Raw genomic sequence first — 54,705 nt, 5'->3', positions numbered from 1 at the left:
GGCAGAGGGGAAAGTCGTGCCAAGGCACAGACTGGCGACCAACACAGTAGCGGTAAACAATTTCATCGTAGTTATTCCTTCTGAGGTATAAGCCCGCCGTCAGTGGCGGCAGGCAGTGAGTAAAAAAGGCGAAAGTGGGGTAAAGCCTGAAGAAAATCTGGGCGGGAGAGAAGGTTGCGTACGGCGATATCCGGAGCAAAGCTGTCGTTATGGAGCGTGACTGCCCGAATATCCGCCAGCGGAAACACGGCAATCCGGGCCTGATGCTCACCCGTCAGATACCATTCGCCCTCACGTAGAACCAGGCGATAGGGAGCAAGGTCTGTGCAACGACAACCGCTTCCCAGTAGCGTCACCTTCCGGTGTTCCGATACCGCGCTCACCAGTTGGGTGAATATGCCCGAGTCTGGGGATGACAGCTGTGCTGCTCCCTGCCAGATAAGACAGGGAGACTCCCCCGGCCCACTCAACAGTGAAGTGACCAGATAGTTATCCATATCAGGGAACAGTGCTTCAACGCCCGACTGGCGGGCAAATGTCATCACCGCCAGTTCCCGTTGGCGACTGCCGGACAACAAACGACACTGACCTTTGCGATACTCCAGGTCCAGATATATCAGACGTTCGCGAAAATCCCGCCGCAGGGTACGAACCGACACGCCAAACTCAGTTGCCAGCGTTTGCATGTTTAGCGTTTCACCTGCTACCAGGCGACTGATAATTAACGACAGCCTGACGGCAAGCCGGTCATGACGGCGTTCAACCTGAGCCATGAGACAGGTTCTCCAGTGAGATAATGAGTTGAAAATAAAGCGGTTATTTTAACGAGGGGGTGGGACAGGGAATGGACACGAGAAGACGTATTTTTTACTGTGGCCAATATCAGCCGTGGCGGGGCCTGAGGAGAAAACAGGCCCCATTCGGTAAGTGATAAAACGTTAAAACGGACAGGGTATGTCCCAGTGATAATGGCAGATGCGTCTGTTCAGAAGAAAATCCAGTCCCATACTGCACGGGCAACGGATACCACGGTATTGCGGACGGTACGGATAAGCGCTTTTAGTGGTGCAGGAATGAATGACGCCGATCCTGCTGAATCAAAGGCCTCTCCCACCGCATCACCAAAGCGCTCACGCGCCTGCTTTTTTACCGGTTCACTGCATAACCTCCCGTGCAGTTGCGTCGCCAGTGGGCTGGTGGCACGGTCAGGCAGGCAGCGCATCATCGTGTCGACCATGGAGGGCAGATTCCAATCTGTCTTGGCTGAGACCGTGCACACCGGATGATGCGGTGAAAACAACTGACGAATGGAATCCAGCCTGGCCTCAATATTCGCCGACTGGTTCGGTGATGGTGTATTGCTGATGGCGTTCCATTCATGACAGGGTTCGATTTTGTCAGCCTGGTTGACGACAAACAGCACCCGTTGTTGGTATCCCGCCATCACTCGACGGTAGAAACGTTCATCTACGGAGAACGCCCGATCGTCGGCTTTGATGACCCACAGAATGAGATCCAGCTCAGGGAGGATATTGCGATACAGAGATTCATATTCGCTATCCCGTTGCTCACTCTCACCTACACCGGGTAGGTCTACCAGTATCAGGCTGTGGTCGCCACTGCTCAGCCGCAATCGCTGTACGTCACGGGTGCAGGCATCGACATCACTGACGGGCGTGACCTCGCTTTGGAACAAAGCGTTACAGAGAGACGATTTACCAGCGCCGGTTTTTCCCATAATGCCGATAACGGGCTCGTAGCGAGTGAGCTTTTGGATATGGTCAAGAATATGTTTTCTAATGGCATGGGGGAGTGACGCCAGCGGTTTTTCGATGGCCTGCAGACCTTCTGATTTTTTCATGAAACGACCTCAGACAGAAAAACAAAACCCCCGAGCCAGGAAGGCTTCGGGGGTGATTCATGGAGATAATATCTGTCTGAAATTATTTGGAATGATGTGTAGATGTGTGTCCTGCACCACATCCGATTTTATACTATCTAGTCTTCAACATGCTCACACGTAATAACTCATTGTCGATGAGACATTTGAGTGCCTCATCCAGCGTCATGCTTTTATCTTCAGCAATCTGACTCAGTTTTTTTTGGTATATTTTATTCAGCTTTAAAGGTGAAGCAGTATCTTTATTCTTTTTCCTACGGGATTTTTGCTCCCAGGCTTTCCCCAGTTCTTCAAGCAATATTTCTTTGTGATGTAAAATTCTACTACCACCCAGTTCTGTAGAGTCCAATTTTACAGTATTTCTTCTTTTATTTTCTTTCAGGTAACCCAGTTGCTCATGACTCCAGCCTGTCCAGTTATCAAAGATGGCAATAATAAAATGATAGCGCTGCTCGCAGGAAACTGGTTTAGTATCAATGGAAATATATTTTTTTCTCATTTGCTCCCAGACCCACTGACATTGCTTTTCATTATTCTTGTCGAGCCATGAAAATACATTAGGGAACTGGTTACTGACATTAGCCCAGGCAGACACGACTTCTGTTATAACCTTACTGCGTAGATTAATAGAGGAATAAAACGTCAGAAGAATATCAATAGCCCCCTCCATTGCATCAGGAATAACATCACTATTTTTTATTCTTGAGAAATCCAACCCATTAGCCTGGTAGCATTTTAGTCGTACCTGACGCTGCGAATTCGTTTCTTTTTTATTCCCCGCAGTGGCCATTAACGTTTGTGGTTGAACGTGTTCGACTTTACTATTTTCTTTAGTATCCACCCCCTCTGGCATATCAGGAACGTACTGTGACATAAGAAACTTTGCTCCATACGATTTATTGTATCCCATGTTTTCAGCACAGAGTATTAAACCGAGGTCATTGCCAGGAGACGGTGGCGCTAACTTAGACTTTGTTTGTTGAATGCTCTCATTAGCTAAAGATGTTGCCTTCGTCAGTAAATGAAAGAGAAAGAAATGCATTGCCCTCGGATTTGTCTTTAGCCACTTTAGACGGCTTGCCTGTCTCTTTCGTCTTTCTCGCATCTCCCGCTCATCGACCTCCATGACTTCTTCCCCCTCATCCAAAAAAACGCTTGTTTCCCATCATTTCGTTCAAGAGTAAATGAAGCAAGTTTAGATGTAAATCATACTTTCTTGAAAGTAAATACGACAGTAAAAACACAGTAAAAACACAGTAAAATCGTAGGGTTAATTTTCATTTCATAGATATAATATCAATTAGTTACACAACACTACTCCAGTATATATATACCGAGATCGTGTATTACTGTTTATAACATACAATGAAACCACCCCCCATGATGTTCTGCACAAAATCTTCGTCAGAAGTTGCTGTCGTTCCCCTCAACTATCAATTCACTTCGACCGTTCAGGAACCACCGAGCACAGGAACAGGTTTTTTATACAATTCTGCACATAACTGCCTTTTTAGATTCATTGCCAAAAACTTCGCTTAATGCGGTTCTCAATGGCAGCAAATATATTGGTGCAAGTCAGTGGTGTTCAGGGAACTCAGTAGCGGATAACGAGAGGATCTGTATGGAGGGCGGCACTAAGCATTTAATTCGTCTATAGGTACGTGGTGGCATGGAGGTCAATGACCTTCAACTTTTTTACAGATTCACCGGTTGGTATGTTGGAGCTGGCATGAATAATCATCAACCACGACTCCGGCTTACCTTTACCTACCGGAGAATCGCAATATGAATATTAAACCCTCACTGCTTGAAGACCAGTTTGTTAATATGGCTTTCATTACCCGTCTGTTAGGCGTCAGCGATAAGTGGATATACCGGCTCATCAAAGATGGTGCCTTTCCCAAACCCATAAAACTGGGGCGTAGTTCCCGCTGGTTGCAAAGTGAAGTGGAAGCCTGGTTGCAGGAACGAATTAATCTATCCCGCCAGTAAGCCCTTAATCTGAAATAACTCTACTGCATGCAGAATTATCCGGCTACCCGGAGATTTTCTGCTGCCTGTCATTCATACCCGAAGGAATATTTAAACCATGAAAGATTATAAAACCCGCTATGAAGAGCTTCACAAATATTACCAGACCTGGCTGATGGATTTTACAAAGCTGGCCGTTCGCCAAGGTATGTGTCATCAGAATATTTATTACACCCATGCTCTGACCGTAGGATGTCTGCAATTTCCTGGAAAAGACCCGGTTATTGCGATTGTTCCGCAATGCCTGCACCGGATCATTTACGGTAAAACATCGGCAGCATCATTATCCCTTGAGGACGACCTGAGCGTTAGTTTATGTACGCAGGAACATTTACTCGTCCATCACCCCATGCTGGAGGGTATTTTACTTTCCGAATGTGTCCGTTTAAAACAACGTTCACTGGCAAATAAACTCACCAGCCTATTTCAGCAATTCAGAGGAACTGAGCTCCGTCTCAAGCTTGTCTGGCTGTGCTGGTATGATTTGATGCTGGGAAATAGTCTTGCTGACTGGATTGAAAATCTGAAGTTAAAATCAGGCGAGGAGGTCAATAACTGGGTTAATGACCGGCAGACTGAGAACCACAGGCTCACCAGCATGATGGATGAGTATGTCTGCTTTGCCTACCGCACTGTACTCGATCCGCTGATTTAAGCCACTCGAAATGCTGACGGGGTAGACCGCCATTCCAGGGTAAAGACATATTGTATGGAACAGTTAACTTCGGAGTTATTTTAGCTAATAAATCAGTGTGTTAAGCGGTGTGGTGTAAGGTTCAGTGAACGTGCATGAGTGTCGGATAGGTAATATATACCTATTATCAGCATGGGTATCCATATGCCTGTTAAGCATGTACCCAATAATCTATTAATATCAATATTATACAGCTACTTAAATAAATACCTAAATGAGCATAAGGCTGTAATCAATATCCCTATCAGCGTTACTCCCTAAATCTCCCAATCACTATGCCTGTCTGTGTTTCAGGAAGGCAGCACTATGCCTGCTGTTTCCCTACAGGTGGAGGAAACTATTATGTTTTTGTTCGATAATACTCACCCGATGAAGCTCGACCCAAGCCAGGCACCCTTCAACGTAGCTTACCTGCAACGAATTGCGGAAGTGCTATGTTACGCGCAGGGAGAGCACCCGCAGACGACAGTCATTCGAGTAGACCTCCGTATGCCTGAATACCGCGATATTGGTGATAGCATTCTCTCTGCCCCGGATCTAAGCCAGGGGCTGATGTCTCGTTTCATCGAATCGTTGAAGGAAAAAATCACCACTTACTTACAAAGAAAGGCCAGAGAAGGAAAGCGAATACACCGCAGTACCCTACGATATATTTGGGTCAGGGAGCAACCCGACCTGGCGGGTAAAAAGCATTATCATATTGCCCTGCTCGTCAATACCGACAGTTTTAACTCACTGGGTAGCTACGATACAAACGGGACGGGTCTGGCCTCGCTTATCCAGAAAGCGTGGTTAAGTGCGTTGAGGATGCGTGACTACCAGGAATACTGGGAACTGGCTCACTTTCCAGATAACCCTATGAGTTTCTTAGATCTCAAAAAAACAGATTTCAGGAACACGCTGGATGCACTGACTTTCCGTCTGAGTTACATGGCGAAAGAGCGAACCAAACGCTACAGCAGCGCAGAACGTTCATTTGGTTGCAGCCAGTACTGAGACGTTACTATAACGACCGGCTCTGTGAGATGGGCCGGTACTCAGCCCGGCCTCTCGATTTAATTACGTGGTATTCCCTTCTTTTGACTGGCGCTATTCTCAACTCAGGCAGAGGTTTCCCACGGAATGACTTAATGAAAGACTGACCAATGCGCAGCGAACCAACCTTGTGCTCTGGGCAGCAATTGATCACTACCCACGACTGGTACCGTTTCGGTGACCATTACCCCCCTTCGCCAAAAGAAAAAATAGCACTTTCACTGATTGGCGAGAACATGCCCTGCAACCTCGTATAAGCGTGGTGAGTTTTCCGACACCAGCATGTTTTTATTGATATTTACATTTTTAATTGATCGGCCGTAACGATCAATAGTATATTATCGATCGTTATATTCTATCAATAAGGTGTGTGGCGATAACATGATGGGTAACAAGGACAGTCGACTCTTTAAGCGCTTATGCCTGTCGTTGTGACAATAGCTCTGTTGTCAGAGCCTGGACCCCGAGGTGTTATCACTGCCCATGACTCTACTCACAAGGAAATGTCATGATATTCAATAAAACGTTGCTGTCGGGTTTACTGGTACTGGTGTCTGCCTCTGCGGTTGCTGCCCCTGAAAACGGGGTCTACCTTTCGGGTAAGGTGGGGGTGGGGATAATGAATCTCGGTAATCAATCCCTGAGCTATGCATCAGACGGGAGCTCGGATGATTTTGGTCGTCAACGTGACAGTAATTTTGCAGGCTCTCTGGCAGCGGGTTACGATTTTTACTCGCAGTTCAATGCGCCGGTGCGTTTGGAGTTGGAATATACCGGTTACGGGAAAGCCCATTCCAATAACAGCCTGACTTACAATCAAGCCCCCTGGGGCTATCCCGATTTCGACGGTAAAACAGAGAACAGCTTGGAGGTTCAGCTCCAGACTGTGCTGATGAATGCCTACTGGGATGTACGTAACAGCACCCCCTTCACGCCGTGGGTTTCTGCCGGGATTGGGGTCAGTCATCTGTCGTTGGACCACCATACAGTCAATACCGATACCCAAATCAGCACGGGTATCGTTGATGGTTCGGTAAGAAGCGGTAACCATTCTGGCAGTACGACCAACTTTGCCTGGACGGTTGGCGCGGGGATTAACTGGGCGGTCACTGATAGCGTGAGTATGGACCTGAGTTACCGTTACCTCGATGCCGGAGATGTTGAAGCAAATTACACGCCCCCTAAGGGAAGTGGTAAAACAGCGAAAGTTTCGGTGACGTCGAATGATGTGATGCTGGGCGTACGGTATGCCTTCTAAGTAATCATACTCTGCTGTGTCCTGAGTTAGCGCACAGTGAATTCAGGCACTGCGTCAGCGCCTCACCAGGGTCATTATTGACGCAGTCCACCTGAACAGTCGTCAGATAAAACTACCGTTTCCCTGAACGTTGCTTGACTTATTATCTGTACCAGAATCCAGCCAGTTCTCAATCGGGAGATTTTTTGTGCTAACGTTTCAATACTCACTACACTCTTTAATTTTGCCATCCATTATCACTCCACTCTGTATTGTGTCACTCAGTACCTCGGTTGACATTTGATCTTACATGCCCAGTTTAGTTATTATCACTTATGGTATTTGGTCGTATTCAAAGCGGCATGCATTGAGCTTTTTAGTCGCTTGGTATTCCGCACGAGTGAATTTGTCGATGCGCCCACGCTCAGAGATAAGATGCAGGTTTTTCCGTGCACGAGAACCAATGACATACAGAAGTTTCATCGCGCTATCTTGCCCATTCTGGTCATTTCTGTTTGGCAGCATGTTCTCCAGAAGTGCATAGGCAATGACAGCATCGAACTCCGCCCCTTTGATGCCGTGAATCGTTGATATCGTGATGCCGATTCGACTCTGGAAAACCTTCCTGAAGGTGGCAATGTCTCCGATCATTTCTGTGCCTTCCTTCTTCAGTCTGTCGATCCTTGCCTGCGAGCTTTCGAAGAACGCCTCGTAATGCTCGTGAAGCTGCGTGAATGCTTGAATGTCAAAAGCGAGATTCGAAAATAGCTTATCGAAGAAGAACCTGAGATAAACCAGCCCATCCATAGCATCAATGGTGATGGCATTACACTCTCTCAACAAGCTCTGCCTCGTGAGCATCGATACGTTCGCGCCTACTCCCTCAAGATCACTGAGAACCTCGCCAGCCCAACGCAGTCTGCGCACGTACATGCTTGGAGACGCCTGTGTAAGTGCGATCCTTGAGAGCTTGTACCAAAAATTATCCAGATCTCGCGCGAACGGTACCATGCCGGGACCGTCAAACGCATACTCGGGCATGCTCGCGACCAAGCGGCGAGTCATGCTTGCCAGGTGCATCCACTGAGGCGCGAGGATGCAAACCTCATGAGGGGGAATGCCAATAGTCTCGATATTGAAACGGATGAGTCGGATCAACTCATCTTCTAGGCCGTCTTTGGTTACCGAGTCATTGAACGAAATCAGACTGGAGTAAGCCTTGTCGTTGGATGCTGCCTCGATACGCGTGTCGTATACGTTGTAGTTTGCGAAGTAGTCGATAATACGTTCGGAAGAACGATAGTTCTGGGAAAGTTCTAGCTCTTCCAGCTTGATGCCAGCCATCGACTGAAACTCCTCGAAGGCGATTGGGTACCCACCGAGTGATTCATAGATGGCCTGGTTTGGGTCGCCGACAATGAAGGCTTTTGTTCCCTGACCCGCTTTTAGAATGGACGCGATGATGGAGTACTGAATGCGCTTCGTATCCTGATACTCATCGACCAGTATGAAGGAAAATAGCTGCCCGAGAATGGCACTGATCTGAGGCTGCGCAGCGATCAGCTGATAGGCGTAGTAGAGGATCAGTTCAAAATCGATCTGCCGAGTTTCCCGTAGATAGTCGAAGTATTGCTCCAGAATTTCAGCGAGCCCTGCGTGTTTCCAGTCATGTGGGCACGAAATTACATAGCCCTCATCGGTAAAGTAATACTCGCAGTCCCAGAAGGTGATTTTGGGCTTCTGATAGGGTTGGCACAGGTTCTCCAACACCTTTTCTCGCTCATGCAGGTCAATGACACGAAAGCCGCGATCCAGCGCCTCATGGTAGATGCCATAGGGCTTCAATATCCATTCGAGACAAAATGAATGGATGGTGCCTATCCAGAGTCTGGATGTATCGACGCCGAGGTTTTCGATACGTTCATGGATCTCGTCTGCGGCGCGATGGGTATAAGTGATCGCGACGATGAACTGCTTTTTCGACTCCAACTGCGACAATTCATGGGCAATCTTGTAGGTGAGCGTACGCGTTTTTCCGCTACCGGGGCAGGCAATGAGAAACACGCTGCCAGGTTCGCGGATAGCTGCCTCTTGCTCAGGATTCAGATCCCCGTCATCCCATGTGAACATGGCTAGAAGACCTCAAGTACATCGTTGATACGATCATCAGGAAAATATGCGAACATCTCATTTTTAATTCCAGCAAAATCGATGTAGCCATTTTTAAACAGCTGCAACATTGCTTTGAAGTTATCCACGGCCTCTGCTTCTACAAAGAAATCGTTCTTTTCGATGAAGCTCAGTCTATAGCTAAGAACGTTGAACCAGACTTCTTTCTTTACGACCGGGTGTGCAAAAGCAATCGCATCGAGTATGTATCGAGGAATAGCCGTTTGCGGATCAATTTTCTTTCCCAGTAAGATGGCAAACCAGCCTTTCCCTTGGTTTTCCGCCATAGTCAGTACCCGTTGGCCATAGCGGGTGATATCTCCGGATTTAAGGCTTGCCTTAGCCCTTACGGTAGTTGGAACGTCGGTGTAAACGTCGGGAAGTACTGCTATGACGTTACGGGAGTTCCCGGCAGTTACGAAATCAACTTCAAAAGTGTGGGGAGCGAAGAACGGCGCTATCCAGTCATTATCATTGCAAAAAGCTTCCAGTTGCACTTTTCGCGCTAGGCCTTTTTTCTCGGATGCCTGATATTTTGCCTTGCGCTTCGCTCTAGCCTCGCTCTCACCTTCCACAGCTTCAGTGTCAATAATAGATTTGTCCAGATCGGTGACGATGCTGCACCGCTTGCGAATACGGTCATCATGAAACAGGACGGCTACGTTCTGAAAACCGGTGCTGCGGATGTTGATGAGACTGATGCCAAGCTCATCCAGGCTGATGCCTAACACTTTCTTGACCAAAATTGGGATCAGAATTTCTTCTGCATCGCCTTCCACTAGAATGACACTCTTGGCAAACAGCAGGTTGCTGCGCACGGCATCAAGGTAGCGCTGAATATTACCGATCTCTTCAGGCTGTAGCCCAGAGGCGGGTTGATAAGCTTCACACCGCCCCCCGTCCCTTCCGAGAATGTTTACATTCTGAACATTGCTGATTTCAGAGATGTGGGTCGAATGCGTCGAAAAGATGATCTGTGTGTCGTCGTAATTGAGCCTGTCGAATAGCGTTTTCTGAATATGTGTGTGGATGTGAGCTTCCGGTTCCTCGATCAACAGAAAGTTGGCGATTGACTGTCTGGCTTTCCGGTACTTGAACTCCAGCAACTTGAGAGTAAGGAAGATCAGATTAGCGCCACCCAAGCTTAAATCCTGAATGGGACCTTCATGATCTTCGCCGGACTCGCCGACGAACAGCTTGAGAGACTGAAATAACTCATCGGCCTCTTCGGGAAGATCAGATTTAATCGACAGAGAGGAGGGAGAGTACGCCTCGCCTGCAGCATCCTTGATGGTGCTGCTGATATCGGTGCGCACATTCTGCACATCAGGAAGTGCCTCGATTGAATCGTTGAGCTCTTTTACCTTATCGGTGATAGCGGTAAACAACACGGGGTCAATATCACCACTCTTGCTCTTCAGCAGGGTCAGCAGAGGGTTGGTTCTATTGTTGTGAAACTCCGCTACAACGTCCCGTAACGCCTGAACGAAGGTAAACGAAATTTCTTTGGAAACAGAAAGCACACTTGGGATTTTGGCACCAATGCACCGAAACTCCGTTTCCTTGTTAAATCTCACGTTCGTGAAGTCACCGACCACTTGCCTGTAGAAGGTTTCATCATTGAAGTCCGCTTCGCTGCGCCCCGTGAAAATTGTTTCGTAGTCGTCAATAGTTACCAGGCCGAGAATAGCGTCCAGACCAGCATGATCACCTTCATCCAGTTGGGAAAGGCGCAGCCTGATTTCCTTCTTCGGCCTAAAAATAAGGTTATAGGTAGCCTTGCCAACATTTTCAGCAAGCCCCGTACCGTGTAGAAATAAAGCCTGGACTGCTTCATCTGCAGAAATCTCTTCGAACTCTAGGCTGATGATGATCCAGTGCCCCTGCCATTGCCCCAAGCCACGATGAAAGTCAGTTTTATCCAGCCGGTAAGCCGAACGAATCATGTTGTCATCAAGCAAGAGCCTGATGGCTCTGAAGAGATTTGTTTTTCCTGCGCCGTTTTCACCAATAATCGTGTTGGTGCCTTTATTGAACAACAGCTTTGTATTGGCGAAGTTTCTATAGTTGAGCAGGCTGAGCTTGGATATATACATGGAGGTCTCATTATTTAGAGGCCTGCCCTACTTGTCAGTTGGCTTTCCTCATGGAATATGGAGGATCAAGATACTATTAAAGGTGCATTGACCAAAATTGATATTATCAACATCTTGAGTAGAATCAATATACCTGCAGGTAACTGCTTCTTTAGCGATCTGGGTCATGTCCGCTTCTGGCTGTGAGTTCAACCGATGGATGCAACACTCTTTGAACAGAAATAATTCAGAATCTTTGCTAAATTGGCAACCAATTAATTAACTCATGTATGGAAAACTCCTTTAACACATCTTCTAATTTCATGATATTTAACCAATTGTTAATTTTTTTGTTCTCAGATGTGATTTAGGAAACATAGCCAAAAATATATTCGCAAAATAAACGAAGCGACTAAGCAAAGACCTTGAAATACTAAAATATACTTCCGCTATACTGACAGCTCGCTAACGGTGAAAGGAGTTCATGTGAGTCAAAAAGATGATGAGAAATACCCAGCCAGTGCCATATCTTCGTGGAGCGGCTTCGTTTATCAAGGAAAAATTGCGCTATATCACTCACTTAAACTTATTCATGATGGCGACTTGGACTTCGAGCTTCAGCTAGACAGTAGTGACGACTTCGCTATTTACAAAAATGGAAAACTACACACCGCCCATCAAGTCAAAGCTAAGATAAGTAAATATCGAAGTGGCTACACCACGGCATTGGAACAGTCTACTTTAATCGAACACGACAAAATCAGGGGGACAATGCGTTACTTCCACGTATCCGTCTCGCTAGAAAATATAGAAGATCATAAAGGCGCTAGCGGAGAAACAGTAAAATTCTACCGCTACGGAGACAACTATCATTGTGGCCTAGGTGAAATTGAAGGACTGACCAAAGAACTTATAAGAAAGTTATGTGAGAAGAAGTCTATTACTTTCAGTGAAAACCTTATAAATTTTAACTACTGCTTACTGTCAGAAAAAATCAGCACCAAGGCGATACATAATCACAAATTAAATCAAGTTGACGGAATATCAAAAAACAGAGCTGCATACGAGGGCTGCATCAAGGCCAAAAATATCCTAGAGGACTTACTGGCCGAAAACCCATATCAGAATCGCGACTACTATGCAGTTGAGTTAAAGGGCAGGCTTCAAACCCATCTAGAAGAACGACTGGACCAGGCGCTACCAACAATGAGTGACGCCGCCTATGAGAGAGCCAGGCGTCTGTGTGAGCATATTCGCGAAACGCACATCAACGAATTAAAAACCCTATGCCAGATGATGAAGCCATCCGAGCGGTTTCAAGACGTTCAGACGAACGACATCAGGAGATACACCAAGTTAATACAGGCTATTTCGGTGGAGCCCATATTCAACCATCTTCCGCATTATCTCGACAGCGAAAATCGGTTTTACGTACCTACAGCTCTTGACGTAGATGAAAGCGAAGAGTGTGAGTCTGACATGATCCATGAAATGAAAAACAACAGTGATTTGCTGAGACTACTTTTTGAGTATAACCATTTAATCGCCAGCAAAGCGGAAGCCTCATTCACCTTTAATACAAAATTCACAAACTCGGATGATTTCGACAACAAGCAGACCACTGAAAAACTTGAAAGCAACATAATCAAGTCACTATGCATTAGCGTAATAACAAAAGACGATGCGGAGGAACGACTGAATGATAAAGCAACTCATTGATGAAGCACTTGTTGCCCATGACTTTGTGAGTAAACGTAACCTAGACAACACAAGCTTTTATATTCGCGAGTCTGGATCTGCTATCAGGTTCGCAGTCCTACATAATCTTGACGACCTCCTTGACCCAGCCGAACTGAATAATAGAATCAATCATCTTGCTCCTGAGGAATTTCTCAGAAACCCAAGCTTTAAGAAAAACTGCGACTTGATTTGTATTCATCGCCTTGACGTTCTGGCCAAGTTCAAGGATCACGAAGAAGAAATCTTCGCAATTGAGGAAGACCCGCACTTTTATAAAAAATATGTCCTCTATTACAGTATTGCGGAAGAAAGCGCGCTCACTAATTTCACCTACGACAAACTGGTATCTGTGATTGCTGACAAAAAGGAATTTCTTGAATATAAAGAAAACCCTCTTGTCGCCACACAATACAGCTTCGCGGCGAAGACCTTTATCAAGCTTCCTTTCTTAGAGTTACCTAGCCATCAAGAAAACCTTGTGTCCTTGAGGTTACAAGCAGCAGAGGCCGTTGCAGAAGCTGGTCTGAACGATACGTATTTGACTATCCAGAAAGTCACAGACAAAAACGCCGACGAAATTATCAAGGAAATGATTAACAATGAACTGGCAAATATCCAAGATTGAAGTCTCTAGCTTCAAAGCATTCAAGCATATCTACTTAGATCTTGGCGAGTCGTCCTTACTAACTCTGGACGGCCCTAACGGTTATGGCAAAACAAGCATCTTCGACGCAATCGAACTACTGTTCACCGGCCAGATCAGTCGAATACAAAATCTATTCAATACATTATTAACCAGGAACAAGAGAGACTACGCGGATAATCTCTTCTGGAACAATCGCTCCGGCGAGAACGACCTCTGCATTAAGATTGAATTTACTAATGATGGTCGCAAACTTGTTTTAGCCAGACATTGCCAAGCTGCGATATTCAAAAAACCAGTAAACAATCGTGCAGACAAATACGAAAACTTCAAGCTTTACGAGCTACCAGAATTCGAATCATCTAACTTCACGAAGATCAATCTGCGCGACAACAACTTCCTTGACGAAATTTTCGGAAAAAATTTTAGGGAAAACTTCTCCTTCCTCAACTATCTGGAGCAAGGACAAAACCGGCTGTTATACACTCGGGTAGACGAACGTAAGGATAAACTAGGAAACCTCTTTAACATCAGCGATATCGAAGCCGAGATCGAAAGCTGCAACACCATATACAGTAAACTCACAAAGTACATCAACAATCCTGAACGCACGACAAAAGCAGTATCACTTAAAGAAGAGATAGCTACCCTAAAAAACACATTGCAGGCAGAGGCTGGGATCATTGAGTACAAAAAGCTCTCGACGACTGATGTCCAACCAGGATGGGACAAGGAGATACTGTTCTCAACGTATTCAGTGGTAGACTATGCAGCCTACCAGCAATCAGTTCGCAAGATTATTGCCCTTCTGCCACTCAAATCCACGATAACAACCAGGGTTCACAACGAGACAATCGATGCCGACATCGATCGTAATGAAGAATCGCTGAGAAGCTTGGCTCGGTTCGGTAAAGACCTTGGCAAGCTTGATGGGCTTGAAGATATCAAGAAGGAGATTGATGAATTAGAGCGCTCAGCAAACATCATCAAACGCGGTGCCACGGTCATCAAGGTCGAAGAAGCCAGATCACTACCAAACTGGGAGGATGGACGCCTTGAGTGGTTTGAGTTACAAATTGAATCCCGAAACAGACTAGGAGAAAAAAGCAGCACCAACGCGAACGTCGTAGCCGAATTGGAACGCCTGAAAAAGCAGCTGCTTGAAGAACATAAAAAATACTATCCCGACGATCATTTGTGCCCTCTCTGTGGCGCTGACTGGGAAGATCACAAATCAATGGTGGATACCATTGAAGCAAGAACTAAGCAGATCTCTGATTCGCTAAGCCAGGACGGTAGGGACTTAGTTAACCTTACCACTGCTATGAACGCTGAGCTGAAACGCATCAACACCCACATACAAGACAGCCTGAAACTTCTCACACCTACATTTGAACCAAATCTTCATGCAGCACTGACGAGAATTAAGCTTCAGCTCCCGGCAATAACCCAACTACTTGAGAAGCTACAAAGCGAAAACATTCAAATTATTGACTCATTTACGGAAATTGAGGAAGTAGTAGGTGAGCGACTTGAAAGGCTCAAGGAGATTCTAAGAAATAAAAAACAGGTTGAAGCTGATGCTTTAGCGCTACCGGAGGACTGGCGAGAAACAATAAACAGCGCCTTCAAAGACCTGCTGGACTTCTACATAATCACGGCTGAAGACCTTAAGGACAAAGAGCAGTACATATCGATTAAAGCTAACGAGGCTCAAAGCTTCAGGCTCCAAACCTGCGTTACCGATCTTAAGCTTATCGAAAAAGAAATCCTGGCAGCCCAAAAAGCACAAGGTAAAATCGAAAAGCTCCGCAGTACACTGAAAAAGACAGAGCAACGTTATACCGACCAGACAATTTCGGCTATTGAGCTCATATTCCATATCTACAGTGGCCGACTGATCCAAAACTATCAGCGTGGTCTGGGTCTGTTTATCGAGAGCCGCGAAGGTACGCAGTTGAGGTTCCTGACTGCCGAGAAATCTGAGCACGACGCAGTTATGTTCATGAGTTCTGGTCAAGTGTCCGCCCTCAGCCTTGCCTTCTTCCTCTCTCTCAACAAGGTCTACGCTCGGGTGCCTCTCATCCTGATTGATGATCCGTCGCAATCCCTGGATGAAGTCAACGTTGCTTCCTTGACCGACCTACTCCGTTGCGAACTCAAGCATTGTCAATTAGTTGTCTCCTCCCACGAGGACGATATCTCGGCCTATATGCGCTACCGGTTTGACAGAGCCGGTTTGACAACAAGTTCGCTCAACATGCAGCTCTTGGCGAAAGAAGCTTCGTAAAAACCGCCCGAGGCTATCTAGTATAGATGGGTGTTCGTGATGGTAATGCGGATGAGTTGGCTATCCTGCAATTAGTACGCTTCCGCTAGATTAGGAAAAGTAGGTCAACGACTGACAAGAAAAAGAAGTCAAGAAGTCAAGAAGTCAAGAAGTCAAGAAGCTAAATCTAGATTATTTTGTGGCACAAACAAATTTGTTATAACGTCCGCTTTTGGCTGTCAGTTCAACCGATGGATGCAACACATTGATTGAACTCACAGCACATAGCCGAAAGTCAGATTACGCGATACGACTGTTAACAAGAATACCAGTTCGTTGATGACCTATAACTAATATCTCTAAGTAAAATATTACCAATACAACGCTTTTTTCTGTCCCCATCCATAGCGTTAAAATTTAGTGCCGTTAGGGGACAGATAATTGTGCTAAGTATTTAACGTTCTAGTTAATGATTTTTATATTATATTTGGCCATCTTTACGGCCAAATATAATTACCCTACTATGAAACATTCTTTAACTTGGGTTTGGTAATAGTATCGATAAAATCCCCATACCACTGCAACATCTCCCTACGCTGCTCCAGATACTGTGCATGGTTATACGTGCCACGAATGGTGTTTTTATCCACATGAGCAAGTTGTAGCTCAATCCACGCTGTGTTATAGCCTTGTTCGTGCAGGATAGTACTCATCGTGTGCCTAAAACCGTGCCCCGTAGCCTTCCCGTGATACCCCACCCTTTTCAGAACCTGATTGATACTCGCCTCACTCATTGGCTTAGTGATATCGTTACGCCCAGGAAATACCAGATTGTAGCGACCTGTCACTGCCTGGATTTCACGTAGTGCTGCCACAACCTGATCGGACAATGGCACCAGATGTGGGCGGCGCATCTTCATCCTTTCGACTGGTACTTCCCAAACCCGCTTGTCGAAATCGAACTCTTTCCATTCAGCCATGCGGAGTTCAATGGTACGAACGCCCGTTAGCATCAGAATCTTTGTTGCTAGCCGAGTTACAGGGCTACCGGAATAAGCGGCGAGAGCCTCTAAAAAAGCAGGAAGTTCATCCGCTAACAGGTGAGGATAGTGCACAGATTTTGGCGGAGTTAGTGCGCTTGCCAGTTCTGAGGCTGGGTTAGATTCAGCGCGACCCGTGACAATGGCGTAACGAAACACTTGATTGCAGGCCTGACGGATTTTTCGCAGCTTGTCGAGGACACCACGTTTTTCGAGTTTACGAAGTGAACTGAGGATCTCCAGAGGCTTTATCTCTGCAATTGGGCGTTTACCGATATCCGGAAAGATATCGTTTTCAAACGCCTCCATAATGTCTTCAGCGTAACCCTTCGACCAGTTAGGGCGTTTGTACTCATGCCATTCCAGAGCAATCGCTTTGAAGGTATTTTCCACTGTCGCTTTGCGAGCTTGTTTCTCAACCTTTTTCTGTTCGCTGGGATCGATAGCGTTAGCGACTTGCCGTTTAGCTTCATCTCTTCGCTGTCTGGCTTCAGATAACGAAATCTCAGGATAGATACCCAACGCCAGCATTTTTTGTTTACCGTCAAAGCGGTACTGTAAGCGCCAGTATTTAGATCCATTTGGATGAACCATTAAATGCATTCCTTCGCCATCGGTAAGCTTGTAAGGCTTATCCGTAGGCTTTGCACTTCTTACCTTTACATCGGTTAAGGCCATTTGTGGCTCTCCGTTGCTGGCTGTTGGTATAAGATTTCATTGAACGGGGATGTACCATCACATATACCAACAAATAGTACTTGATATGGGTTGATGTCGATAGAGTTAGGTAGACTGAAGATACACTAAAATCAGATAATGCACTGAATTTTAGGCATAAAAAAAGACGTCAGTTGACGTCTATTTACTTCGAGATGGTACGCCCTACAGGGCTCGAACCTGTGACCTACGGCTTAGAAGGCCGTTGCTCTATCCAACTGAGCTAAGGGCGCATTTGATATTTACCGTAGCATCGAACGCTAATGGTAGTCAGTTGCGGGTTGGATTATACGGGCAGTCGCTTTCGAGTCAATGGGTTTTCACCTTATGCTTCATCAACTGGTTATTTAATCGTTAATTAATCGTCATTATGCGCCTGACAGCGCGACCCGCTTCTGACAAAATAGGCCGATTCCCGTTTTTTTTCAATTGATGGACCCCTCCACTGATGTCAGCAAAAATTATTGATGGTAAAACGATTGCGCAGCAGGTAAGAAACGAAGTTGCTGCGGTGGTTCAACAACGTCTGGCAGCAGGTAAGCGTGCCCCCGGTCTGGCGGTTGTCTTGGTCGGTGAAAACCCTGCGTCACAAATCTATGTGGCGAGTAAGCGTAAGGCTTGTGAAGAGGTGGGCTTTGTCTCTCGCTCTTATGATCTGCCAATGGCGACCAGTGAAACAGAGCTACTGGCCCTGATTGATTTATTGAATGAAGATACCGAAATCGACGGCATTCTAATACAACTGCCACTGCCTAACGGGATTGATAACGTTAAAGTCCTGGAGCGTATTCACCCTGATAAGGATGTGGATGGCTTCCACCCATATAACGTGGGCCGCCTGTGCCAGCGTGCGCCCAAACTGCGCGCTTGTACCCCCCGAGGCATCATGACGTTGTTAGAACGTTATGATATCCCAACTTACGGCCTGAACGCGGTGGTCGTCGGCGCATCCAATATTGTGGGTCGCCCGATGAGTCTTGAATTGCTGCTAGCCGGTTGCACCACCACGGTTACCCATCGTTTTACCAAGAATCTGCGTCACCATATTGAGAATGCTGACCTGCTGGTGGTCGCTGTCGGTAAACCGGGCTTTATTCCCGGAGAATGGATTAAACCGGGCGCTATCGTGATTGATGTGGGTATTAACCGTCTGGAAAGTGGTAAAGTAGTCGGCGATGTAGCATTTGATGTCGCTGCTGAGCGTGCGGGTTGGATTACACCGGTTCCAGGTGGCGTCGGGCCAATGACCGTTGCAACACTGATACAAAATACCTTGCAAGCCTGCGAGGAATATCACGATATCAGCCAAAATTGAGTTAAAGGACAGTAATGGACATTTTTCATTTGGAAAAACACCCCCATGTCGAGCTATGTGACCTACTAAAGTTACAAGGTTGGAATGACAGCGGTGCGTCAGCAAAAGCAGCTATCACTGATGGTTTGGTGAAAGTTGACGGGAAGGTCGAAACGCGCAAGCGCTGCAAAATTCTGGCAGACCAGATCGTTGAGTTTCAAGACATGAAAGTACAGGTTAAAGCCTAATAGCCGTTGTAATAGTCAACATTGTTGGCCTATTGAACAAAAAAATCGCGGTTACTGGTAAACACCAGAACCGCAATTTTTTTAGTACTATTCACTGATAATTTTTTAGTACTATTCACTGACAAATAGTACCTAATGATAAATAGTACTCACTAATAAATAGTATCAGTTAACAAATATAGCCCGCTCAACAGTTCCCTTTCCATAACCTCAAACAATGTTACTTACGGCGCCATATCGTGCCTTGTGGGCCATCTTCCAGCACAATGCCCAGTTCATTCAATTGATCACGTGCGGAATCTGCCAACGCCCAATTTTTGCTGCTGCGGGCATCATTGCGTTGCTTAATCAGGGCTTCGATTTTTGCCACTTCATTATCGTCAGCCTGCGCACCGCCTTGTAAAAACAGCTCTGGGTCCTGTTCCAGTAAACCCAGCACCTGAGCTAGTTTACGTAACTCAGCGGCCAGACCATTGGCTGCGGCCATATCTTCGTTTTTCAGGCGGTTGACTTCGCGGGCGATGTCAAACAGCACCGAATAGGCTTCTGGTGTATTGAAATCATCATCCATTGCCGTGCAGAAACGGGCTTCAAACTCAGCGCCCCCTGCTGGCGTTGCATTAGCATCAGTACCGCGCAGCGCGGTATATAAACGCTCCAGGGAAGCGCGTGCCTGCTTCAGATTTTCTTCGCTGTAGTTAAGCTGACTACGATAATGACCGGACATCAGGAAATAACGCACGGTTTCGGCATCGTAATACGCCAGCACATCGCGAATAGTGAAGAAATTATTCAGGGACTTCGACATTTTCTCTTTATCGATCATCACCATACCGGAGTGCATCCAGTAATTTACATACGGGCCATCGTGTGCGCAGGTAGATTGAGCGATCTCGTTCTCGTGGTGCGGGAACATCAAGTCAGAACCACCGCCATGAATATCAAAATGCGCACCTAACTGTTTGCCGTTCATTGCTGAACATTCAATATGCCAGCCAGGGCGGCCCGGCCCCCAAGGTGATTCCCAGCTTGGTTCACCCGGTTTGGACATTTTCCATAGCACGAAATCCATCGGATTACGTTTAACATCAGCCACTTCAACCCGCGCACCAGCCTGTAGCTGATCCAGATCCTGGCGGGATAACAAACCGTAATCAGGATCGCTATCGACCGCAAACATCACATCGCCATTGGAGGCGACATAAGCATGGCCCCGAGCAATCAAGCGCTCGGTCATCTCAATTATTTCAGCGATATGGTGAGTCGCACGCGGCTCCAGATCAGGGCGCTCAAGATTCAATGCGTCAAAATCTTTATGCATCTCTGCCAGCATCCGCGTTGTCAGTTGCTCACAGGTCTCATTATTCTCAATCGCACGTTTAATAATCTTATCGTCAACGTCGGTGACATTGCGGACATACGTCAGTGAATAACCTAAATAACGCAAATAACGCGCCACTACATCGAAAGCGACAAAAGTGCGCCCATGCCCAATGTGACACAGGTCATAAATAGTGATCCCGCATACATACATACCCACTTTACCGGCATGGATAGGCTTGAATTCCTCTTTTTGGCGACTCAGTGTATTAAAAATCTTTAGCATTGGGACATTCCGTGGTTTTATTTTGCGGTACGCATAGATAAACAAGATATCATCAGATTATGCGGCAAATCAGTCTCTGATACAGCACTTTTTCGCCCATAAAGGCAGCAGAACGAGTACTGACTCAATCTCAGAGATATGATATAAGAGCCGTCTAAAGAGTTACGACTCATTTGTGAATACACCTATTACACTAGCAGGAACATTATTATGGTCACGTTTCATACTAATCACGGCGATATCGTCATTAATACCTTCGCTGATAAAGCGCCGGCTACCGTTGAAAACTTCCTGAACTACTGCCGTAAAGGTTTCTATGATAACACTATTTTCCACCGTGTTATCGATGGTTTCATGATCCAGGGCGGCGGTTTCGAGCCAGGCATGAGCCAGAAAACAACGGACGCACCAATCAAAAACGAAGCCAACAACGGTCTGAAAAATACCCGTGGCACGCTGGCAATGGCGCGTACCAATGATCCACACTCTGCTACCGCTCAGTTCTTCATTAACGTCGCTGACAATGATTTTCTGAACTTCCGTTCAGAGCGCCCGGATGGCTGGGGTTACTGCGTATTTGCTGAAGTAACCGGCGGTTTGGACGTAGTTGATAAAATCAAAAATGTTGCGACGGGCCGTAGTGGCATGCATCAAGATGTGCCAAAAGAAGATGTGATCATCAAAAGCGTCACTGTTAGCGAGTAATGACGGCTTAATGAGCACGCTTTTTATTGCAGATCTGCATCTCAGCGTTCAGGAACCGGCAATCACTGCCGGTTTTCTGCATTTTATACAGCGTGAGGCTATTCATGCTGATGCTTTATATATTCTGGGTGATCTGTTTGAGTCCTGGATTGGTGATGACGACCCCGAGCCACTGTATCGGCAGGTTGCTGCTGCGCTGAAATCACTCCAGCAACAGGGGGTGCCCTGCTATTTTATCCACGGGAACCGCGATTTTCTGCTCGGTAAACGTTTTGCTAAGGAAAGCGGCATGGTCTTGCTGCCGGAAGAGAAAGTTGTTGAATTATATGGCCGTAAAATCCTTATTTTACACGGCGATACCCTGTGTACGGATGATGCCGATTATCAGCATTTTCGTAAAAAGGTCCACACTCCGCTGATTCAAAAATTATTTTTGTGGCTCCCTCTGCGTCTGCGTCTGCGCATTGCTGCCTATATGCGGAATAAGAGCCAGCAGAACAATAGCGGCAAATCAGAACTCATTATGGATGTGAATCCAAAAGCGGTGATTGATGCTTTCCAGCGCCATGACGTCAGTTGGATGATCCATGGACATACGCACCGGCCAGCCGTCCATGCCGTAGAATTGCCAATGGTAACCGCACATCGGGTGGTGCTGGGTGCCTGGCATGTCGAAGGCTCAATGGTCAAAGTTACGGCAGATAACGTCGAGCTAATTGCATTCCCGTTTTAACCTCTATTGCCACATAATAACCTTTATTACTAAGCAATAACCTATCTTGCCAAACAATAACCCGCTCATGACGAATAACAATGTATTCCTCATCACAATGGAGCAATAAGACGATAACTTTCCGCAGGAAAAAACCAATAAATCCCACTAAAAGCCGCCACGCAACCGTTTTCCTCGCCTTTGGCTCATGATATGCTCTACGCCCTCTTCGCCAGCCACGATTTATAGTAAGTCGTTCTGGCCGACGCTTGCGCAATTACAGGAGCTTTACACCCATGGGAGCCAACCTCAATTCAGCTTATGCAGCCGGGGTTAAAATCGCCATCGTAATGGGGTCCAAGAGTGACTGGGCCACTATGCAGTTCGCCGCCGACGTGCTCACCACGCTCAATATTCCGTTTCATGTGGAAGTCGTCTCTGCACACCGCACCCCAGATAGGTTGTTCAGCTTTGCCGAACAGGCCGAAACTAATGGCTTACATGTGATCATTGCTGGTGCCGGTGGTGCGGCACATTTGCCAGGGATGCTGGCCGCCAAAACGCTGGTGCCCGTTTTAGGGGTTCCGGTGCAAAGTGCGGCCTTGAGTGGTGTTGATAGCCTATATTCGATTGTGCAAATGCCGCGCGGCATTCCTGTAGGGACGCTGGCTATCGGTAAAGCGGGGGCGGCAAATGCCGCGTTGCTGGCCGCACAAATCTTAGCATTACACGATACCGAATTGGCAGGCCGCTTGGCACATTGGCGTCAAAGCCAAACGGATGAAGTACTGGATAACCCCGATCCGAGGGAAGAAGCATGAAACCGGTTTGCGTACTGGGCAATGGCCAGTTAGGGAGAATGCTGCGGCAGGCAGGTGAGCCGTTGGGGATTGCGGTTTACCCCGTAGGCTTAGATGCTGAACCTGAAGCGGTGCCTTATCAGCACAGTGTGATCACCGCTGAAATTGAACGTTGGCCGGAAACCGCCTTAACCCGTGAATTAGCCACCCATACCGCTTTTGTTAATCGCGATATTTTTCCACGTCTGGCGGATCGTCTGCCCCAAAAGCAGTTACTCGATGGCCTGGGTTTGGCAACCGCACCGTGGCAGTTGTTATCCAGCGCCAGTGAGTGGCCTCAAGTGTTTACTACACTGGGTGAGTTAGCCATCGTGAAACGGCGGGTCGGTGGCTATGACGGCCGTGGTCAGTGGCGTTTACGCACCGGTGAGCAGAGTACCTTACCCGCCGATGCTTACGGCGAATGTATTGTCGAACAGGGGATTAACTTCTCCGGCGAAGTCTCATTGATCGGCGCACGTAGTCACCAAGGTGAATCGGTATTTTATCCACTGACTCATAATCTTCATGAAGATGGCATTTTGCGCATAAGCGTGGCGTTACCACAGCCCAACAGCAAACTACAGCAGCAGGCCGAAAAAATGCTGTCAGCTATTATGGATAAGCTGAATTATGTCGGTGTCATGGCGATGGAGTGCTTTATCGTCGGCGACCGTCTATTGATCAATGAATTGGCCCCGCGCGTTCATAACAGTGGTCACTGGACACAAAACGGCGCATCTATTAGCCAGTTCGAACTGCATTTGCGGGCCATTTTGGATCTGCCACTGCCACAACCGGTGGTGAATACCCCGTCAGCGATGGTTAATCTGATTGGTACGCCAATAAATATCCAGTGGTTGTCTCTGCCATTAGTGCATCTGCATTGGTACGACAAAGAAGTCCTTGAAGGCCGCAAAGTCGGTCATCTGAATTTAAACGATCCAGAGGGTACGGCATTAAGCGCATCCCTGGCAGCACTGGCTCCTTTGCTACCCGCGGAGTATCAGAACGCACTGCGTTGGGCGCAAGATAAGTTATAACAAGAAGCGGGCGGCCTCTGCTGCTGCCCGCGAATAAAATCCACTACTCGTAGCGACGAAATAGCGCCTGCCCTCGCAACAGCCGAACACCCAGCCAGCCACCGCACACTGACAGCAACGACGCGCCTGCCAGTGGCAAGATCCACCACATAATCCAGTTTGGCTGCCATGGGAAATCAAATACTAACCTCTGCAATGCCCAGAGCGCGGCTTCAGCACCTATCGCCGCCGCCAGCCCCGCCACCAAACCCAGTAAAGTAAATTCCCACCATAACGTGCCTCGAAGTAAGCGTTTACTCGCTCCGAGCGTGCGGTAGACCACTAACTCCTGCCTGCGCTGGCGCATCCCCACTTGCACCTGTGCCAGTAGCAATAAGGTGCCACAAAGGATCACCAACACCACCATCACTTCCAGCGCCCGGCTGACCTGCTGCAACACTTGCCCGACCTGTTTCAGCATCGCACCAATGTCTAACAAACTCAGTGTCGGAAACTGGCGATTTAACTGAACCAATGCCTCTCCATCACCGTGATAGCGAAAGCTGGTCAGCCAGGTTTGAGGCTGTTGATCCAATGCACCGGGTGGGAAAATAAAGTAAAAATTAGGCCGTAAACTGTCCCAATCAACCTGGCGGATACTGCTGACCGTCGCCCCAAATGACTGAGTATCACCGCTGAAAGTCAGTTTATCGCCAATCTTAATCCCCAGCCGATCGGCAATCCCCTGCTCCATTGATACTTCATCGGCTTTAGGAGGCCACTGCCCTGTGGTCAATACATTGTGGGCGGGTAAATCCTGCTGCCAGGTTAAATTCAACTCTCGGTTAACCGCCTCACCACCAGGTGAGTCTTCACTCACCCGTTCGGTAGCCAGTTGCTGATTAATTTCCGTCAACCGGACCCGCACAATGGGATAGAACGTCGAGGGTTGAATGTGATGCTGAGCCAAAAATGCCGTGACTTGTGGTACCTGTTGAGGCGTAATATTCAGCAAAAAATAGTTCGGGCTGTCCGGGGGAAGTTGCTGCTGCCATCGATCCAAGAGATCACCACGTAGCACCAGTAACAACGCCAACAACATGAAGGAGAGTGAAAATGCCGCAAGCTGAGTCAGCGTTATCCACGGTTGGCGCAGAAGCCGATTAATGGCCAACCGCAGTGATAAACGAGTTACCGTTAGGTGACGCAGCAGCAGCAAACTACCCCAGCCGATCCCCCCGAGCAGCAACGCCAATACCACCATGCCCCCCAGAATGGCCCATAGCAGGGAGTTCCCCCCCATCAGCAATGCCAATAACCCAATCACCACCAACAGCATCACTGGAATAAAATAACGCAATGGCCAGACATTGGCCGCCACATCACGGCGCAATACCCGCAATGGCTGAGTGGCGAGTAATTGCCGATATGGCCGTACCCCCACCAGGAACGAAATCAATACTAATGATCCCATTGACCACACCCATGGCCACAGCCCGGCAGTGGGTAACTCTGCGGGTAATACCGGGGCTAATAACCGAACCAATAGCCTCTCAAATAAGAGACCAATGACACTGCCACAGAGGCCTGCCAAGGCCAGCACGGATAACCATTGGCCAATAATCAATCGACGCAGAGCACGACGCCCGGCCCCCAATGTTTTCAGCACAGCCACCAGATCATAGCGGCTGCGGCAATAGTGGCCCATGGCGACGGCGACCGCTGCAATCGACAGCAATAAGGTCAACAACGCCGATAATAATAAGAACTGTTGCGCCCGTTGCAGGGATTTCCCCAATGCGCCACCGGATTCTTGCAGGCCATACCAACGCTGCTCTGGTGTTAATTGCGGGGTGAGCCAGTCGCTAAACTGCGTCACAGCCTCCGGAGTGCCAGCAAACATATAACGGTAAGTCAAACGGCTACCCGGTTGTACCGCGCCGGTTTTCTCGACATCGGCCAGATTGATCAAAATGTGTGGTGCGGTTTGAAACGGATTAAAGCCTGCATCGGGTTCTTGGATAATCTCACCGATAATTTTTAGCGAGGTATCGCCAACATCCAACATGTCGCCAACCTTAACCCCCAGTAGCGCCAGTAATCGCGGTGCCACCAGCACCGTACCCGGTTGCAACTCTGCCCCCTTAGGTAATGTTTCTAATTTCCCATAGAGTGGGTAGGCCAGATCAGTGGCTTTCACCTCAGCCAACTGTGGGCGATCGCCGGCAAAGGTCATGGTCAAAAATGTGAGTTGGCGGCTAACTGCTAGCCCCTGCTGCTTCGCTTCCAGCAACCACGCCTCTGGAACAGGGTGTGCCGCCCTGAGAACCCGATCACCGGCCAGAAAATCGCGGCTTTGCTGACTCAACCCTTTTTCCATTCGATCGCTGATAGTCCCTAACGCCAATACGCAGGCTACTGCCAGCGTGAGCGCCAGCCAGACAATGAGCAGTGAAGGGGCGCGCCACTCACGCCAAAACCAACGCCAAATCATGACTCCTCCCACAATTTACCGTCCCGCAGGCGCAACCGACGCTGACAACGACCGGCCAGTTGTTCATCATGTGTGACCAGAATCAACGTGGTTGCAAAATCTCGGTTTAGGGAAAACAGCAAATCAGCGATACGATCACCAGTCTGCCGGTCAAGATTACCGGTTGGCTCATCAGCAAATAAGATTTTTGGCCGCCCACTGAAAGCCCTGGCCAGTGCAACTCGCTGTTGTTCACCACCGGAAAGCTGGGCGGGAAGATGGTGAAGGCGCTTACCCAACCCAAGTTGCTCTAACAGCTCAATAGCTTGCGCTTTGCTTTGGCGATCACTCTCGCCACGTAACAATGCCGGTAGTTGAACGTTTTCAAGGGTGTTCAATGTGGGTACCAACATAAATGACTGAAAGACAAAGCCGACATTTTTCGCCCGAAGTAACGCGCGCCCCTCTTCATCCATCGTGGTCAATGACTGCCCAAGCAAGCTCACATCACCGCTGCTGCCATCATCCAGCCCGGCCAGAATCCCCAATAATGTTGATTTGCCTGAACCCGACTCGCCAATCAACGCAATTGTCTGGGCTGGTTTGACAACCAGCTCAACTCCGGTAAGGATGGAGAGCTGTTGCTCACCCTGACCGACGTGCTTATTAAGATGATGAACTTCAAGAACGTTTTCCGCTGGCATCTTCCCTTCCTTTTACTGTTGGGACTATTCAGTTTGCGTGCCGCCGCAACCGATACACTATTGATTCTCGGCGACAGTTTAAGCGCTGGTTACCGCCTGCCTATTGCACAAGCCTGGCCTTCGCTATTAGATAAAAAATGGCAAGCCACACCTTCATTACCGAAGGTGGTCAATGCCAGTATCAGCGGTGATACCGCCGCGCAAGGGCTAGCGCGCTTACCCGCCCTACTCAAGCAACATCAGCCACGCTGGGTGCTGATTGAGCTGGGTGCCAATGACGCGCTACGCGGTTTTCCGACGCAGGACATTCAACGGGATCTGAGCGAAATTATCAATCAGATAACCGCAGCGAAAGCCCAGCCATTATTGATGCAAATCCGTATTCCCCCCAACTATGGCCGCCGTTATACTGATGCTTTCACCGCTATCTATCCACAACTGATGCAGCAATTCGGCATTCCGTTGATTCCTTTCTTTATGGAACAGGTTGCCGTTAAGCCAGAGTGGATGCAGGATGATGGTTTACACCCTAACGGCGATGCCCAACCGTTTATCGCTGATTGGATGGCGCAACAACTCAAGCCGTTAGTTGTTGATCCGAAATAAATATGATTTAAACATCGCCCAGACGGGTAACCATGTTCAGGCTGTTAACCAGCCTAGAAAAAGGGGAAGCGCCCTAAGGGGCGGTAACTCCTTCACTCACCAATCGATAAAACAGCGTGGTTATTAATTTCAGCGGCTATTCAGAAATGGCATACCCCAAATAATTCGAGTTTCAGGAAGGCGGCAACTGAAGAAGTCCCCAGGAGCTTATTTATTTTAAGGTCAACAACAGGTAAGTGACTGAGGTGAACAAAGACAGCCAACGTACATGATACTTGAAGTATGACGGGTATATTTATTCAAGAATAACATTACTCAGTTAACCATTTGTTTAAGCAAATAGATTCATTCATTAGGTAAAGTTATGCAAAAAGCAGTATTAATTACTGGCTGTTCCAGTGGAATTGGCCTGGTGGCGGCACAAGATTTAAAAAACAGAGGTTATCGCGTGCTGGCCGCCTGCCGTAAACCTGACGATGTCGCCAAAATGGTGCAGTTAGGTCTGGAAGGTATTGAACTGGATTTGGATGACAGCGCCAGTGTCGAACGTGCTGCGGCACAGGTTATCGAATTGACTGGTGGGCGGTTATATGGCCTGTTTAATAACGGCGGTTTTGGTCTCTACGGTTCGCTACAAACCATTTCTCGCCAACAGTTGGAAAAGCAGTTTTCGACTAATCTGTTTGGTACCCACCAACTGACACAGTTGCTACTACCGGCAATGTTGCCTCATGGTGAGGGGCGAATTATTCAAACCAGCTCAGTGATGGGGTTGGTTTCAACGGCGGGGCGCGGTGCCTACGCCGCCAGTAAATATGCGCTGGAAGCCTGGTCTGATGCCCTGCGAATGGAGCTACATAGCAGTGGTATTCACGTCAGCTTGATTGAACCTGGTCCTATCAGCACCCATTTCACCCAAAATGTGAATCAGGCAGAGGCCGATAAACCGGTCAATAACCCTGGGATCGCCAAGCGATTTACACTGCCACCGGAAGCCATATTACCCAAATTGCGTCATGCGCTGGAAAGCCCACGCCCGCAATTGCGTTATCCGGTCACGATGGTGGCTCATGTGTTGACCCTACTACGTCGTCTATTACCTGGCCGGATGCTAGATAAAGTCCTGCGCGGTAATAGTTAAGCCAGATCATTGAGTAAGGGTTGAAGCAAGACAATCCGCCCCCATCTATCGTTAAAACGGATGAGAGAAATAATTCATGCTAACACCTACAACGATTGAAATTACTGAAGCAAACCTGCACCAAGCCATAGAACAATCCATGTCAGCTCCTGTGTTGTTCTATTTTTGGTCTGAACGCAGCCAGCACTGCCTGCAATTGACACCAACACTGGATAAACTGGCCGCCGAGTATGCGGGTCAATTTATTCTGGCCCGTGTCGATTGTGATGCGCAGCCGATGGTGGCTTCGCAATTTGGCTTACGCTCAATTCCAGCAGTATATCTGTTTAAAGATGGTAAGCCTGTTGATGGCTTCCAAGGGCCACAGCCAGAAGAAGTGATCCGCGAACTGCTACAGCGGGTACTGCCAAAGCCAGAGGAGCTAAAAGCGGCCGAAGCGGCGCAACTGATGAGTGAAGGCAAAGTCCCTGAAGCGCTGCCACTGCTGAAAGAAGCTTGGCAACTCGCCCAACAAACTAGCAGCCCACAAACTAGCGAAATCGCCCTGCAACTGGCAGAAGCCCAAATTTTACTGAACCGTAGCGAAGATGCCGAAAGCGTATTGGCAAGCCTTCCGCTGCAAGATCGTGATACCCGTTATCAGGGGCTAATTGCACAAATTGAGCTACTGAAACAAGCGGCTAATACACCAGAAATCCAGCAGCTACAGCAACAACAGGCAGAACAGCCGGATAACGTCGAACTGGCCGTGCAATTGGCCTTACAACTGCATCAGGTTGGCCGCAACGAAGAAGCCCTGGAACTGCTATTGGGTCACCTGAAAAAAGATTTAGCCGCAGCGAACGGTACGGCACGTAAAACATTAATGGATATTTTGGCTGCATTGGGGACTGGCGATGCACTGGCTGCTAAATACCGCCGCCAACTCTACGCATTATTGTACTGATTAGCGTCTTCCCACCGTTATTTGTATCGTACCAGCACCATTATTTGCTACTGCGCGGGGCAATCCTGCGCAGTTTTATGCTGCTTTCCCGTCATTTTTCCTCTTTACACGCATTTACCGGTCTTTCGTTAGGTGTTTACCCCCCCGTCACGTAATATTAAGATACAATTTTTCTTGCTGACAGGAAGTTAAGTATGTTCACAGTTATCCCCATTCTTATCGTTGTCGCTCTGATTATAGTGCTATCTGCAATCAAAATCGTCCCGCAAGGTTTTCAATGGACTGTCGAACGTTTTGGTCGCTATACCAAAACACTGATGCCAGGCCTGAATATCGTTGTACCGTTTATGGATCGTGTTGGCCGTAAAATTAATGTGATGGAACAAGTTCTTGATATTCCATCTCAAGAAATCATTTCCCGTGATAACGCCAACGTAGCGATCGATGCTGTATGCTTTATCCAAGTTATTGACCCGGTGAAAGCCGCTTATGAAGTCAGCAATCTGGAATTGGCTATCGTCAACCTGACCATGACCAACTTCCGTACCGTCTTAGGTTCGATGGAACTGGATGAAATGCTGTCTCAGCGCGATAACATCAACAGCCGCCTGCTACATATCGTCGATGAAGCCACCAACCCATGGGGCATCAAAATCACCCGTATCGAAATCCGTGATGTGCGCCCACCAACTGAACTGATTTCAGCGATGAATGCTCAGATGAAAGCTGAACGTACCAAGCGTGCGGATATTCTGGAAGCCGAAGGGGTTCGTCAAGCCGCTATTTTGCGTGCTGAAGGTGAAAAACAGTCACAAATTCTGAAAGCAGAAGGTGAACGTCAGTCTGCATTCTTGCAAGCTGAAGCTCGTGAACGTGCCGCTGAAGCGGAAGCTCAGGCGACTAAAATGGTTTCTGAAGCCATCGCTGCCGGCGATATTCAAGCCATTAACTACTTTGTGGCACAAAAATATACCGATGCACTGCAACACATCGGCTCGGCCAATAACAGTAAAGTCATTATGATGCCGCTGGAAGCCAGTAGCCTCATGGGTGCTATCGGTGGTATTGCAGAACTGATTGGTGAGAGCAAAAACAGCCGAGGTAAATAACCATGCTGGAGGAAATTGCAGTAAATCCAAATTGGTTTTGGCTATCACTTGGCGGGCTATTATTGGCCGCTGAGATGCTGGGAGCGAGTGGCTATCTGCTGTGGAGCGGTATTGCCGCCGTCATTGTTGGCGTTTTGGTATGGCTGTTCCCCTTTAGCTGGGAAATGCAAGGCGTGCTGTTCTCCATTCTGACGGTCGTGTCTGCTTTCCTGTGGTGGTATTGGTTGAGTAAACGCACTAAACCGCAACCAGCCATGCTTAACCAACGTAATCATCAACTGCTTGGCATACGGGCAACACTGACCGAACCGACTGTTGATGGCTATGGCCGTATGAAGGTCGGTGACAGCAGTTGGCGAATTTACTGTGCTACCGAGCTTAATCCTGGTACTGAAGTTGAAGTGATTTTGGTAGAAGGTAATACCTTGCATGTCCGCGCAGTTAATCGCTAGCGTCTACATTGACATTCTCAAGTCATTAGCGTTGCAGCAAGGCAGTAAACGAACACCCCGAATCACTTACTTTGGTAGGTGATTCGGGTGATTCACTGATGCGGCATCAAGGTCAAAGATAGTGCTTATTGCTCAGATGGCGAGCGATGACTTTAATGGCAACGTATTATTTTAATGGTAGCGTACTGCTTGAATGGCAACATCCCGCCAGGCTATTAATAATTGGGCAATCTGCGCCCTCATCCCCCGGACACTCTTCTGCCAACGCTAACAAGCGCATACGCATCTGATTCAAATCATTAATATGTTGCTCAATTTCCGCTACTTTTTGCAATGTTGCTGCTTTCACATCCGCGCTGTGCCGTGCTGGGTTATGAAATAATGCCAGTAATTCACGACACTCATCCAATGTAAAACCCACTTGCCGCGCCTGGCGCAGCAACGTTAGCTCTTCAATATGTTTGGCCATGTAGCTGCGATAGCCGTTATCCATGCGGACAGGTGGCGTCACCAGTTTTTTTTCTTCATAAAAACGAATGGCTTTGCTGGTTAAACCGGTTTTTTTCGCGACATCGCTAATATTCATTATTCCCCCTTGACCTTCCCCTTGCGGGAAGGTTTAACCTCTATGTTTAGTGAAAATAGCCATACCAGTCAAGCGGAATAAAAGCCCCCCGATATTATGAGCCAACAAAATATTACGGTCATTAATGTATGGGTTGGTAATACCGACTAAACTTATTCTGGTGAATTTATGAGTAAGTTTTTACTCAATAGGGAGTTAAATAATGTTGCAAACCACACTGCTCGCCTTACAAGGACTTTCTTGTATGAATTGTGCTCAACGCGTTAAAGCCGCGTTGGAAAGCCGTGAGGATGTTCACCATGCTGAAGTGAATGTTCACTACGCTAAAGTGACTGGTGAAGCCGATACTCATGCACTCATTGAGACAATCAAACAGACCGGTTATCTGGCGAAAGAAGCCCAAACGCCGGACGCTGAATTACGCCTTTCAGGATTGAGCTGCGGGCATTGCACTGAAACAGTCCGTAAAGCACTGGAAGCGGTTTCGGGGGTGATTTCTGCCGATGTGACCCTCGATAGTGCCAACGTGTACGGCAAGGCCGATATACAGACATTGATTATCGCAGTGGAACAGGCTGGCTATCACGCCACACAGCAAGGTATCGACGCCCCAAAAACTGAGCCGCTGACACACTCAGCCCAATCTCAGCCGGAATCTCTGGCAGCGGCCTCGAATACTGTTCCGGCACTCAACGTGGCTTTAGCCACAAGTACGGTTTTAGATACAAATACCGTTTTACCTACAAATACAACGTCTACAACTTCAACAGCCAATACGGCGTCAGCCACCAGCACGGCACCGGTGATCAATCCGCTGCCAGTGCCCGAATCAGTGACCCAAGCGGCAGCCTCAGAAGGGGATAGTGTTCAGCTATTACTGACGGGGATGAGTTGTGCCAGTTGTGTCTCTAAAGTACAAAATGCATTGCAACGCGTTGATGGGGTTCAGGTGGCCCGCGTTAATCTGGCTGAACGCAGTGCATTGGTCACAGGGACCCAAAATAACGAAGCCTTAATCGCTGCGGTTAAAAATGCCGGTTACGGCGCGGAGATCATTGAAGACGAAGGGGAGCGACGCGAGCGGCAACAGCAAATGTCGCAAGCCAGTATGAAGCGTTTCCAATGGCAAGCAGCATTAGGTCTATTGTTAGGTATCCCATTGATGGCTTGGGGGCTGTTTGGCGGTAGCATGACGCTGACGCCAGAAACCCAGACACCCTGGCTTATTATCGGGATTATCACGCTGCTGGTGATGATATTTGCGGGAGGGCATTTCTACCGTAATGCGTGGGTGAGCCTAAAAAATGGCAGTGCCACCATGGATACCTTGGTCGCGCTGGGTACGGGGGCTGCCTGGATCTACTCCATCACCGTCAATATCTGGCCAGATATTTTCCCTATGGAGGCCCGTCACCTTTATTACGAAGCCAGTGCCATGATCATCGGTTTGATTAACCTTGGTCATGCGATGGAACAACGCGCCAGACAACGCTCATCTAATGCGCTAGAACGCTTATTAGACCTGTCCCCCCCGACAGCAAAGTTAGTGACCGATGACGGTGAGAAGGTGATCTCGCTGGCAGATGTCCAACTGGGGATGATCCTACGCCTGACCACCGGCGATCGCGTGCCAGTTGATGGTGTGATTGTGCAGGGTGAAGTATGGATGGATGAAGCGATGCTGACTGGCGAGCCGATCCCACAGCAAAAGTCAGAGGGTGATATTGTCCACGCAGGGACACAAGTACAAGATGGAACCGTGCAATTCCAGGCTAGCGCTATCGGTAGCCAAACGACATTAGCGCGAATTATCAAACTGGTCCGTCAGGCACAAAGCAGTAAACCAGAAATCGGTAAACTGGCAGACCGTATCTCTGCGGTATTCGTCCCAACGGTGGTAGTCATTGCCATTGTCGCTGGCCTGATTTGGTATTTCTTCGGCCCACAACCCCAGTTGGTCTATACCCTGGTAGTGGCCACCACAGTGTTAATTATCGCCTGCCCTTGTGCTTTGGGCTTAGCGACACCGATGTCGATTATCTCTGGCGTCGGCCGAGCCGCTGAATTTGGTGTATTGGTCCGTGATGCGGATGCACTACAGCAAGCCAGTAACCTTGATACGTTAGTGTTCGATAAAACCGGCACACTAACCAAGGGGCACCCGCAGGTGGTGGCAATCCACACCTTTAATGGCGTGAGTGAACAACAGGCTTTAGGTTGGGCTGCAGCACTGGAGACGGGATCGAATCACCCGCTGGCCCGCGCTATTTTACAACGTGCAGAGGGGCTGACATTGGCCACCGCCAGCCAATTTCGTACATTGCGCGGCTTGGGGGTTAGTGGTGAAGTTGACGGCGTCCCACTACTCCTCGGCAACAATCGGCTGCTGGAAGAACAACAAATTGACACTCGCGAGTTGCAATCACTGATACAGCAACAAGCAGAAAGTGGCGCAACACCGGTTATTCTGACCGCCAATGGCAAGCCCGCAGCGCTGTTATCGATCCGTGACCCATTGCGCGAAGACAGTATCAGCGCATTACAGCGGCTACATCAATTGGGCTATAGCCTGGTGATGTTGACCGGTGACAACCCCATCACCGCCAATGCCATTGCGAAAGAAGCCGGTATTGATCGTGTGATCGCAGGGGTTCTGCCAGATGGCAAAGCCGATGCTATCAAGCAACTGCAAGCGGCAGGACATAAAGTGGCAATGATTGGTGATGGCATCAACGATGCCCCTGCATTAGCGCAAGCGGATGTCGGGATTGCCATGGGGAGCGGCAGTGATATCGCGATTGAAACCGCAGCGATTACCCTTATGCGTCACAGTTTGCACGGAGTTGTCGATGCTGTAGAACTTTCCAAAGCCACATTACGTAACATGAAGCAAAACCTGTTGGGGGCTTTCTTCTACAATGCGCTGGGCATTCCCATTGCCGCAGGGATTTTATATCCCTTCACCGGTACATTACTCAGCCCGGTAGTCGCCGGCGCGGCGATGGCGTTGTCCTCCATCACGGTCGTCAGTAACGCTAACCGTTTACTGCGTTTTAAACCTAAACAGTAAACGGTTCCAGTAACCTCATGGCGCACAATACCGTTTTGTGCGCCATTTAGCGTTGATATCCAAAATGTCAGTGCCGCTAACAACGCTGCAATTTCAAGTAAGAAGGGTATAGCATACAGAAAATGCTAATAAAGGAGCCAAACTAACATGGACAAACTCTTACGCCGTATCGCAAAATTCTTGGGCATTATTACACCCACCACTTATGCTTACCCGGCTCTGGATATCACGCTGCCTGGCGAGCGCTACCTACATTTAGTTGGCAGCATTCATATGGGAACGGCAGGGATGTTTCCCCTACCCCACACGCTACTGAATAAATTGAATCAGGCTGACGCTCTCATTGTTGAAGCGGATATCACCGATGCCACCTCTTCTTTTGGCCATAGCACGGTTACTGAACCTTTAGTCGACAGATTATCTGAGGAATATTATCCGCAACTCCAGCAACGCTGCGAAGAGCTGGGGAGTGACCCACTGGCGATGGCCTATCTCCCGGCATGGCAAGTCGCTTTAATGTTGCAGGCGCATCAGGCTCAACGTTTAGGGTTGCGTGGGGAATATGGCATTGATTATCAGCTACTGAGAGCCGCGGGTGCACAAGAGAAAGAGATTATTGAACTGGAAGGTGCTGAAATGCAGCTTGATTTACTCAAAACCTTACCGGATAACGGCATCTCTTTACTGCACGACACCTTGACCCATTGGCATACTAATGCCCGCCTGCTACAAACCATGATTGGCTGGTGGCTAGAGCACCATCCTGAAAATAGTCAGGTAACGCTCGCCCCGACTTTCAGCCACGATATGTACGATATACTGATGCTTCAGCGTAATAAACGTTGGCAGCAACAGCTCGAACAGCTCGCCCCCGGACGTTATGTCGTCGCTGTAGGCGCATTACATTTGTACGGTGAGGGGAATCTTCCAGAGCTGTTACGAGCAGACAATCAATAAAAAATGGCCGATATCACTACCGGCCAGTCAAAGAGGAATTTTCATTATTTTAGTTATTAAGCACTCACATTCCTTGCGGATAATGTGAACGCCAGCATAGGGTATCAACCAGACTGTTAGATTAGCAACTGACATTAACCATTATCGAAGTAACTTATTAACATTATGCTGATTTTGTTGAGTTAATTTTTATCCGTGCCGCATCAATGATGTGTAAGATAACCAACCTGAATAAATTTTCATTTTTAATTGGATGTTTATTATGACACCTGCCGTTGTTCTACTGGAAAAACAAAAGGTTCCGTTTACATTGCATCCCTATCATCATGATGCAACGGAAACGCATTTTGGTGATGAGGCCGTTAAAAAGTTAGGGCTTAATGCTGATCAGGTTTATAAAACATTGCTGGTCGCACTCAATAGCGATGCTAAAAATCTGGCTGTTGCTGTCACGCCGGTCGCTACCCAACTTGATCTGAAAAAAGTTGCCAGGGCGCTGGGGGCAAAAAAAGCTGAGATGGCAGACCCACAGTTGGCACAGCGTACGACAGGCTATCTGGTCGGTGGCATCAGCCCATTAGGGCAGAAAAAACGCTTACCCACCGTGATTGACAGTCAAGCTCAAGAGTTCGCAACTATCTTTGTTTCTGGCGGCAAGCGTGGCTTAGATATTGAATTGGCCGCCGTGGATTTATGCCGCTTATTACAGGGTGTTTTTGCGGATATTGCCAAGCGGGATTGAGTCATCACTCTATTTCACGCTAAGTTATATCCTGCGTTCCACCGATACTATTAAGGAAAGAATTAGTTTAAAACTAATGAGATACATCAACGATAACCGCATGATTACCATGCATACACAGCATTCTCAATTTTAGTCGGGTGGTTAATATGGGTTATGATACACACAAGAATGATCTTAATATAAAAGCAGATCTTATTGCCTTGAAGTATGTTGTTCAGACACTGGTCGCAGTGGCTAACTCAGCGCACGATAACCGTATCAATCAGGCACTTGATATACTTATCAATGAATTTGAAAGCAATGCCAATAAGAATAACGATAATCAAAGCATCGCCAATGCAATTGCAAACTATCTCCCCGATGAGCCTGTCATTGAACTTGTGTAATTAACCGGTATAGCCCAGCCACTCAGTGCCACTGGGCTATACCATTAATTTTTACAGCTTGGTTTACGGTAAATTATAAATAAGTACCCCTTTGATAAACAGTCTACTTATAAACGATCTCCCCCTTCGGCTGATACTGCTCAGCATCCAGTGGCGAGTGTTTTTCAATATATTCTTTTAGTACTTCAGCATCGATAAATCCGGTATTAACATAACCAGGTGAATTATCGATTCTTGGATAACCATCCCCGCCCAGTGCATTGAAATTGAGCGTCGCCATACGATACGTTTTATTAGGATCTAACGGTTCACCCTGGATTTTCACATTGCTAACACCCTGACCATCAGCGACCAGACTGACGTTGGCAAATTGCGCATAAGCCCCTGAATCTGGCTGCTTATTGGCTACCACCGCCAGGTATTTCTCAACCTCGCTGCCTTTCATATCAACGTAAACCAGCGTATTACCAAAGGGTTGGACCCTGAGCACATCTTTATAAGTGATATCCCCCGCATTGATAGAGTCACGAACGCCCCCGCCACTCATTACGGCAAAATCAGCTCCTGACCGTTCTATCTGCGAGGCTAATAATAAACGCGCCATATTGGTTTGCTCAAAACGGACCTTACTGCGATCACCCTCTAATTTGCCATTAACCCTGCCGATTTTGACCCCCAGTTGCGCTTTACCTCGCTCTTCAAATGGCGTCAGTAATTTCAGCATTGTGGGGTCCTGAGCAATCTCTTGTGTATAAAAGACGCGCTCGCTAGTGCCATCAGCCTTCTCAATTTTTTTCTTTAAATTGATCGGGATTAACTGGTAGTTGACCAATGTTAATTCGCCATTACGGAATGTGAAGTCAGCCCGCCCGACATATTTACCCCACTCATGGGCCTGCACTATCCAGGTACCATTCTGCCGATCCGGTATGCATGGACTACCAGGAACATAATCAACTTGCTTATGATTCTCACTGGCCATACAGACCGGATTCTGTGAGTGCCCGCCCACAATCATATCCAGATAGCCTGCAGGTAAGCTACGCGCCATTTCCACATCACCTGGGGCGTTGGAGCCGTGTTTACCATCATCGTAATGCCCCATATGTGTGGCAGCAATAATGATGTCTGGTTTCTCAGTTTTCCGCAGTTGCTCAACCACTTGTTTCGCTTCAACTGCAGGAACCCGAAATTCTATATCGGCGACATTCTCGGGGCTACTCACCTTCGGGGTATCATCTGTGGTCAAACCAAGAACGGCAATTTTTATACCTTGCTTATCAAACAAAGCATAAGGTTTGAATAACCGCTGTTGCGTACCTTTCTGATAGATATTGGCGGACAGTAGCGGGAACTTCGCCCACTTCTCTTGTTGACGCAGCACACTCAAAGGATTATCAAATTCGTGGTTACCAATAGCCATCGCATCATAACCGACCAAATTCATGCCGCGAAAATCGGGTTCGGCATCCTGCAAATCGGATTCAGGGACACCTGTATTAATATCACCGCCCGAGAGTAACAATAAGCTTCCTCCTTTTGCGGCAACTTGTTTACGAATTTCATCCACCACGGTTTTCTGTGCAGCAAGACCATACTCACCTTGCTCGTTTTGCCAGAAGTGACCATGATGATCATTGGTGTGCAATATGGTGATGTCGTAAGTTTTATCTTTTTCCCAGGCACTCGCCCACCCCGGAGCAAACGCTAATGACACCGCCAAAGCACCTAATGTGGTTGTTAATGAAAAGCGCATGGTAAAACTCCATATTGTCTGTCGTTAAAAATCGCGCAGATAAGGACTGGACTGGTTTAATGAGTAAGAATACGAAAGATCTAAACCATGATCCTCGACACCCTACTCTCGCACAGTGCACATTATAACGGCCATAGGGTGATCACCTCATCGCATTGAAACTGATATCAAATCGTTCAGATGTAGTAAAAATCATACAATATGCCTAGTATGTATTCATTATCAAAATAGTATTAACATCCAAAATTATTAGGTGAATACTCACTATGACCGATCGTTCTGATGCCGGATTTCAGCAACCCGTTAATGTTTCAGTCAAACGTACATCTTTCTCTATATTGGGTGCTATCAGCGTATCTCACCTACTCAACGATATGATCCAGTCGCTGATCCTGGCGATTTATCCTTTATTACAAGCTGAGTTCTCATTGAGTTTTGCTCAAATAGGATTGATCACGCTAACTTACCAATTGACGGCTTCGTTACTACAACCGCTGATTGGCTTATATACGGATAAACACCCCCAGCCATACTCATTACCCATCGGTATGGGGTTCACGCTGTCTGGCATATTACTGCTGGCAGTAGCCACAACCTTCCCGGTGGTATTATTAGCGGCAGCATTGGTCGGTACTGGCTCTTCGGTATTCCACCCAGAATCATCACGAGTCGCCCGTATGGCGTCCGGTGGGCGCCATGGTTTGGCTCAATCTGTTTTTCAGGTGGGGGGAAATTTTGGCAGCGCACTCGGTCCGTTACTGGCCGCCATCATTATTGCCCCTTACGGTAAAGGCAATGTGGGCTGGTTTTCGCTCGCAGCCCTACTGGCAATTGTCGTGCTGTTGCAGGTGAGTAAATGGTATAAACTCCAGCAACGTGCTTCGTATGGCAAAGTGTTAAAAACTTCATCAGCCAAAATACTGCCAAAAAATAAAATTATCAGTACGTTAGCTATCTTGATGGTGCTGATATTCTCTAAATACTTCTATTTGACCAGCATTAGCAGCTATTACACCTTTTATTTAATACATAAGTTTGGCGTTTCGGTACAAAGTGCCCAGATACACCTATTTGTTTTCTTATTTGCGGTTGCCGCCGGCACCATTATTGGTGGGCCTCTTGGTGATAAGATTGGTAGAAAATATGTTATTTGGGGTTCTATACTCGGTGTTGCCCCCTTTACCCTTGCTTTACCCTACGCGTCTTTGTATTGGACGGGTATTTTAACCGTATTTATTGGTGTTATTCTCGCTTCCGCCTTTTCAGCAATACTGGTATATGCTCAAGAGCTGATCCCTGGGAAAGTAGGCATGGTATCGGGTTTATTCTTCGGTTTCGCTTTCGGTATGGGGGGAATAGGTGCGGCAGTACTAGGGTATGTTGCTGATTTAACCAGTATTGAACTGGTTTATCAAATATGTGCGTTCTTGCCATTACTGGGAATATTCACGGCCTTACTGCCTAATTTAGACGATAAGTAATAGTAATAGCGCTAGAATCCTGACTGAAATGCATATTTCAGTCAGGAGCCCCCCCTATGTAATCTCGATATAAATAGCAATTCCTCCACAAACAACCACTTCAGACAATTTCCATGCCAAAGAAGATGTTTACCAATAAAAAATTAATTTTTATCGCGCATTGAACACATAAATACAATAAACTGATGTTATTGCTGTGAAATGCTTATCACCCGCATAACTAGAAGGAGTCTGGATGCACCATTCAACACCCTTAATCACCACTATTGTAGGAGGCCTGGTTCTCGCCTTCCTCTTTGGCACACTGGCTCACCGCCTGCGCATCTCACCACTGGTGGGGTACCTTGCCGCAGGGGTGCTGGCCGGGCCATTCACGCCGGGGTTCGTTGCTGATACATCATTAGCACCTGAACTGGCTGAAATTGGTGTTATTTTGTTGATGTTTGGTGTTGGACTTCACTTCTCGCTTAAAGACCTTCTCGCTGTAAAATCAATCGCCATACCCGGCGCAATCGCCCAGATAGCCGTTGCAACACTGTTGGGGATGGGATTATCACATTTCTTAGGTTGGGATCTGATCACCGGGTTGGTCTTTGGTCTGTGCCTATCAACCGCCAGTACCGTGGTATTGCTGCGGGCATTGGAAGAACGACAATTGATTGATAGCCAACGGGGGCAAATCGCGATTGGCTGGTTGATTGTCGAAGATTTGGCCATGGTATTGACGCTGGTACTCCTCCCTGCTTTTGCGGGCGTGATGGGGAACGAAACGACCAACCTGAACCAATTATTTACTGAGTTAGCGATTACTATCGGTAAAGTTATCGCCTTTATTACTCTGATGATTGTCGTAGGCCGCCGCCTGGTGCCATGGATATTGGCTAAAACCGCCAGTACCGGCTCACGAGAGCTGTTTACCTTAGCCGTGCTGGTTTTGGCCTTAGGGATTGCCTACGGTGCCGTGGAGCTGTTTGATGTCTCCTTTGCTCTGGGCGCATTCTTCGCGGGGATGGTTTTGAATGAGTCTGAGCTCAGCCACCGAGCTGCGCAAGACACCTTACCGCTACGTGATGCGTTTGCGGTACTGTTCTTCGTCTCTGTCGGTATGCTGTTCGACCCAATGATTCTGGTCAATGAACCTTTGGCCGTTATCGCCTCATTAGCCATAATCATCTTTGGTAAATCAGCTATCGCTTTCGCCTTAGTTCGATTATTTGGTCACTCAAAACGGACAGCCCTAACCATTTCGGTCAGTTTGGCACAAATCGGCGAGTTCGCCTTTATTTTGGCTGGGTTGGGTATTTCTCTCGGTTTACTGTCTGGGCATGGCCGTAATTTGGTACTGGCGAGTGCGATCCTGTCTATTATGCTTAACCCGCTACTCTTCACTTTACTTGATCGTTATTTGGCTAAGACAGAGACCATGGAAGATTTGATTCTGGAAGAGGCCGTCGAGGAAGAGAAACAGATCCCCGTTGATTTATGTAACCATGTACTTTTAGTTGGTTACGGCCGTGTTGGCAGCTTATTAGGTGCCAAACTGCATGCCGAAGGGATCCCACTGGTGGTTATCGAAAACTCACGCCCCAGAGTGGAAGCCTTACGTGAACAAGGCATTAACGCGGTCTTCGGCAACGCGGCCAACGCCGATGTCATGTCGCTAGGTCGCCTGGATTGTGCCCGTTGGTTATTACTGACGATACCCAATGGCTACGAAGCGGGGGAAATTGTCGCATCTGCCAGAATTAAGCGCCCCGATCTAGAGATAATCGCCCGTGCACATTACGATGACGAAGTCGTTTATATCTCTGACCGTGGTGCCAACCAAGTGGTCATGGGCGAGCGTGAAATTGCCAACAGTATGCTCAATATGCTGAAAATAGAAACACTGACTGAAGAAGATAAAATGCCGGTTTGCCCGATTTAAACGGCATTACCGTGTAGCCCCTCCGGTTACCCTATGATAAAAACAGTCAGGGCCAGTACTATGCCGGCCCTGATTTATATCCCGCTTCTACCCGATTACCGTTCCCAATATGACTCCTCGAGGCTATCTTCCCGTTCGGGCAAACCGCGGGTTAAACGGGGTGAATGCTGATTCAATACCTGATAACTCACTCGATTAGCATATTTACACACCTGTGCCAGCGAGGAATAACTCAGGTAACTGCGTACATGCTTACTGGAGTTAGGAACATTATTGCGGTGATAACCATTGGCAGCAATATCATGCAGGACCGCGGACAATGCGCCATCCCCAGCCCCATTGGTATTCATTATTTTTTCCGGCCCGCCCATATAAGGCGCAATATGTGAATAAATACGGAACGGATCCACACAATGCGCTTTACGCATCGCCCGACTGAATTCATAAAGGTTAAACTCAGCAATAGCCCCAGGTAATAATGGGTGCTGAGTCTGCCGTTTATAGGCCTCTTCGGTATATCTCGCCATATAAAGCCCACTGGGGCCTGCGGTACATAACACTAAATCTACCCATTCCAATGCCATATCTGAGGCCATCAGCGGATCGTTCAATCCTGTTAGCTCATAAGCCTCATCTTCGTTCATCGCCAAAATAGAGACATGTTCATTAAGGAATTCACGCCACCACTGTGGATTATCTGCAATGACATATTTTGTCCCTAACGTCATCACCACCGGAACATCATGTTTTTTCGCATAGTGAATAGCTTGCATGGTGGCATCCGGCATGGGTTCCCCTGGCTTGCAGCGCACCAAATACGCGGTTAGCACTAATGCAGAGGCTCCTGCTATAACCTCTTCAGGAATACTTTCCGGACGTAATTGATTCATTTGACCAGGGCTAATAGCAAAAGTCCGTTCACCATTTTCTGTGATCAAGGTAAAACAGCGCCCAATCGCCCCATCAACCGCCTGTAAATAATTCAGATCGGTACGGCTGGAGGTATTACATAAATAGCGATAGGCATAACTGCCGATTTTAATATTGCTGCACATAGTGCCAAGCAAAACAGAGCGGTCATCAGCCAACACGGAATAATTATGCAAAGTATTGCCGATAGTCCCACCGGCAAATTCATGGGTAATCAGATCATTATGGGTTAATTCTTGGTAAAGGCGCTCAGCCACATCATCTTCGATCACCAAAGAATGCCCTTGGCTAAGGCCATAACGCGTAATGAAGTCTTCATCGACTTTTGCCTCAATATCAACCAGTGTCTGGTCAATACCAACGATATAAGAGGTACTCACTTCATTTTCAGCCTGCACCGATTGTAATAGTGGATCGCGGGCATTGACTGGAAAGTAGTGTTTGGACTTGCGCTTACCAGGAAATTTCATTGTTTTGCTTCAAAGAATCGAAATAGAGAGATGAATAATTTTAGCACATATTGGAATGCGTTCAGCGAACGTAGCCGTTTGGATTGGTTTGCTGCCATTTCCATGCATCTTCTAGCATATCGGTTAAATTTCTTTTTGCCTTCCACCCCAACTCGGTATGGGCACGTTCTGCACTTGCCCAGCATTCAGCAATATCACCAAGGCGACGAGAGGTTATCTCAAAGGGAATTTTTTTCCCTGAAATATGCTCAAATTCATTAATCATTTGCAGCACTGAATATCCGACGCCAGAACCAAGATTATAAACTTTAAATCCGGGTATCAATTTGCCAAGCGTACAACAATGCCCTTCGGCAAGATCCATAACATGGATATAATCCCGCACACCAGAACCATCTACAGTAGGATAATCATTACCATAAACGAATAATTTGGGAAGTTTTCCAATGGCAACCTGAGTAATAAATGGCAACAAGTTGTTAGGTTTTCCGTTCGGATCCTCGCCAATGAGGCCTGAAGGATGTGCGCCTACAGGATTAAAATAACGTAGTGCTCTTATGGAGAAATCAGGGTGAGCCAAAGAGAAATCTTTTAGTATTTGCTCAACCATGACTTTTGATGAACCATATGGATTTGTTGTTCCTCCAATACGAGCATCTTCGGTCAATGGAACAAACTCAGGATCGCCATACACCGTTGCTGATGAACTAAATATTAGCTTAGTTATACCCGCAATGACCATTTCTTCAAGCAAGATAATAGTGCCTATAACATTACTTTGGTAATATTCAAGGGGCATAATAACTGATTCACCTACCGACTTTAAACCAGCAAAATGAATTACAGCTTCTATTTTATGTTCCAAGAATATTTTTTTAAGACAATTTCTATCAAGAACATCACCCTGGTAAAATATTGCTGCACGCCCAGTAATATTAGTCACTCGTAATAATGACTCCGAAGATGAGTTAGATAGGTTATCTATCACAACAACATCATTACCTTGTTCCAATAATGATAATACTGTATGTGAGCCAATATAACCAGCACCGCCAGTAACTAAAATAGCCATTTCTTATCCTATATGAAAAAATCATAACATCTGGTTTATTTATGGTTATGTACCGAAATTTATATTTCGGTACAATTATAACCTTTTAAATAATCACCAAGAATAACTCTTCTGTATTCTTCTTTTTTATTATTGACGTCAAACTTATTTTTTTTGTTTTGCGCTATCGTATAAAACTCATCATAATTAGTAAAAATATCTTCCAATGCAGTAGACAAGCTTATTTCCGAATTAGAAATTAACAATCCATTTCCATCAATGACTTCGTTGCAACCACCAACATCACTTAATATAAGCGGCACCCCAGCGGTTGCCGCTTCTAATGCTGACATAGGTAGCCCCTCACTATCGGAGGTTAATACAAAGACATCATATTGATTAAAAGCACTAAAATTTTCTATTTCACCCAAAAAACTTATATTATTAAAATCAACATATTCAGTAATTAAAGAATCAATATATTCTCCAGTACCAACAACATCCAATCTATACTCAGGATTACTAGAAACAACTCTACAAATTAAATCAGGTCTTTTAGGGTGAGTTAATCTACCTAAAAATAATATTTTATTTTCACACGACCGAATATCTCTAGGTGATAATGGCGTAATAGCATTAAGCAATGTTACTAGTTTATTTTTATTTATTCTAATTTCATTAGTAGCTTTTAGCTCATCACTTTTTGACACACACCATATTACATCCGTCAAATGTGACAATAGACGTTCAACATAACAAAATATAGGTTTTAAAAACCGACCATTGTATAAACAAGACCAACCATGAGAAACATAAATACATCTAAATTTTATAAAAATACGAGTAATCCTACTATATAATCCTGCGTTAGCCGAGCTAGCAATAACAATATCAATATTGTTTTCTTTTAAAGCTTTATACATTAAGTATATAGCACTAAAGCTTGCCATTTTTTTTAACTGAGGAATTATTATGATTTTATCACACAAAATTGACTCAGTCAGCCAACCAGATTCAGATGTTATCAAAGTAACTTTATAATCCCGATAAAATAGTTTAACTTGTTCCAAAACCCAGCGTTGGGCTCCCCCCACTTCTGATTTTGTTATGACAAATGCAATATTTGGCACTTTTTCCTCTCAAATATAAACCTATTAAATTAATAATTAAAAATAACAATTATTAACATTATTTTTTCATAAACTCTTCTGAAATAGTCTTCTCTACAGCATCTTGCAAAGAATAAGGCGCAGAAAAATCATAAGCACCAATATTCTTTGAACTAAACTGTGTTTTTGCACAGAATTTCTTAATTCTGATACTGCTGATTGGCAGTTCTCTACCACTAATTTTCGCCAAAAAGTCAAAGAAATAACCAGCACATACCCCAAAAAAATAAGGAACTCGGATAATTTTATTCTTTCTTTTAAGGCAACTATAAATTACCGTAGACAATTCATTCATAGTGAAATCTGGTTTATCTACGTAATTTATTAAATGATAGCCAGCAGGGAATGTTACTGTTCGGACCAAGAAATCAGCGATATTCTCTACATAGGCCATAGACTTTTCATTATCACCACGACCAATCATCAAAAAATTACCTGATACTATTTGTTTAAATAAATTATATACATTACCCCGATTACCCACACCAAAAACAACCGTAGGACGAATTGTAACTAATTTTTTATCCGAAGAGGTATTAAACCAAGCATCATAGATCTTTTCTGCTTCTAACTTAGATTTCCCATAATGATTGAAAGGTGCATATTCTCCACTCTCATCAGTATCTTTCTCGACAAATCCATAAACCGCAACAGAAGATGTAAAAACAATATTCTTTATATTAAGAAAGTCTGCCGCCTCACAGAGATTTCTTGCACCATCCACATTGACTGTATAGTAAAGACTGGTAGGCCTAACATTATCTTTATGCTCCGCGGCTAAATTTATAATTACATCATGATCAGGGAGAGCGGATAGTAATGTGTCATATTCAGTAACATCACAATATTTCCATAAATTAGGATATTCAGCACTTTTTTTCTTATCGAGAATAGTGAATTCAATGTTTTCCTTACTAAACAACCTAGCCAAATTGGTGCCAATAAAACCAGATCCACCGATTATCGCTACTTTCATAAAATACTACTCCATTAAAAATTTAAATTTCAATTCAAAAAAATTAAAAATATAAAAAAACAAACCAATACAAATAATTTAATCCATACTCGTGAATACATATAAGTGCTGATTATTAGGCTAGGATAATACAGAACGGTCAGATAAAAAACCTTACCCAACCGTTAAATAAATTCATTTAAAACCTATACCTTAGTTTGAGGGAGCTTAAGCTCCTCTTCTTCCTGCATCCGTTCACGCAAAAAGTGCTCAACTAAAACAAAACCGATAGAGCTAACAATACCTGCCAGAGCAAACAAAATCATAATCAGCGCACGCTTAGGTGTGTCTTTTTTAGTAGGTTCAGTTGGCTGTTGCAAATATTTAAATGGCACGATATTAACATTAGGAATTTCTAGCCTATTTAGCTTATCTAAATACAACTTACGGTTTAGAAGTTCAGTATTGATTGAAGCTAAGTCGATAACTGACTTCTCTATTTCCAATTTACGGTTTAGCGCATCGGATCCCATAGTGATAGGAAAATCAGGATCATCACTAATGGATGAGCCACTACTGTAAACTGGCTTTTTTACACCTGCGGCATCAGCGATAGAGGAAGCATACCTTAATCGCTCAATTTTAACTTTTTGGTTATTTCTGGCTCGTAACAGTTCCATAGAGTATTTATCTGTACCTATACCCTTGGCTAAATCCACTGCACGCTGTACTTTTCGGAAAACATCAGCGTTAACGATGGTATTTACATAATTAACATATCCTTGTAACAAGTCACGAGCATCAATAGGAGTACTGGCACTATATGACAACTTATAATATCGATATTCATTATCACCCTCAGAATTATCCCTCAACGGGCTGACTGAAGAAATATTTTCATTTACTATACGTTCGATCAAAGCTCGCTTATCTAAACCGTCTTCTGGATTATCTTTCATCAAACGTTTAAAATAATTAGTATTCACTAAATATTGCTCACGGATATTTTGAGAATCGAAATTCTGTTTGAATGTCGATAGTAAATAATTAGCACTGACATCAACCTTTATATCAAGCACGGTTAAATTTGATATTAGCGCATCCAAAACTTGAATTTGCTCATCACCAGGAGGGACTATTATCGCAGTACTTGTCCATTGTTGGGGGAGAATACATGAGACAATTAAACCACTAATTATAAAAATCAGTGTAATAAACATTACTTTAAGTTTTGAACTAAAAATAATGAAAAATATTTGAAAAAGATTAACTTCATTTCTTGAAGGCGGTATATTAGAAAACCCATACTTATTCGGTATTGGTGTATCAAGATCACTTCGTGTCTGTTTATTACTCATTGAGCATTACCTGTATACATAGAAATAATAGAAATACTTTCTAAATTAATCACTCTAATCTCAAGAGAGAAAATATCTCAGTTTTTTTACACCGTATTAATGTCTTATCACAACACCACATTAAAAATAACTTCAGCACCTTAACTAAAAATATTAAAACACTATCAATCAAACTTCATACTAATGCTACAACGGCACGAACATGTACTATCACAGAGTGAAGTAGCTAATAATATAAATACATTCGTTTTAGTTATATGTACTTTTTATATTTCAGTCTGATTGTTCATAAGCTAGCGTTCTTCCCGTACCAGCTTGTTCAGTGACTAATAAGAGTACTCACAATTATATTTCATTGGCCACTTATCTATTATTTATCGAACCTTATTCAGGATTCTGAATAGATAAAATTTCAGTTTATCTGTTCTCAACGTTTTGTTAAACCATTATATAAAACTGTTTTGCATTGGTCGACCTGACTAGATAAAATCAAGTATGGTGCGATTATGAAACCAAGGCTCCTACGGTCAGCGGGTACGTAGTCATTTCGGATATAAATTGGGTAACATCTTTTTCACTAATCCTAACTAATATTTTGACTACATGATAAGCCATCAATTTCGACGGCCAACACCTTCTAATTAAAATCATCAACTACGCTGAACCACATAAATTTATAACCTAATAAATTAATATATAATTAGTGCTACCGGAAAATTTTCCGGGGATAATAATTATAACTAGAATATATATTAAACATTCATGAAACAATACAATTTACTTAGCCTTAAAAATATTACCCCTTGCAACAAAAACCAAAAACAATCTACGAGAAAACTTAACAATGGAGAGAATCTGAAATATATATTTAATCCAACCTAAGTTATCTTTCAAAGCCAACAACTCTCCTTTTTCCATTTTTAACAAATGGGAACTAAGACCTGAAACACCGTAATCTGGTTTACCTAAGCTAATAAGTGGTTGTTCAATTAACCCTATCCTACCTGGATGCAGTTTAGCAATCCTTAACCATAAGTCGTAATCCTCAGCATATCGCATTTTATCATTAAACATTAACCCCATATTTCTAATAATAACTGAAGGGGTAGGTAGTTTATTAGAAAAAGACAAAGCATGCAAAGTTAAAAATCTAAAACTATAATTATCCCTGTTAATCATTTCAATACTATTTACTGTAAAAGGGGAACCTATACATACTAGGTTAAATTTAATAAGATATTTAATCTGTACACTAATTTTATTAGGATACCAGATATCATCAGCATCTAGAAAAGCAATAAAATCGCCAGTAGCCACTTCCATACCTACATTTCTTGATTTTGCCGGGCCACCATTTACTCTGTTTTCAATGACAATAACATCACTGAATTTATTTTTTACCAACTTAACAGTATTATCAGTAGATAAATCATCAACACATATTATTTCAAATATCGGATAAGATTGTTTAACAACTGACTCAATAGCATTTATTATGGTTTTTTCTGCATTATAACATGGTATAACAACACTAATTTTATGCTGCATGGAATTGTCCTATCGATAAAAGATATATTATTCTTAGTGAAGGAATTGTTGACAACACCAACAAGAAATAAATAATTGACTTGTGTTTTGATGTATTAACTAAGAGTACAGTCCCCAAGACTGCTGCTGGAGCTAAAACTCTCCATGATAACTGAGCATTGAAGACAAGCACAGCAGAAATAATAGATAGCGTTAAAACAAGATTATATAAATTCCTAAATTTTTCTGGTGGATTATAGACTAACAATATAGAAACCAGAGATAAACTAATCACAAGCCTTCTAATTATAACATAGACTTCACTATCAACTGTTGTAAATATACCTTGTCCATTCCCAGATGTAAGCAAAGTAACTGATTCAGGTACAAAAACTAATAGTATCACTATAAAAATTGACATTAAGAATGATAACACAATGACACTTAACTTATTCAGACTTATTGTTCTAATCATATAGAACAATAATATATACACTATTGATGAGAAATGAAAAAGGCAAGATAAAACAAGAAAAACAAACCTGCGACTTTTATTTATTGACAAGCAATACATACCAATAAAATAAAATGCATAGATACTACGCCATATATAAATATAATTTGAAAAGGTATAATAAGATAACAATAATATCGTGATCGCCAAGTAAGAAAATCTTGGGGTTCCATACATACTATTATTATAAGAAAAATACAACCCAACCAGTAAAAGATTAATTATCAGTAAATTCACAATGAGAAATAAACTCAGTGAATCAACAAAAAAAGACTGTATAAAAAAGACCAAGAACATACCTGGCTCAAGCTTACCTGTATGATCAGCAATTAAATCAATAGACTCATATAAACCATTTCTTTTTATTATAGAGAACTGTTCATAATAGACAAGGCTATCTTGAAAACCACCTTGAATAGAGAATGTCGTAGCTATAAACAATGCCAATAAAAAAGAAAAAAATAAATAACGATAATTATTTTGCATATTATATGATAACCAATGTGAACTTCCAGATACCTTTAACTAGCAAAAGGTAGTTATTTATAAACAAACACGTATAGTATTTTTACTAGAATAAATTTGTAACACTAATATTTTAACAAATGAGATATTTAATTATGTAAATACTAAAACCTCAAGTGTTAATTGTAATTCAGCGCATATTTATATATGTAATAGCTAAATAACTGTATTTAATACCGTTACAATTTTGTTAGTCCATGTCTGTTACCTAGAAAATGTGACACCACTTTCATCGATTATCCGACATTATTCAATAATGGCCATGTTATTCTACAACGATGATTACGCATGACGGTTTCGTGCAAGACCGACCATAAGAGTTCTATTTTATTTATCCACGGAGAGTAAATGAATTGATAAATAAAATAAATTTCAGGTTAGATCTCAACTATCCCACCATTTTTTGCTCTTGTGAATATTATAATCACCAACGATAAGCATAATTATCTTTGCACCTAGGTATGCTCTTTTTCAATTTTTTTAACATATTGATAAACAAACCTGAGTTCTTACTTGTCCTACTGACGTAATCCACTCTGTTTGTTCCCGTACGCAGGGCCCGGCAAGGTAATACCTTTCATTTCATTAGTGATTCTTATGAGGGTGACAACTATCCTGACAGAAGGGGAGTCGCCCTGTACCAGACAATTCCAGCGTCAGGTTGCCAGCAGAAAATAGCTCAAGATGCAAAGTAGAATTAAATAGTTTATTAGTTTCAATTGGTAACATCTCAGTGCTCCACCGTGAACGTCGATAGCCGAAATCCTATAAAAATCGCTCAACAAGTAAATTAAGCATGCGCATTATTGCCTCAATAGGCTACTTTTTTGACGTTCAGTTAGAAGGCTCAGACCGTCGGGGCAAACCGTTAATCCAGCGACCGGCGGTGGAACGAGCTATGTACAGGGTTTTAGCCACATAACAGAGTGATTCCCCACAATGTAACATCAGCATGACCAGAAAACATCTAGAATGGTTTTTGTCTGCTATTTTATGGATAATTTTTCCAACTGGAAACGTTTTTTTTTGGATATTAGTTCTATGAACGGCATAACTCAATCCGGATTGAGCTCCCTTCAGGGATCTACTCTTACGCACAGTTATTTAGAATAAAATGTCTAACCCAGAATCACAAATCCGATATAGCAATATAGTAAAGTGCAATACTAATATTTAATATTATAATTCCAATAAAAATAGAAAGAAGTCAAAGATATCCCACCGCCAAGAAAACAAATGATCAAGTTTATAAAATTCACTCCGGCGAATGGACTAGCGTAATAAAAGAACAGCGATGATGGAATACTATATAAAAAAACCTTAAAAATTTTACGGAAAGAAAAAGAGAATCTAATTAATTTTCTCATCATAAATGCCATGGCAATAGTAACAACTATATTAGACAATAGTAATTTAAAACAAACCAAATATTCCTCACTAGGAAAATATTCAAATGAAACAAAAAGAAATGCACCACCTAATAAATATGCAGGAATAAAGGTCCTCGTCCTACGTTCTATTTGGGAAGCCAAAGCTAAAGCATTCGTGACTACGCGTGAAAATTCAATCCAGGCACCGAAGACTATAATAGCATATCCAGACGAGAAACTTTCATTAACTAAAAGTGGCAAGGTGTTTTTTATTGAGAAAGATAATAAAATCGCCAAAAAAAGGTATATTGGTATAATCGTATTTAAATAGTGATTAAATACCCTCTCAACTTTAACTTTATTGGCACCTTCAATCTCTTTATATAGACCTGGAATCATATACTGAGTCAGAATGGACTCGACAATACTAAAAACCTGATTGGATATAGAAAGTCCAATTCCTATTATAGCTAGATAAACCAATCCATAGTTATTTTCAATTTGTATTCTGTAACCTACGTTTAAATACCACATAAATAAAGTGGCAATACTTATTGGCACTGAAAACCTGACTATATTCAGTATGTCAGGCAAATTATATTCGCATAAAATAGTTTCAGGATCTGATTTTTCTTTTTTAAAAATAACATGTAGATAAATAAAAGAAATAAAAGAGACTAAAATATTAGAAACTATTACTCCCAAAACCCAAAACTCAGCATTTTTAGAAAAGACAAAAACTATAGAGATAGAAAAAATCAATGACATCACTGCCGTTAGAAGGTTTAGATTAACGAATGCAATGCGTTTACCAATCATATTTATTAATGGTAATATTGTTTGGTTACCCCCCAGGGATAATATTAGAAAACTTATTAATAAAATATCTACAAATGAAAAATTAGCATAATTTAAATAATCAATAATGAACAGTGTAAAAAATGCACCGATAGCAATAGTGGCAACATATAGTAGTTGCATTTTCAAGTGATTCATCAAACGACCATTTTCATACCAGGCAATTGTATTTCTGTTAAAGTATTGCCCTACTGGATTAATTAAAAATAAAGAGTAGAAGGTTTGAATTGTAATGATATAATAAACAAGACCAAGTTCAGACTTTGGCAATACAGTTGTTAGTACTCGCAATGTAATTAGAGTTATAAAAGCTTGAAGCAAGCGCCCTGATAATAATATTATTAAATCATAATTTATATTTTTAAAAATCATCTAAAACATGCCTTATATCTACTTCGAATAAAAACGTTTATTTAGACTGGTTAGACTTATCGTTTAATAATTAACCCTCTATGGGGAATACATGTTCTACTTATTGGTGACATCCTCGAATTAAATAACATTTGTAATTAACATTATATTCACGTGCAAAATACATAACTAAACTTATAAAACAATATCAATTACTTTGCAAAAACTCACTCAAAAAATTATTATTAAATATTCAGCGCGCTTATTATTTAATTTGTTTTATCCATCATTAAATTAACATCCGCTCTAGATTCAACATTTAATCTAATAACTGATTCCGTATTCGAAGCCCTAAGATTAAATATCCAACACTCAAATTCCATACTAACACCATCTATATTATCAATTAATACGGTGTTTTCTTGACATGCACGTCTTATGCCATTAATTACACTCAGTGGGTTGTCTACCTTAAGGTTAATTTAACCTGAGGATGAATATGCCACAATTTGTTCACTCACTAAACTAGCTAAACTCTCATTACGTATAGAAATGAGCTCTGCAACAGGTAGCCAGGGTATCATACCACTATCACAATATGCAAAATCACGAAAATAGTGATGAGCACTCATTTCTCCACCATAAATTACATCTTCTAATCGCATTCTTTCTTTAATAAAAGCATATCCTGTTTTTGACATAATAGGTATCCCGCCTGCTGCACTAACAACATCTGCAGTACTCCAAAATAAGCGAGGATCATGAATTATTTTTGAACTTGATTCTTTTTGTATAAAAATCTGAACCAAAAGACCTACAATATAATAACCTTCGATGAATTCACCTTTATTATCAAAGAAAAAGCAGCGATCAAAATCACTATCAAAAGCAATTCCCATATCAGCTCCATAAGCTAATACGGCATTAGATGTATATTGACGACATTCGGGTAACAGAGGGTTAGGGACTCCATTAGGGAAAGAACCATCAGGATTATTATTTATTTTAAATAAAGTAATAGGTATATTTAGAAGAGAAAATCGCCGTTCTAATGCATCTATTATGGGACCAACTGCTCCATTCCCATTATTGACAGCCAACTTTAATGGTTTCAATAATGATGAGTCAATATATTCTATAATATGATCAATATACGGTTCAACAATAGATATTATTTTATAACTACCTCTTCTCTCTATATCTACAGGTGGAAATTCATTCAATTCTGCCAATTTTTGTATGTCACGTAGCCCAGTGTCACCACTAATGGGTCTAAATAACTGCGCCGAATAGTAGATCACTGAGGGAACTC

The 54,705-nt window shown here is 44.6% G+C and carries 44 protein-coding genes, 1 tRNA gene and 1 pseudogene; 25 read left to right on the top strand and 21 right to left on the bottom strand.

Going from position 1 to position 54,705, the window contains the following annotated elements; all coding sequences use genetic code 11:
• Window positions 1-71 precede the first annotated feature (71 nt).
• From AC971_RS18710 to AC971_RS25315, 3 genes are all read right to left on the bottom strand, one after another.
• Window positions 72-773, bottom strand: a complete 702-nt coding sequence (locus AC971_RS18710) for a WYL domain-containing protein (protein ID WP_025382924.1) — start codon at window positions 771-773, stop codon at window positions 72-74.
• A gap of 212 nt (window positions 774-985) precedes the next feature.
• Complete coding sequence (locus AC971_RS18705) at window positions 986-1,861, bottom strand: GTPase family protein (RefSeq protein ID WP_025382923.1); 876 nt, start codon at window positions 1,859-1,861, stop codon at window positions 986-988.
• A gap of 133 nt (window positions 1,862-1,994) precedes the next feature.
• On the bottom strand, window positions 1,995-3,026 hold the full coding sequence (locus AC971_RS25315; RefSeq protein WP_025382922.1) for a hypothetical protein: 1,032 nt from the start codon (window positions 3,024-3,026) through the stop codon (window positions 1,995-1,997).
• Window positions 3,027-3,685: 659 nt separating this feature from the next.
• Between AC971_RS25315 and AC971_RS18695 the strand changes: the two genes are divergently transcribed.
• The 5 genes from AC971_RS18695 (at window position 3,686) to AC971_RS18680 (ending at window position 6,918) form a co-directional block, all read left to right on the top strand.
• On the top strand, window positions 3,686-3,892 hold the full coding sequence (locus AC971_RS18695; RefSeq protein WP_025382921.1) for a helix-turn-helix transcriptional regulator: 207 nt from the start codon (window positions 3,686-3,688) through the stop codon (window positions 3,890-3,892).
• Between the two features lie 97 nt (window positions 3,893-3,989).
• Window positions 3,990-4,586, top strand: coding sequence for a hypothetical protein (locus tag AC971_RS18690; RefSeq protein WP_025382920.1), 597 nt, complete (start codon window positions 3,990-3,992; stop codon window positions 4,584-4,586).
• 381 nt (window positions 4,587-4,967) lie between these two features.
• A complete protein-coding gene (locus AC971_RS18685) occupies window positions 4,968-5,621 on the top strand; it encodes an inovirus Gp2 family protein (protein WP_174407868.1) in 654 nt (217 codons plus the stop codon).
• 149 nt (window positions 5,622-5,770) lie between these two features.
• Window positions 5,771-5,917: a hypothetical protein gene (locus AC971_RS24465; protein ID WP_156170248.1), complete on the top strand. Its 147-nt coding sequence runs from the start codon at window positions 5,771-5,773 to the stop codon at window positions 5,915-5,917.
• Window positions 5,918-6,168: 251 nt separating this feature from the next.
• A complete protein-coding gene (locus AC971_RS18680) occupies window positions 6,169-6,918 on the top strand; it encodes an outer membrane protein (RefSeq protein WP_025382918.1) in 750 nt (249 codons plus the stop codon).
• 312 nt (window positions 6,919-7,230) lie between these two features.
• Here AC971_RS18680 and AC971_RS18675 read toward each other — a convergent pair whose 3' ends face one another.
• Both AC971_RS18675 and AC971_RS18670 read right to left on the bottom strand, forming a co-directional pair.
• Entirely contained in the window at window positions 7,231-9,027 is a 1,797-nt protein-coding gene (locus AC971_RS18675; protein WP_025382917.1) for a UvrD-helicase domain-containing protein, read from the bottom strand.
• A gap of 2 nt (window positions 9,028-9,029) precedes the next feature.
• Window positions 9,030-11,162: an ATP-dependent nuclease gene (locus AC971_RS18670; protein WP_025382916.1), complete on the bottom strand. Its 2,133-nt coding sequence runs from the start codon at window positions 11,160-11,162 to the stop codon at window positions 9,030-9,032.
• A 465-nt stretch (window positions 11,163-11,627) separates the two neighbouring features.
• Between AC971_RS18670 and AC971_RS18665 the strand changes: the two genes are divergently transcribed.
• The 3 genes from AC971_RS18665 to AC971_RS18655 are packed head-to-tail and all read left to right on the top strand — an operon-like array spanning window position 11,628 to window position 15,814.
• The gene (locus AC971_RS18665; protein WP_025382915.1) at window positions 11,628-12,860 is read left to right on the top strand and encodes an ABC-three component system protein; all 1,233 of its coding nucleotides are present in this window, start codon (window positions 11,628-11,630) and stop codon (window positions 12,858-12,860) included.
• On the top strand, window positions 12,841-13,506 hold the full coding sequence (locus AC971_RS18660; protein ID WP_025382914.1) for an ABC-three component system middle component 1: 666 nt from the start codon (window positions 12,841-12,843) through the stop codon (window positions 13,504-13,506). Before AC971_RS18665 ends, AC971_RS18660 begins: the two co-directional genes overlap by 20 nt.
• On the top strand, window positions 13,481-15,814 hold the full coding sequence (locus tag AC971_RS18655; protein WP_025382913.1) for an AAA family ATPase: 2,334 nt from the start codon (window positions 13,481-13,483) through the stop codon (window positions 15,812-15,814). The genes AC971_RS18660 and AC971_RS18655 overlap by 26 nt, the downstream gene beginning before the upstream one ends.
• Window positions 15,815-16,314: 500 nt before the next feature.
• On the opposite strand, the gene AC971_RS18650 is transcribed toward AC971_RS18655, so the two are convergent.
• Window positions 16,315-17,511, bottom strand: coding sequence for a tyrosine-type recombinase/integrase (locus AC971_RS18650; protein ID WP_025382912.1), 1,197 nt, complete (start codon window positions 17,509-17,511; stop codon window positions 16,315-16,317).
• A 195-nt stretch (window positions 17,512-17,706) separates the two neighbouring features.
• A tRNA-Arg gene (locus AC971_RS18645) sits at window positions 17,707-17,783 on the bottom strand.
• A gap of 215 nt (window positions 17,784-17,998) precedes the next feature.
• On the opposite strand from AC971_RS18645, the gene folD reads away from it, so the two are divergent.
• Together folD and ybcJ are read left to right on the top strand one after the other, a co-directional pair.
• Window positions 17,999-18,865, top strand: coding sequence for a bifunctional methylenetetrahydrofolate dehydrogenase/methenyltetrahydrofolate cyclohydrolase FolD (gene folD / locus AC971_RS18640; RefSeq protein ID WP_025382911.1), 867 nt, complete (start codon window positions 17,999-18,001; stop codon window positions 18,863-18,865).
• Between the two features lie 14 nt (window positions 18,866-18,879).
• Window positions 18,880-19,092 carry a ribosome-associated protein YbcJ gene (gene ybcJ / locus AC971_RS18635; protein ID WP_025382910.1) on the top strand — a complete coding sequence of 71 codons (213 nt, stop codon included), beginning with the start codon at window positions 18,880-18,882 and terminating at the stop codon, window positions 19,090-19,092.
• A gap of 220 nt (window positions 19,093-19,312) precedes the next feature.
• Here ybcJ and cysS read toward each other — a convergent pair whose 3' ends face one another.
• Window positions 19,313-20,698: a cysteine--tRNA ligase gene (cysS, locus tag AC971_RS18630; protein ID WP_025382909.1), complete on the bottom strand. Its 1,386-nt coding sequence runs from the start codon at window positions 20,696-20,698 to the stop codon at window positions 19,313-19,315.
• 210 nt (window positions 20,699-20,908) lie between these two features.
• On the opposite strand from cysS, the gene ppiB reads away from it, so the two are divergent.
• From ppiB to purK, 4 genes are all read left to right on the top strand, one after another.
• Complete coding sequence (gene ppiB / locus AC971_RS18625; RefSeq protein ID WP_025382908.1) at window positions 20,909-21,403, top strand: peptidylprolyl isomerase B; 495 nt, start codon at window positions 20,909-20,911, stop codon at window positions 21,401-21,403.
• Window positions 21,404-21,413: 10 nt separating this feature from the next.
• Window positions 21,414-22,136, top strand: coding sequence for a UDP-2,3-diacylglucosamine diphosphatase (locus tag AC971_RS18620; protein ID WP_025382907.1), 723 nt, complete (start codon window positions 21,414-21,416; stop codon window positions 22,134-22,136).
• A 275-nt stretch (window positions 22,137-22,411) separates the two neighbouring features.
• Complete coding sequence (gene purE, locus AC971_RS18615; RefSeq protein ID WP_025382906.1) at window positions 22,412-22,936, top strand: 5-(carboxyamino)imidazole ribonucleotide mutase; 525 nt, start codon at window positions 22,412-22,414, stop codon at window positions 22,934-22,936.
• A complete protein-coding gene (purK, locus tag AC971_RS18610; RefSeq protein ID WP_025382905.1) occupies window positions 22,933-23,997 on the top strand; it encodes a 5-(carboxyamino)imidazole ribonucleotide synthase in 1,065 nt (354 codons plus the stop codon). The genes purE and purK overlap by 4 nt, the downstream gene beginning before the upstream one ends.
• Before the next feature lie 43 nt (window positions 23,998-24,040).
• Here purK and ybbP read toward each other — a convergent pair whose 3' ends face one another.
• Window positions 24,041-26,470 carry a putative ABC transporter permease subunit YbbP gene (gene ybbP / locus AC971_RS18605; RefSeq protein ID WP_025382904.1) on the bottom strand — a complete coding sequence of 810 codons (2,430 nt, stop codon included), beginning with the start codon at window positions 26,468-26,470 and terminating at the stop codon, window positions 24,041-24,043.
• Entirely contained in the window at window positions 26,467-27,153 is a 687-nt protein-coding gene (ybbA, locus tag AC971_RS18600) for a putative ABC transporter ATP-binding protein YbbA (RefSeq protein ID WP_025382903.1), read from the bottom strand. The genes ybbP and ybbA overlap by 4 nt, the downstream gene beginning before the upstream one ends.
• On the opposite strand from ybbA, the gene tesA reads away from it, so the two are divergent.
• The 5 genes from tesA (at window position 27,124) to AC971_RS18575 (ending at window position 31,407) form a co-directional block, all read left to right on the top strand.
• Window positions 27,124-27,759: a multifunctional acyl-CoA thioesterase I/protease I/lysophospholipase L1 gene (tesA, locus tag AC971_RS18595; protein WP_025382902.1), complete on the top strand. Its 636-nt coding sequence runs from the start codon at window positions 27,124-27,126 to the stop codon at window positions 27,757-27,759. The genes ybbA and tesA overlap by 30 nt on opposite strands.
• Window positions 27,760-28,123: 364 nt before the next feature.
• A complete protein-coding gene (locus AC971_RS18590) occupies window positions 28,124-28,900 on the top strand; it encodes an SDR family oxidoreductase (protein ID WP_025382901.1) in 777 nt (258 codons plus the stop codon).
• A gap of 76 nt (window positions 28,901-28,976) precedes the next feature.
• The gene (locus AC971_RS18585) at window positions 28,977-29,846 is read left to right on the top strand and encodes a thioredoxin family protein (protein WP_025382900.1); all 870 of its coding nucleotides are present in this window, start codon (window positions 28,977-28,979) and stop codon (window positions 29,844-29,846) included.
• Between the two features lie 194 nt (window positions 29,847-30,040).
• A complete protein-coding gene (locus AC971_RS18580; RefSeq protein WP_025382899.1) occupies window positions 30,041-30,955 on the top strand; it encodes an SPFH domain-containing protein in 915 nt (304 codons plus the stop codon).
• Window positions 30,956-30,957: 2 nt separating this feature from the next.
• On the top strand, window positions 30,958-31,407 hold the full coding sequence (locus tag AC971_RS18575; RefSeq protein WP_025382898.1) for an NfeD family protein: 450 nt from the start codon (window positions 30,958-30,960) through the stop codon (window positions 31,405-31,407).
• Between the two features lie 166 nt (window positions 31,408-31,573).
• On the opposite strand, the gene cueR is transcribed toward AC971_RS18575, so the two are convergent.
• On the bottom strand, window positions 31,574-31,993 hold the full coding sequence (gene cueR / locus AC971_RS18570) for a Cu(I)-responsive transcriptional regulator (RefSeq protein WP_025382897.1): 420 nt from the start codon (window positions 31,991-31,993) through the stop codon (window positions 31,574-31,576).
• A gap of 202 nt (window positions 31,994-32,195) precedes the next feature.
• On the opposite strand from cueR, the gene copA reads away from it, so the two are divergent.
• From copA to AC971_RS18550, 4 genes are all read left to right on the top strand, one after another.
• A complete protein-coding gene (gene copA, locus AC971_RS18565) occupies window positions 32,196-35,063 on the top strand; it encodes a copper-exporting P-type ATPase CopA (RefSeq protein ID WP_025382896.1) in 2,868 nt (955 codons plus the stop codon).
• Window positions 35,064-35,210: 147 nt separating this feature from the next.
• Window positions 35,211-36,020 carry a TraB/GumN family protein gene (locus tag AC971_RS18560; RefSeq protein WP_012105557.1) on the top strand — a complete coding sequence of 270 codons (810 nt, stop codon included), beginning with the start codon at window positions 35,211-35,213 and terminating at the stop codon, window positions 36,018-36,020.
• Window positions 36,021-36,282: 262 nt separating this feature from the next.
• Window positions 36,283-36,762 (top strand): Cys-tRNA(Pro)/Cys-tRNA(Cys) deacylase YbaK, encoded by a 480-nt coding sequence (gene ybaK / locus AC971_RS18555; RefSeq protein ID WP_025382895.1) that lies wholly within the window; start codon window positions 36,283-36,285, stop codon window positions 36,760-36,762.
• 149 nt (window positions 36,763-36,911) lie between these two features.
• Window positions 36,912-37,151, top strand: a complete 240-nt coding sequence (locus AC971_RS18550; protein WP_025382894.1) for a hypothetical protein — start codon at window positions 36,912-36,914, stop codon at window positions 37,149-37,151.
• A gap of 103 nt (window positions 37,152-37,254) precedes the next feature.
• Here AC971_RS18550 and ushA read toward each other — a convergent pair whose 3' ends face one another.
• Entirely contained in the window at window positions 37,255-38,907 is a 1,653-nt protein-coding gene (ushA, locus tag AC971_RS18545; protein ID WP_025382893.1) for a bifunctional UDP-sugar hydrolase/5'-nucleotidase UshA, read from the bottom strand.
• A 266-nt stretch (window positions 38,908-39,173) separates the two neighbouring features.
• On the opposite strand from ushA, the gene rosA reads away from it, so the two are divergent.
• On the top strand, window positions 39,174-40,388 hold the full coding sequence (gene rosA, locus AC971_RS18540; protein WP_025382892.1) for an MFS transporter RosA: 1,215 nt from the start codon (window positions 39,174-39,176) through the stop codon (window positions 40,386-40,388).
• Window positions 40,389-40,623: 235 nt separating this feature from the next.
• Window positions 40,624-42,315 carry a YbaL family putative K(+) efflux transporter gene (gene ybaL / locus AC971_RS18535; protein ID WP_025382891.1) on the top strand — a complete coding sequence of 564 codons (1,692 nt, stop codon included), beginning with the start codon at window positions 40,624-40,626 and terminating at the stop codon, window positions 42,313-42,315.
• A 95-nt stretch (window positions 42,316-42,410) separates the two neighbouring features.
• On the opposite strand, the gene AC971_RS18530 is transcribed toward ybaL, so the two are convergent.
• The 9 genes and pseudogenes from AC971_RS18530 to AC971_RS18490 form a co-directional block, all read right to left on the bottom strand.
• Window positions 42,411-43,715 carry an inosine/guanosine kinase gene (locus tag AC971_RS18530; protein WP_025382890.1) on the bottom strand — a complete coding sequence of 435 codons (1,305 nt, stop codon included), beginning with the start codon at window positions 43,713-43,715 and terminating at the stop codon, window positions 42,411-42,413.
• A gap of 61 nt (window positions 43,716-43,776) precedes the next feature.
• A complete protein-coding gene (gene galE / locus AC971_RS18525) occupies window positions 43,777-44,787 on the bottom strand; it encodes a UDP-glucose 4-epimerase GalE (RefSeq protein ID WP_025382889.1) in 1,011 nt (336 codons plus the stop codon).
• A 59-nt stretch (window positions 44,788-44,846) separates the two neighbouring features.
• Window positions 44,847-45,896 carry a glycosyltransferase gene (locus tag AC971_RS18520; RefSeq protein WP_025382888.1) on the bottom strand — a complete coding sequence of 350 codons (1,050 nt, stop codon included), beginning with the start codon at window positions 45,894-45,896 and terminating at the stop codon, window positions 44,847-44,849.
• Window positions 45,897-45,954: 58 nt separating this feature from the next.
• Entirely contained in the window at window positions 45,955-46,911 is a 957-nt protein-coding gene (locus tag AC971_RS18515) for an NAD-dependent epimerase/dehydratase family protein (protein ID WP_025382887.1), read from the bottom strand.
• Between the two features lie 185 nt (window positions 46,912-47,096).
• Window positions 47,097-48,248, bottom strand: a complete 1,152-nt coding sequence (gene wzz(fepE), locus AC971_RS18510; protein ID WP_025382886.1) for an LPS O-antigen length regulator Wzz(fepE) — start codon at window positions 48,246-48,248, stop codon at window positions 47,097-47,099.
• Between the two features lie 777 nt (window positions 48,249-49,025).
• Window positions 49,026-49,796 carry a glycosyltransferase family 2 protein gene (locus AC971_RS18505; protein ID WP_025382885.1) on the bottom strand — a complete coding sequence of 257 codons (771 nt, stop codon included), beginning with the start codon at window positions 49,794-49,796 and terminating at the stop codon, window positions 49,026-49,028.
• Window positions 49,786-50,775 carry an EpsG family protein gene (locus tag AC971_RS18500; protein ID WP_025382884.1) on the bottom strand — a complete coding sequence of 330 codons (990 nt, stop codon included), beginning with the start codon at window positions 50,773-50,775 and terminating at the stop codon, window positions 49,786-49,788. The genes AC971_RS18505 and AC971_RS18500 overlap by 11 nt, the downstream gene beginning before the upstream one ends.
• Before the next feature lie 1,205 nt (window positions 50,776-51,980).
• Window positions 51,981-53,414 (bottom strand): lipopolysaccharide biosynthesis protein, encoded by a 1,434-nt coding sequence (locus AC971_RS18495; protein WP_025382883.1) that lies wholly within the window; start codon window positions 53,412-53,414, stop codon window positions 51,981-51,983.
• Between the two features lie 248 nt (window positions 53,415-53,662).
• Window positions 53,663-54,705 (bottom strand): annotated as a pseudogene (locus AC971_RS18490) (phosphohexomutase domain-containing protein); the annotation flags it as partial.

The organism is Yersinia similis (genome assembly GCF_001053095.1).
GTDB lineage: Bacteria > Pseudomonadota > Gammaproteobacteria > Enterobacterales > Enterobacteriaceae > Yersinia > Yersinia similis.
Note: the sequence above shows the minus strand (reverse complement) of the source record. Positions and strands in the feature narration are given on the sequence as shown.

Coding starts and splice junctions, on each gene's coding strand:
- AC971_RS18560 (WP_012105557.1), top strand. CDS start 35,211: ATGGACAAACTCTTACGCCGTATCGCAAAATTCTTGGGCATTATTACA.
- AC971_RS18680 (WP_025382918.1), top strand. CDS start 6,169: ATGATATTCAATAAAACGTTGCTGTCGGGTTTACTGGTACTGGTGTCT.
- AC971_RS18620 (WP_025382907.1), top strand. CDS start 21,414: ATGAGCACGCTTTTTATTGCAGATCTGCATCTCAGCGTTCAGGAACCG.
- AC971_RS18530 (WP_025382890.1), bottom strand. CDS start 43,715: ATGAAATTTCCTGGTAAGCGCAAGTCCAAACACTACTTTCCAGTCAAT.
- AC971_RS18500 (WP_025382884.1), bottom strand. CDS start 50,775: ATGCAAAATAATTATCGTTATTTATTTTTTTCTTTTTTATTGGCATTG.
- AC971_RS18550 (WP_025382894.1), top strand. CDS start 36,912: ATGGGTTATGATACACACAAGAATGATCTTAATATAAAAGCAGATCTT.
- AC971_RS18505 (WP_025382885.1), bottom strand. CDS start 49,796: ATGCAGCATAAAATTAGTGTTGTTATACCATGTTATAATGCAGAAAAA.
- AC971_RS18580 (WP_025382899.1), top strand. CDS start 30,041: ATGTTCACAGTTATCCCCATTCTTATCGTTGTCGCTCTGATTATAGTG.
- purK (WP_025382905.1), top strand. CDS start 22,933: ATGAAACCGGTTTGCGTACTGGGCAATGGCCAGTTAGGGAGAATGCTG.
- ybbA (WP_025382903.1), bottom strand. CDS start 27,153: ATGCCAGCGGAAAACGTTCTTGAAGTTCATCATCTTAATAAGCACGTC.
- ushA (WP_025382893.1), bottom strand. CDS start 38,907: ATGCGCTTTTCATTAACAACCACATTAGGTGCTTTGGCGGTGTCATTA.
- purE (WP_025382906.1), top strand. CDS start 22,412: ATGGGAGCCAACCTCAATTCAGCTTATGCAGCCGGGGTTAAAATCGCC.
- AC971_RS18660 (WP_025382914.1), top strand. CDS start 12,841: ATGATAAAGCAACTCATTGATGAAGCACTTGTTGCCCATGACTTTGTG.
- AC971_RS18690 (WP_025382920.1), top strand. CDS start 3,990: ATGAAAGATTATAAAACCCGCTATGAAGAGCTTCACAAATATTACCAG.
- AC971_RS24465 (WP_156170248.1), top strand. CDS start 5,771: ATGCGCAGCGAACCAACCTTGTGCTCTGGGCAGCAATTGATCACTACC.
- AC971_RS25315 (WP_025382922.1), bottom strand. CDS start 3,026: ATGGAGGTCGATGAGCGGGAGATGCGAGAAAGACGAAAGAGACAGGCA.
- folD (WP_025382911.1), top strand. CDS start 17,999: ATGTCAGCAAAAATTATTGATGGTAAAACGATTGCGCAGCAGGTAAGA.
- AC971_RS18585 (WP_025382900.1), top strand. CDS start 28,977: ATGCTAACACCTACAACGATTGAAATTACTGAAGCAAACCTGCACCAA.
- AC971_RS18685 (WP_174407868.1), top strand. CDS start 4,968: ATGTTTTTGTTCGATAATACTCACCCGATGAAGCTCGACCCAAGCCAG.
- AC971_RS18670 (WP_025382916.1), bottom strand. CDS start 11,162: ATGTATATATCCAAGCTCAGCCTGCTCAACTATAGAAACTTCGCCAAT.
- AC971_RS18705 (WP_025382923.1), bottom strand. CDS start 1,861: ATGAAAAAATCAGAAGGTCTGCAGGCCATCGAAAAACCGCTGGCGTCA.
- tesA (WP_025382902.1), top strand. CDS start 27,124: ATGAACTTCAAGAACGTTTTCCGCTGGCATCTTCCCTTCCTTTTACTG.
- ybcJ (WP_025382910.1), top strand. CDS start 18,880: ATGGACATTTTTCATTTGGAAAAACACCCCCATGTCGAGCTATGTGAC.
- rosA (WP_025382892.1), top strand. CDS start 39,174: ATGACCGATCGTTCTGATGCCGGATTTCAGCAACCCGTTAATGTTTCA.
- ybaK (WP_025382895.1), top strand. CDS start 36,283: ATGACACCTGCCGTTGTTCTACTGGAAAAACAAAAGGTTCCGTTTACA.
- AC971_RS18495 (WP_025382883.1), bottom strand. CDS start 53,414: ATGATTTTTAAAAATATAAATTATGATTTAATAATATTATTATCAGGG.
- AC971_RS18710 (WP_025382924.1), bottom strand. CDS start 773: ATGGCTCAGGTTGAACGCCGTCATGACCGGCTTGCCGTCAGGCTGTCG.
- galE (WP_025382889.1), bottom strand. CDS start 44,787: ATGGCTATTTTAGTTACTGGCGGTGCTGGTTATATTGGCTCACATACA.
- AC971_RS18515 (WP_025382887.1), bottom strand. CDS start 46,911: ATGAAAGTAGCGATAATCGGTGGATCTGGTTTTATTGGCACCAATTTG.
- AC971_RS18655 (WP_025382913.1), top strand. CDS start 13,481: ATGAACTGGCAAATATCCAAGATTGAAGTCTCTAGCTTCAAAGCATTC.
- cueR (WP_025382897.1), bottom strand. CDS start 31,993: ATGAATATTAGCGATGTCGCGAAAAAAACCGGTTTAACCAGCAAAGCC.
- ybaL (WP_025382891.1), top strand. CDS start 40,624: ATGCACCATTCAACACCCTTAATCACCACTATTGTAGGAGGCCTGGTT.
- ybbP (WP_025382904.1), bottom strand. CDS start 26,470: ATGATTTGGCGTTGGTTTTGGCGTGAGTGGCGCGCCCCTTCACTGCTC.
- AC971_RS18590 (WP_025382901.1), top strand. CDS start 28,124: ATGCAAAAAGCAGTATTAATTACTGGCTGTTCCAGTGGAATTGGCCTG.
- AC971_RS18650 (WP_025382912.1), bottom strand. CDS start 17,511: ATGGCCTTAACCGATGTAAAGGTAAGAAGTGCAAAGCCTACGGATAAG.
- AC971_RS18675 (WP_025382917.1), bottom strand. CDS start 9,027: ATGTTCACATGGGATGACGGGGATCTGAATCCTGAGCAAGAGGCAGCT.
- AC971_RS18695 (WP_025382921.1), top strand. CDS start 3,686: ATGAATATTAAACCCTCACTGCTTGAAGACCAGTTTGTTAATATGGCT.
- AC971_RS18575 (WP_025382898.1), top strand. CDS start 30,958: ATGCTGGAGGAAATTGCAGTAAATCCAAATTGGTTTTGGCTATCACTT.
- copA (WP_025382896.1), top strand. CDS start 32,196: ATGTTGCAAACCACACTGCTCGCCTTACAAGGACTTTCTTGTATGAAT.
- ppiB (WP_025382908.1), top strand. CDS start 20,909: ATGGTCACGTTTCATACTAATCACGGCGATATCGTCATTAATACCTTC.
- cysS (WP_025382909.1), bottom strand. CDS start 20,698: ATGCTAAAGATTTTTAATACACTGAGTCGCCAAAAAGAGGAATTCAAG.